General features: G+C 73.7%; 10 protein-coding genes and 3 pseudogenes. 10 read left to right on the top strand and 3 right to left on the bottom strand.

From position 1 onward, the window contains the following. The 5 genes and pseudogenes from ACZ52R_RS39315 to ACZ52R_RS39295 all read left to right on the top strand — a co-directional run. Window positions 1–5,703: type I polyketide synthase (locus tag ACZ52R_RS39315; protein WP_465755169.1), on the top strand; the 5,703-nt coding region annotated here is incomplete at its 5' end. A gap of 181 nt (window positions 5,704–5,884) precedes the next feature. Further along, window positions 5,885–15,289 carry a type I polyketide synthase gene (locus tag ACZ52R_RS39310; protein ID WP_465755172.1) on the top strand — a complete coding sequence of 3,135 codons (9,405 nt, stop codon included), beginning with the start codon at window positions 5,885–5,887 and terminating at the stop codon, window positions 15,287–15,289. Between the two features lie 45 nt (window positions 15,290–15,334). After that, a complete protein-coding gene (locus ACZ52R_RS39305; protein ID WP_465755171.1) occupies window positions 15,335–30,664 on the top strand; it encodes a type I polyketide synthase in 15,330 nt (5,109 codons plus the stop codon). A 124-nt stretch (window positions 30,665–30,788) separates the two neighbouring features. Next, window positions 30,789–34,226: pseudogene (locus ACZ52R_RS39300) on the top strand (type I polyketide synthase); the annotation flags it as partial. A gap of 51 nt (window positions 34,227–34,277) precedes the next feature. Continuing rightward, window positions 34,278–34,469 carry a hypothetical protein gene (locus ACZ52R_RS39295; protein ID WP_465618805.1) on the top strand — a complete coding sequence of 64 codons (192 nt, stop codon included), beginning with the start codon at window positions 34,278–34,280 and terminating at the stop codon, window positions 34,467–34,469. On the opposite strand, the pseudogene ACZ52R_RS39290 reads toward ACZ52R_RS39295, so the two are convergent. Continuing rightward, window positions 34,457–34,564: pseudogene (locus tag ACZ52R_RS39290) on the bottom strand (exodeoxyribonuclease III); the annotation flags it as partial. The gene ACZ52R_RS39295 and the pseudogene ACZ52R_RS39290 sit on opposite strands and share 13 nt — an antisense overlap. 79 nt (window positions 34,565–34,643) lie before the next feature. Here ACZ52R_RS39290 and ACZ52R_RS39285 point away from each other — a divergent pair. The 3 genes and pseudogenes from ACZ52R_RS39285 to ACZ52R_RS39275 all read left to right on the top strand — a co-directional run. Beyond that, window positions 34,644–35,129: pseudogene (locus ACZ52R_RS39285) on the top strand (recombinase family protein); the annotation flags it as partial. A 52-nt stretch (window positions 35,130–35,181) separates the two neighbouring features. Beyond that, complete coding sequence (locus ACZ52R_RS39280) at window positions 35,182–36,210, top strand: recombinase family protein (protein WP_465755168.1); 1,029 nt, start codon at window positions 35,182–35,184, stop codon at window positions 36,208–36,210. Window positions 36,211–36,393: 183 nt separating this feature from the next. After that, a complete protein-coding gene (locus tag ACZ52R_RS39275; RefSeq protein ID WP_465755167.1) occupies window positions 36,394–38,760 on the top strand; it encodes a tetratricopeptide repeat protein in 2,367 nt (788 codons plus the stop codon). A 664-nt stretch (window positions 38,761–39,424) separates the two neighbouring features. On the opposite strand, the gene ACZ52R_RS39270 is transcribed toward ACZ52R_RS39275, so the two are convergent. Beyond that, window positions 39,425–43,093, bottom strand: a complete 3,669-nt coding sequence (locus ACZ52R_RS39270; protein WP_465755166.1) for an AfsR/SARP family transcriptional regulator — start codon at window positions 43,091–43,093, stop codon at window positions 39,425–39,427. Then, entirely contained in the window at window positions 43,090–43,884 is a 795-nt protein-coding gene (locus ACZ52R_RS39265; protein WP_465755165.1) for an AfsR/SARP family transcriptional regulator, read from the bottom strand. The genes ACZ52R_RS39270 and ACZ52R_RS39265 overlap by 4 nt, the downstream gene beginning before the upstream one ends. Before the next feature lie 345 nt (window positions 43,885–44,229). Here ACZ52R_RS39265 and ACZ52R_RS39260 point away from each other — a divergent pair, with 345 nt between their 5' ends. Both ACZ52R_RS39260 and ACZ52R_RS39255 read left to right on the top strand, forming a co-directional pair. Beyond that, the gene (locus tag ACZ52R_RS39260) at window positions 44,230–44,433 is read left to right on the top strand and encodes a hypothetical protein (protein WP_465755164.1); all 204 of its coding nucleotides are present in this window, start codon (window positions 44,230–44,232) and stop codon (window positions 44,431–44,433) included. A gap of 543 nt (window positions 44,434–44,976) precedes the next feature. Continuing rightward, window positions 44,977–45,276, top strand: a complete 300-nt coding sequence (locus ACZ52R_RS39255; RefSeq protein WP_465755170.1) for a Shedu anti-phage system protein SduA domain-containing protein — start codon at window positions 44,977–44,979, stop codon at window positions 45,274–45,276. The last annotated feature ends 446 nt before the right edge of the window (window positions 45,277–45,722 follow it).

The following is a 45,722-nucleotide window of genomic DNA, read 5'->3' as shown; positions in this document are numbered from 1 at the left end:
GATGACGGTGTGGTGGATGGTCTGACCGGGGAGCGGTTTGCTTCGGTGGCCCGTCCGAAGGTGGATGCGGCGCGGAACCTGCACGAGTTGACGGCTGGGTGTGGTCTGTCGGCGTTCGTGTTGTTCTCGTCGATGGCGGGTTCGGTGGGCAGTGCCGGGCAGGGCAACTACGCGGCTGCGAATGCCTATCTGGACGCGCTCGCGGAGCAGCGCCGGGCCGACGGTCTGCCCGCCACCTCGATCGCCTGGGGCGCCTGGGCCGAGGCCGGGCTCGCCACCGAGGAACTCGTGGCCGACCGGCTGCGCCGTGACGGCGTCGTCGGTATGGCGCCGGGGCTGGCGATCTCGGCCCTGCAGCACGCGCTCGACCAGGGCGACACCGCCCTGACCATTGCCGCGGTGGACTGGGATCGAGTCGCCGGTGAGACCGCCGCCGTGCGGGCCACGCGGCTGTTCGACGAGATCCCCGAGGCCCGCACGGTGATGGACGCGGCCCTTGCCTCGTCCGCGCGGGCCGGTGCCGGCGACTCCTCGCTGGCGGCGCGGCTCGCCGGGCTGTCGGAGGCGGAGCGCGGCCGTGCGGTGCTGGACCTCGTCCGTGGCCAGGTCGCTGCCGTTCTCGGTTATGCCGGGTCGGAGGCGGTGGAGGCGGGCCGGGCGTTCAAGGAGTTGGGCTTCGACTCGCTGACCGCCGTCGACCTGCGCAACCGCCTCAACGCGGCGACCGGGCTGCGCCTGCCGGCGACGCTGGTCTTCGACTACCCGTCGGCCACCGCACTCGCCGACCACCTCGGTGCCGAACTGCTGGGCGGCCGCTCGGCCACTCTGGCACCGACCGCGGTCCTGCCGGCGGTGGCGGACGACGAGCCGATCGCCATCGTCGCCATGAGTTGCCGCTTCCCCGGCGGGGTCAACACCCCGGAGGAGCTCTGGCAGTTGCTGCTGAGCGGCGGAGACGCGATCGGCGACTTCCCGACCGACCGCGGCTGGGACGTCGAGTCGCTCTACCACCCGGACCCGAGCCACCAGGGCACCACGTACGCCCGCGAGGGCGGTTTCCTGGACCAGGCGACGCAGTTCGACCCGACGTTCTTCGGGATCTCGCCGCGCGAGGCACTGTCGATGGACCCGCAGCAGCGGCTGCTGCTGGAGACGTCCTGGGAGGCCTTCGAGCGTGCGGGCATCGATCCGACCTCGGTGCGCGGCAGCCAGGCGGGTGTCTTCGTCGGCACCAACGGCCAGGACTACGCGAACCTCCTGGTGGACGGCCTGGAGGGGGTCGAGGGGCACCGGCTGACCGGTACGGCGACGAGCGTGATCTCCGGCCGTCTCTCCTACACGTTCGGTCTTGAGGGGCCGGCGGTGTCGGTGGACACGGCGTGTTCGGCGTCGTTGGTGGCGCTGCACCTGGCGGTGCAGGCGTTGCGCAACGGTGAGTGCGATCTCGCGCTCGCGGGTGGTGTGACGGTGATGTCGACGCCGGATCTGTTCGTGGAGTTCAGTCGGCAGCGCGGGCTGTCGGTGGACGGCCGGTGCAAGGCGTTCGCGGGTGCGGCGGACGGTACGGGCTGGGGTGAGGGCGCCGGCATGCTGCTGGTCGAGCGGCTGTCGGATGCCCGGCGCAACGGGCATCCGGTGCTTGCGGTGGTCCGTGGCTCTGCGGTGAACCAGGACGGTGCGTCGAACGGGCTGACGGCGCCGAACGGTCCGTCGCAGCAGCGGGTGATCCGGCAGGCTCTGGCCGGTGCCGGTCTGACGGCGGACCAGATCGACGCGGTGGAGGCGCACGGCACGGGCACCCGCCTTGGTGACCCGATCGAGGCGCAGGCCCTGCTCGCGACCTATGGCCAGGAGCGGGCCGACGACCGGCCGCTCTGGCTCGGCTCGGTGAAGTCCAACCTCGGGCACACCCAGGCCGCGGCCGGTGCCGCCGGTGTGATCAAGATGGTGCTCGCGATGCAGCACGGCGTCCTGCCGCGGACCCTGCACGTGGACGCGCCGACCCCGCACGTCGACTGGACGGCCGGCAGCGTCTCGCTGCTGACCGAGAACGTCGACTGGCCGGAGACCGGTGAGCCGCGCCGCGCGGGCATCTCCGCCTTCGGCATCAGCGGGACGAATGCCCACACGATCCTGGAGCAGGCCCCGGTGGTCGAGGAGACCCCGGAGGACGCCGCGGCGACCGTGCCGGTGCTGCCGGTGGTGCTGTCCGCAAAGAGCGAGACCGCACTGCGGGCCCAGGCCGAGCGCGTCATCGCCGTTGTCGAGGAGCAGCCCGAGGCCCGGCTCGCCGACCTGGCGCTCTCCGCGGCAGTCGGCCGGGCTTCGCTCGAACACCGGGCGGCCGTGCTGGCCGAGGACCGGACGGAACTGCTGGCGGGCCTCCGGGTCCTGGCCACGGGCGGCTCGGGCGCGAACGCGCTCCACGGCACGGTGGTGGAGGGGCGGACGGCGTTCCTGTTCACCGGTCAGGGCAGTCAGCGCGTCGGGATGGGGGAGGAGCTGTACGGCGCCTACCCGGTGTTCGCGGACGCGTTCGATGCGGTGTGTGCGCACCTGGACCAGTTCCTGGACCGTCCGCTGCGTGAGGCGATCGCCGACCCGGAGCTGATCCACGAGACGGGTTGGGCTCAGCCGGCGCTGTTCGCGCTGGAGGTGGCGCTCTTCCGGCTGGTGGAGTCGTGGGGTCTGACCCCGGACGTGCTGGCCGGGCATTCGATCGGTGAGCTGGCTGCCGCCCATGTCGCGGGTGTGTTCTCGCTGGCGGATGCCGCGAGGCTGGTGGCGGCTCGTGCCGGGTTGATGCAGGCGCTGCCGCGCGGCGGTGCGATGGTCGCGGTGCAGGCCACCGAGGAGGAGGTGCTGCCGCTGCTGACCGAGGGCGTCGGCATCGCCGCCGTCAACGGCCCGACCTCCGTGGTGATCTCCGGTGCCGAGGATGTGGTGCTGGCCGTGGTCGCGCAGTTGGAGGGTCGCAAGTCCAAGCGGCTGACGGTCAGTCATGCGTTCCACTCGCCGCTGATGGACGGCATGCTCGCGGACTTCCGTGCCGTCGCCGAGCAGATCACCTACGAACTTCCGCGGATTCCGATCGTCTCCACTCTCACGGGCGCTCCTGTCTCCACCGAGCTGACCGACGCCGAGTACTGGGTGCGCCACGTCCGTGAGGCCGTCCGTTTCGCCGACGCGGTCACCGCCCTGGAGGCGGATGGTGTCCGGACGTTCGTCGAGCTGGGCCCGGACGGGGTGCTGTCCGCGATGGGTCAGGAGTCCGTGGCCGAGGCCGTGTTCGTCCCGGTGCTCCGCGCCGGCCGCCCGGAGGCCCGCACGCTCACGGTAGCCCTCGTCCAGGCCCACGTCCGCGGCCTCGCGGTCGACTGGCCGGCCGTGTTCGCCGGTACCGGCGCCCGCCGGGTCGACCTGCCCACCTACCCCTTCCAACGGCAGCGGTACTGGCCGGAGGCCCCGGTCTCCGTCGCGGCCGCCGTGCACGGCGCGGCGGGCCAGGGCGGCGACCCGGTGGACGCCCGGTTCTGGGAGGCGGTGGAGAGCGAGGATCTGACCACGCTGGCGGCGACCCTGGAGGTGGACGCCTCGGACGAACGGTCCCCGCTGACCGCCCTGGCGCCCGTCCTGCCGGTTCTCTCGGCCTGGCGACGCCAGCAGCGCGAGCAGCACCTGGTGGACGGCTGGCGCTACCGGGTGGTCTGGCGGCCGCTGGCCGACGCCTCGTACGACGGGGTGCTGACCGGTGACTGGCTGCTGGTCGTCCCGGCGGACGGTACGCTCCCGCAGGCCGCGCGGCAGTGGACCGCCGCCGTCGAGCGGGCCCTGTCGGACGGCGGGGCGCGGGTGCGGCGGATCGCGGTCGATGCCGGCACGTGCGAGCGCGCCGCGCTCGCCGATGAGCTGCGCGCTGCCTGGGACGCGGCAGGGGGGACTCCGGCGGGTGTCCTGTCGTTGCTCGCCGTGGACGAGGAGCAGCACCCCGTCCACCCGGCGCTCGCCGCCGGGCCGGCCGCGACCGCGGTGCTCGTCCAGGCCCTCGGCGACGCCGGGATCGGCGCCCCGCTGTGGTGTGCGACGCGCGGAGCGGTGGCGACGGGTGCGGCCCAGGGCGTGCTGAGCCCGGTTCAGGCGCAGGTCTGGGGTCTGGGCCGGACGGTGGCCCTGGAGCACCCCGAGCGCTGGGGCGGTCTGGTCGACCTGCCGGTGACGGTGGACGACCGGGCGGCGGCCCGCCTGGCGGGCGTGCTGTCCGCCGGGGACGGCGAGGACCAGCTGGCGGTGCGCCGTTCCGGGGTGCTGGCCCGGCGCCTGGTGCGCGCCGAACGGCCCGCTGCCCCGACGGCTCCGTGGCGGCCGCGCGGCACGGTGCTGGTCACCGGCGGCACCGGCGCGCTCGGTTCGGAGGTGGCCCGCTGGCTGGCCCGCAACGGCGCTGAGCACCTGGTGCTCACCGGCCGGCGCGGCGCCGAGGCCCCCGGTGCGGTCCGGCTGCGCGACGAACTGGCGGCCACCGGAGTCCGGGTGACCCTGGAGGCCTGCGACGCGTCCGACCGCGAGGCGGTGGAGTCGCTGGTCAAGCGCTTGCTCGTGGGCGAGGACGGCCTGCCGCTGCGCGCGGTGGTGCATGCCGCCGGCGTCACCCAGGACACCGCCCTGATGGACAGTGACCTCGCCGAACTGGCGGCGGTCGTGGACGCCAAGGTGTCCGGGGCGGTCCACCTCGACGCGGCCCTGGGCGCCACCGAGCTGGACGCCTTCGTCCTCTTCTCCTCGATCGCGGGCGTGTGGGGCAGCGGCGGGCAGACCGGCTACGCGGCCGCCAACGCCTTCCTCGACGCCCTCGCCGAGCGGCGCCGTGCCGCCGGACTCGCCGCCACCTCGGTGGCGTGGGGGCCGTGGGGCGGCATCGGCATGGCGGCCGAGGACGCCGCCGCTGCCGAGCAGCTGCGCCGGCGCGGCCTGCGGGTGATGGCGCCGGAGCTCGGCATCGCCGCGCTCCAGCAGGCGCTGGACCACAGGGAGACGGCGCTGACGGTGGCGGACGTGGACTGGGCGCTGTTCGCGCCGGCCTTCACCGCCGCCCGCCCGCGGCCGCTGATCGGCGACCTGCCCGAGGTCCGCGAGGCGCTGGAGGGTGCCACCGCGAGTCCGGAGGCGGGCACCGCCGAGCAGTCCGCGGCCTTCCAGGAGCAGCTGCGGTCGCTGCCCGCCGCCGAGCGGGAGCGGGCGCTGCTCGACCTGGTCCGCGGCGAGGTCGCCGCCGTCCTCGGCTACGCCGGGGCTGCGGCAGTCGAGGCTGCGAGGGCGTTCACCGAGCTGGGCTTCGACTCGCTGACCGCGGTCGAGCTGCGCAACCGGCTCGGCACCGCCGTCGGCCTCCGGCTGCCCACCAGCCTGGTGTTCGACTACCCGAACCCGACCGTGCTCGCCGCCCACCTGCGGGCCGAGATCGCCGGCGACGACGACACCGGGGCGGGCTCGGCGCTCGCCGAACTCGACGCGCTCGACCGGACGCTGTCCGCCGTCGCCTCGGACCACGCCGACCGCGCTCGCGTCACCGCCCGCCTCCAGGCCCTGCTGGCCAAGTGGAACGCGGCCGGCGGCGCGGTGGACGAGGCCGACGAGGACGAGCTGGACGACGTGTCCGCCGACGACCTCCTCGACCTCATCGACAAGGAATTCGGCAGGTCCTGACCGTGTACCCCGTGTACGCCGGGGCGGGCCGCGCCCGCCCCGGCACCCCGTCGGCGTCCCCCCTGTCCGGGGCGCCGACCTCCCCCGGCATCCCTGCCGGCCCGATCACCACCCTCCGCTCGACCTCTCCGTCCCCTTGCGCGACGAGCGCGATCCACCCGGCACCTTCGAAGGCGGCCCGCTGATGGCAGACGAAAAGAAGCTCCTCGACCACCTCAAGTGGATGACCGCCGAGCTGCGCCGGGCCAACCGCCGGCTGCGCGAGGTCGAGGAGGCGGAGCAGGAGCCGATCGCGATCGTCGCGATGAGCTGCCGCCTGCCCGGCGGCGTCCGCTCGCCGGAGGACCTGTGGCAGCTGGTGTCCACCGGCACCGACGCGATCTCGCTGTTCCCCGCCGACCGAGGCTGGGACGTCGAGAACCTCTACCACCCGGACCCGGACCACCCGGGTACCTTCTACGCGAGCGGGGGCGGATTCCTGCACGGCGCCGCCGAGTTCGACGCCGAGTTCTTCGGGATCTCGCCCCGCGAGGCGCTCGCCATGGACCCGCAGCAGCGGCTGATGCTGGAGGCCTCCTGGGAGGTCTTCGAGCGGGCCGGCATCGACCCGGCGTCGCTGCGCGGCAGCCGCACCGGCGTGTACGTCGGCGGCAGCTACCAGGGGTACGGCTCGGAGCTGCGCGAGGTGCCCGAGGGCGTCGAGGGGCGGCTGCTGACCGGCAATGCGACCAGTGTGCTCTCCGGCCGGATCGCCTACACGCTGGGCCTGGAGGGCCCGGCGGCCACCCTGGACACCGCCTGCTCGTCCTCGCTGGTGGCACTCCACTGGGCCTGCCAGGCGCTGCGCGACGGCGACTGCGCGCAGGCCCTGGTCGGCGGTGTGACGGTGATGGCGACGCCGGACGTGTTCGTCGAGTTCAGCCGCCAGCGGGGCCTGGCCGCCGACGGCCGCTGCAAGTCCTTCGCGGGCGCGGCGGACGGCACCGGCTGGTCCGAGGGCGTCGCCGTCCTGCTGGTCGAGCGGCTCTCCGACGCCCGCCGCAACGGGCACCCGGTGCTCGCCGTGGTCCGCGGTTCGGCGATCAACCAGGACGGCGCGTCCAACGGCCTGACCGCGCCGAACGGCCCGGCCCAGCAGCGGGTGATCCGCCAGGCGCTGGCCGACGCCCGGCTCGCCGCCGCCGACGTGGACGCGGTGGAGGCGCACGGCACCGGCACCGTCCTCGGCGACCCGATCGAGGCGCAGGCGCTGCTCGCCACCTACGGCCAGGAGAGGCCGGCCGAACAGCCGCTGTGGCTCGGCTCGTTGAAGTCGAACATCGGCCACACCCAGTCCGCCGCCGGTGTCGCCGGCGTGATCAAGATGGTCATGGCGATGCGCCACGGCCTGCTCCCGCAGACCCTGCACGTGGACGAGCCGTCCCCGCACGTCGACTGGACGGCGGGTGCGGTCGAGCTGCTGACCGAGCCCCGTCCCTGGCCCGAGACCGGGCAGCCGCGCCGGGCCGCGGTCTCCTCGTTCGGCGTCAGCGGCACCAATGCCCACACCATCCTGGAGCAGGCCCCCGAGCCCGCCGAGGACCCGGACGCCTCGGCCCCGGCGGCCGCGCCGGTGGCTGTCGCCGCAGACCGCGCCAACCGTACGGCCGTGCCGTGGCTGCTCTCCGCGCGCAGCGCCGACGCCCTCCCGGTGCAGGCCGCCCGGCTGCTGGCCCACTTGGACACCGTGTCCGAGGCCGATCCGCTCGACATCGGCTACTCGCTGGCCACCACCAGGGCCGCGCTGCCGCACCGTGCCGCCCTGGTCGCCACGGACACCGAGGAGCTGCGGAGTTCGCTCCGCGCCCTCGCCGAGGGCGAGCGCGGGCAGGCGCTCCAGGACATCGTCGCCGACGGGCCGTCCGCCTTCCTGTTCACCGGCCAGGGCAGCCAGCGGGTGGGGATGGGTGGGGAGTTGTACGTGGCCCACCGTGTGTTCGCCGCGGCTTTCGACGAGGTCTGTGCCGAGCTGGACGGTCATCTGGACCGTCCGCTGCGTGAGGCGATCGCCGATGAGGCGCTGATCCATGAGACGGGTTACGCGCAGCCGGCCTTGTTCGCGGTGGAGGTGGCGCTGTTCCGGCTGGTCGAGTCCTGGGGTGTGCGGCCTGACTTCCTGGCCGGGCATTCGATCGGTGAGATCGCCGCCGCGCACGTCGCCGGGGTGTTCTCGCTGGCGGATGCGTGCAAGCTGGTGGCCGCGCGCGGTCGGCTGATGCAGGCGCTGCCGCGCGGCGGCGCGATGGTGGCCGTGGAGGCCGCCGAGGGCGAGGTCCTGCCACTGCTGCTCGGGCGCGGCGACGAGCTGGGCATTGCCGCCGTCAACGGGCCTTCCTCCGTGGTGGTTTCCGGCGACGAGCGGGCGGTGCTGGAGCTGGCTGCCGACTGGGAGGCCCAGGGTCGGAAGACCAAGCGGCTGACGGTCAGTCATGCGTTCCATTCGTCGTTGATGGACGGGATGGTGGACGCGTTCCGTGCGGTGGCCGGGCAGGTGGTGTTCGAGGTGCCGCGGATCCCGGTCGTGTCGACGTTGACGGGTGTGCTCGTCTCGGCCGAGCTGACGGATCCCGAGTACTGGGTGCGGCATGTCCGGGAGACGGTCCGGTTCGCCGATGCGGTGCAGGTGCTGGAGGCGCAGGGCGTCCGGACATTCGTGGAGCTCGGGCCGGACGGGGTGCTCTCGGCCATGGGCCAGGAGTCCGCGGCCGAGGCCGCGTTCGTCCCGCTGCTGCGCGCCGGCCGCCCCGAGACCGAGACGCTGACCAGCGCCGTGGCGCGTGCCCACCTGCGCGGCGTCACCGTCGACTGGGCCGCGTTCTACGCCGGAAGCGGCGCACGGCGGGTGGAGCTGCCGACCTACGGCTTCCGCCCCGGACGGTACTGGCTGGAGTCGGGCGGCCCCGTCCCGGCCGGGCTGCCGGCCGACCCGGTGGATGCCCGGTTCTGGGAGGCCGTGGAGAGCGAGGACCTCGCTGCGCTCGCCGAGACCCTCGGCGTGGAGGACGGCGACCGCCTCGGCGACGCGCTCCCGATGCTGGCGGCGTGGCGGCGGCGCAGCCGTGAGGCGACGGTGGTCGACGGCTGGCGCTACCGGGTGGCCTGGCGGCCGCTGGTGGAGTCGGCGGATGGGCTGTCGGGTGTGTGGCTGGTGGCGGCCGGCGCTGGGGAGCTGGCCGGGGTGCTGACCGGTCGGGGCGCGGAGGTGCGGGTCTTCGAGGCCGGCACGGCCGATCGCGGTGTACTGGCGGGCGAGTTGCGGTCGGTGCTGGCCGATGGTGCGGCAGTGGCGGGCATTGTGCTCCCGGCTGCCGCACCGGGCGAGGTGTTGGCTCTCGTTCAGGCGCTGGGCGATGCCGGTGTCGCTGCGCCGCTGTGGTGTGTCACGCGGGGCGCGGTGGCCACTGGGCGTTCGGAGCGGGTGGCCGATCCGGTGCAGGCGCAGGTGTGGGGCCTGGGCCGGGTCGTCGCGCTGGAGCATCCGGAGCGGTGGGGTGGTCTGGTCGATCTGCCCGTGGACGCGGACGAGCGGGCCTTCGGCCGGCTGGCCGGTGTGCTGGCCGATGCCGGTGAGGATCAGGTCGCGGTCCGCGCGTCCGGTGTCTTCGGCCGCCGTCTGGTCCGTGCTGCGCGTGGTGAGGGCTCGGCGTGGTCGCCGTCCGGGACGGTGCTGGTCACTGGCGGGACGGGTGCGCTGGGTGCGCAGGTCGCGCGCTGGCTGGCCCGCAACGGTGCCGGGCACCTGGTGCTGACCAGCCGCCGTGGCCCGGATGCCCCGGGGGCTTCCGAGCTCCGCGACGAGCTGACCGCCCTTGGCGCGGCCGTGACCGTGGCGGCCTGTGATGTCGCCGATCGCGAGGCGCTGGCGGGCCTGTTGGCCGAGCACGAGCTGTCCGCGGTCTTCCACACGGCCGGCGTCCTGGACGACGGTGTGATCGACGCACTGACCGCCGAGCGGCTGGCATCGGTGGCCCTGCCGAAGGTGGACGCCGCGCGCAACCTGCACGAGCTGACCAGCGGTCATGACCTGTCGGCCTTCGTGCTGTTCTCCTCGACGGCCGGGACGATCGGCAGTGCAGGTCAGGGTAACTACGCCGCGGCCAACGCCTACCTGGATGCGCTCGCCGAGCAGCGGCGGGCCGACGGACTGCCCGCGACCTCGATCGCCTGGGGTCCGTGGGCCGAGGCGGGCATGGCGACCGACGACCGGCTCACCGTGCGCCTGCGCCGCGAGGGTGTGCCCCCGATGGCTCCCGACCTCGCCATGACCGCGCTTCAGCAGGCACTGGAGAACGGCGACACTGCGCTCGCCGTCGCCGACATCGTCTGGGAGCGGCTGCTCGACGGCACGACGGTGCCCGTCCCCCTCTTCGCCGAGATCCCCGAGGCCGGCCGCTCCACCTCCGCGCAGTCCGAGCCCGACCGCCCCGAGGGCCCGTCCGACGAACTTGCCGGCCGCCTGGCCGGGCTGACCCCCGACGACCGGGCCGCCGTCCTGCTGGATCTGGTCCGCACCGAGGTGGCCGGGGTGCTCGGCTACGCGGAGGCGGACGCGGTGGACGCGGGCCGGGCCTTCCGCGAGCTGGGCTTCGACTCGCTGACCGCCGTCGAGCTGCGCAACCGCCTCACCGTCGTCACCGGCCTGAGCCTGCCCTCCACGCTGGTCTTCGACTACCCGACCGTCACCGCCCTCGCCGGCCACCTCGGGACCGAGGTCCTCGGCCGCGCCGAATCGGCGGTCCCGGAGACCAGCGGTGCCCACTTCGCCGGCTCCGCCATCGACGAGCCCATCGCGATCGTGGCCATGAGCTGCCGTTTCCCCGGCGGGGTCGGGTCACCGGAGGAGCTGTGGCAGCTGCTGCTCGACGGCGGTGACGCCGTCTCCGGGTTCCCCACCGACCGGGGCTGGGACCTCGCCGCCCTGCACGGTGACGGGCCCGGCCGGGCCGGTACCAGGGAGGGCGGATTCCTGCACGACGCCGCCGAGTTCGACCCGGTCTTCTTCGGGATCTCGCCGCGCGAGGCGCTCGCCATGGACCCGCAGCAGCGGCTGCTGCTGGAGACCTCCTGGGAGGCGTTCGAGCGGGCGGGCATCGACCCGGCCGCGCTGCGCGGCAGCCGGACCGGCGTCTTCGTCGGCACCAACGGCCAGGACTACCTGACCCTTGCCGCCAACTCCTCCGACGACCTGGAGGGGCGGCTCGGCACGGGCACGGCGGCAAGTGTCGTCTCCGGACGGCTGTCGTACACCTTCGGTCTGGAGGGCCCGGCGGTCACCGTCGACACCGCATGCTCCTCCTCGCTGGTCGCGCTGCACCTGGCGGGCCAGGCGCTGCGGGCCGGGGAGTGCTCGCTCGCCCTGGTGGGCGGCGTCACGGTGATGTCGACGCCGGGTGCGTTCGTCGAGTTCAGCCGGCAGGGCGGTCTGGCGGCCGACGGCCGCTGCAAGGCGTTCGCGGCCGGCGCGGACGGTACCGGCTGGGGCGAGGGCGTCGGTCTGCTGCTGGTCGAGCGGCTCTCCGACGCCGAACGGAACGGCCACCGGGTGCTGGCCGTCGTCCGCGGTTCCGCCGTCAACCAGGACGGCGCCTCCAACGGCCTCACCGCCCCCAACGGGCCCTCCCAGCAGCGGGTCATCCGCCAGGCACTCGCCTCCGCCCGCCTCGGCGCCGCCGACGTGGACGCCGTCGAGGCGCACGGCACCGGCACCCGGCTCGGCGACCCGATCGAGGCCCAGGCGCTGCTCGCCACCTACGGCCAGGACCGCACCGGTGCGCAGCCGCTCCGGCTCGGCTCGGTGAAGTCCAACATCGGCCACACCCAGGCCGCCGCCGGTGTCGCGGGCGTCATCAAGATGGTGCTGGCGATGCAGCACGGCGTCCTGCCGCGCACCCTGCACATCGACGCGCCGTCCACCGAGGTCGACTGGTCGGCCGGGGCCGTGGAACTGCTGACGCAGAACACGGCGTGGCCGCGGACCGGCCGCCCCCGCCGCGCGGCGGTCTCCTCGTTCGGCATGAGCGGCACCAACGCGCACGTCGTCCTGGAGCAGGCACAGGAGCCGGAGCCGGCCGTCGCCGAGCCGGGCCCGGCCGCACCGCCGGTCTGGCCGGTGCCGCTGTCGGCCCCCACGGAGGACGGCCTGAGGGCCCAGGCCGAGCGGCTGCTGCGAGCGGTGGCCACCGGCGCCGCGCCCGGCGACGCCGCGTACTCGCTGGCCACCGGCCGCTCCGCGATGGAGCACCGGGCGGTCGTGGTGGCTGCCGACGAGCAGGGGTTGATGCGGGGTCTACAGGGGTTGGCCGCCGGCACTCCCGGTGCGACTGTGGTCCGGGGCTCGGCCACGGGCGGCAAACTCGCCTTCCTCTTCACCGGCCAGGGCAGTCAGCGGCGGGGCATGGGAGCTGAGTTGTACGAGACGTACCCGGTGTTCGCCGAGGCTCTCGACGCGGTCTGCGCGGAGCTGGACGGCCACCTGGAGCGTCCGCTGCGCGAGGCGATCGCGGACGCCGAGCTGATCGACGAGACGGCGTACACCCAGCCCGCGCTGTTCGCGCTCGAGGTCGCGCTGTTCCGCCTGCTGGAGTCGTGGGGTCTGCGCCCCGACGCGCTGGCCGGTCACTCCATCGGCGAGCTGGCCGCCGCGTACGTCGCCGGTGTGTTCTCGCTGGCGGACGCGGCGCGGCTGGTCGCGGCGCGTGGCCGGCTGATGCAGGCGCTGCCGCGCGGCGGCGCGATGGTCGCCGTCGAAGCGGCGGAGGACGAGGTGCTGCCGCTGCTGACCGAAGGTGTCGGCATCGCCGCGGTCAACGGCCCGACGTCCGTGGTGATCTCGGGTGCCGAGAGCACCGTGGTCGAGATCGCCGAGAAGCTCGCCGCCGACGGACGCCGCACCAAGCGACTGACCGTCAGCCACGCCTTCCACTCGCCGCTGATGGACGGCATGCTCGACGAGTTCCGGGCCGTTGCGGAGCAGGTGGCGTACGAGGCGCCGCGGATCCCGATCGCCTCGACCCTCACCGGCGCACTCGCCTCCGCCGAGTTGACCGAGCCCGGCTACTGGGTGCGGCACGTCCGCGAGGCCGTCCGCTTCGCCGACGCCGTCCGGACGCTGGAAGCCCAGGGCGTCACCACCTACCTGGAGCTCGGCCCCGACGGCGTCCTCAGCGCCCTCGGCCAGGGCTGCGCCGCCGGGCCCGCCGCCTTCGCCCCGGTGCTGCGCCACGGCCACCCGGAGGCCCGGACGCTGACGACCTCCCTCGCCACCGCCCAGACACGCGGCGCGGCCGTCGACTGGCCCGCGTACTTCGCCGGCAGCGGTGCCCGCCGGATCGACCTGCCGACCTACGCCTTCCAGCGGGAGCGCTACTGGCCCGCGCCCGTGGCAGCGGCCACCGCAGGGGCGACCCGGGAGCCGGATGCGGTGGACGCCCGCTTCTGGGAGGTCGTCGAGCGCGAGGACCTGACCGCGCTCACCGACGAACTGCGGCTCGACGCCGACCAGCCGCTCGGCACCGCCCTCCCGGCGATCGCCGCCTGGCGCCGCCGCAGCCGCGAGCAGTCCACCGCGGACGGTTGGCGCTACCGTGCCGTCTGGCGGCCGGTCACCGAACCGGCCGCCCCGGTGTCCGGCAGCTGGCTGCTGGTGGTCCCCGCCGGGACCGACACGGCCGACCGCACCGCCGAGGTGTCGGCCGCGCTCACCCGCGAAGACGCCGACGTCCGGGTGGTCACCTGGGCCGTCGGCGACGACGACCGCGCAGCACTGGCCGCCCGGCTTCGCGAGGAGGCCGAGGCCGGCACGCCGTCCGGGGTGCTCTCGCTGCTCGCCCTCGACCCGGCGCCGCACCCCGCCCACCTGGCACTGCCCGCAGGCCTCGCCGCCACCCTCCTCCTGCTGCAGGCCCTCGGTGACGCCGGGCTCGGCGCCCCGCTCTGGTGCGCGACCGCGGGCGCGGTCGGTACCGGGGCCGGCGACCGTCCCACCGCGCCCGAGCAGGCCCAGGTCTGGGGCCTCGGCCGGGTGGCGTCCCTGGAGCACCCCGACCGCTGGGGCGGTCTCGTCGACCTGCCCGAGCAGCTCGACGCGCACACCGGTCCGCTGCTGGCCGCCGCCCTCAGCGGCGCCGACGGCGAGGACCAGCTCGCCGTCCGGGCCACCGGCCTCCACGTGCGCCGCCTGGAGCGGGTCACCGGCCGGCCCGAGGGCCCGGCCGTGCCCTGGCGGCCGCGCGGCACCGTGCTCATCACCGGCGGCACCGGCGCCCTCGGCGCCCAGGTGGCCCGCCGGCTGGCCGGCGAGGGCGCCGAGCACCTGCTGCTCACCGGCCGCCGAGGCCCCGAGGCCCCCGGCGCCACCGAGCTGGTCGCCGAACTCGGCGCGCTCGGTGCCCGGGTGACCGTCGCGGCCTGCGACAGCGCCGACCGCGACGCACTGGCCCGGGTGCTCGACGGCATCCCCGCAGACCTGCCGCTGACCGCCGTCGTCCACGCGGCCGGCGTGGTCGCCGACGCGCCGCTCGACGACAGCGGACCGGCGCAACTGGCCGCCGTCGTCGCCGCCAAGGCCGCCGGCGCCGCCCACCTGGACGCCCTGCTCGGCGACCGGGAACTCGACGCCTTCGTCACCTTCTCCTCCGTCGCCGGGGTCTGGGGCAGCGGCGGCCAGGGCGGCTACGCCGCGGCCAACGCCCACCTGGACGCCCTGGTGGAGGCCCGCCGGGCTCGCGGACTGGCCGGCACCTCGGTGGCCTGGGGTCCCTGGGCCGAGGCCGGCATGGCCGCCGGCGCGGACGCCGAGCACCACCTGCGCCGCTTCGGCCTGTCGGTGATGGCCCCGGGCACCGCGCTGCTCGGCCTGTGGCGCGTCCTGGCGGACGGCGAGCCCACCGGCGTCGTCGCTGACGTCGACTGGGCGGCGTTCACGCCCGCCTACACCGCTGCCCGCCGGCGCCCCCTGATCGGCGACCTGGCCGAGGTCAGGGCCGTCCTCGACACGGAGCCGGCCGACGACACCGGCCGGGCGGGCGACGACGCCGGCGCCCTGGCTGCCCGGTTGGCCGGGCTCCCGGCCGCCGACCGCGACCGCGCCCTGCTGGAACTGGTGCGCGGCGAGGTGGCCGAGGCCATCGGCTACCCGGACGCCCGGTCCGTCGAACCGGACCGCGCATTCCGGGCGCTCGGCTTCGACTCGCTGACCGCGGTCGAGCTGCGCAACCGGCTCACCCTGGTCACCGGGCTGAAGCTGCCCGCAGGCGTCGTCTTCGACTACCCGACGCCTGCGGCCCTCGCCGAGCACGTCCGGGACCGCCTGTTCCCCGACGGCGCCCGGGAGGCGGCGGTGGACCCGCAGGAGGCACAGCTACGGGAGGCACTCGCCGCGATCCCGTTGGCGCGCTTCCGCGAGGCCGGCCTGCTGGACACCCTGCTCCGGCTCGCCGGTCCCGGCACGGACGGCTCCGCCACCAGCTCCGACGACGAGTTGGACCTGATCGACACGATGGACGTGGCGAGCCTCATCGACATGGCCCTCGACAGCAACGAAACCTGACACGTCCGAAGTGCGGAGCTCACGATGACCACGCCCAACGAGAAGATCGTCGCAGCGCTGCGGGCCTCCATCAAGGAGACCGAGCGCCTGCGGCGGCAGAACCAGCAGCTGATCGCGGCCTCGCGCGAGCCGATCGCGATCGTCGGGATGAGCTGCCGGTTCCCCGGGGGCGTGGAGTCTCCGGAGGCTCTGTGGCGGCTCGTCGCCGACGCCGGCGACGCCATCTCCGAGTTCCCCACCGACCGCGGCTGGAACCTCGCCGACCTGTACGACGCGGACCCGGACCGGCCGGGCACCTTCTACGCCCGCGGCGGAGGCTTCCTGCACGATGCCGCCCGGTTCGACCCGGCGTTCTTCGAGATCAGCCCGCGCGAGGCGCTGGCCATGGACCCGCAGCAGCGGCTGCTGCTGGAGACCTCCTGGGAGGTCTTCGAGCGGGCGGGCATCGACCCGACCACGCTGCGCGGCAGCCGGGCCGGCGTCTTCGTGGGCGCCTCCTCGCAGGGGTACAGCGCGGTCGCGGACGACCTGCCGGACGGTGTCGAGGGCTACCTGCTGACGGGCAACGCGGCGGCGGTCGTCTCAGGGCGCCTGTCCTACACCTTCGGCTTCGAGGGGCCGGCGGTCACCGTCGACACCGCCTGCTCCTCCTCGCTGGTCGCCCTGCACCTCGCAGTGCAGGCGCTGCGCAACGGCGAGTGCTCGATGGCGCTCGCGGGCGGCGTGACCGTCCTCGCCACCCCCGACGTGTTCGTCGAGTTCAGCCGCCAGCACGGGCTGGCCTCGGACGGCCGGTGCAAGGCCTTCGCCGCCGCGGCGGACGGCACCGGCTGGTCCGAGGGCGTCGGCATGCTGCTCGTCGAGCGGCTCTCCGACGCGCGACGCAACGGCCACCAGGTACTGGCGGTGGTGCGCGGCAGCGCGGTCAACCAGGACGGTGCGTCCAACGGGCTGACCGCCCCGAACGGCCCGTCGCAGCAACGGGTGATCCGGCAGGCCCTGGAGAGTGCCGGGCTGACGGCGGACCAGATCGACGCGGTCGAGGCGCACGGCACCGGCACACGACTCGGCGATCCGATCGAGGCACAGGCCCTACTGAACACCTACGGCCAGGAGCGGGCCGACGACCGGCCGCTCTGGCTCGGCTCGCTCAAGTCCAACATCGGCCACACCCAGGCCGCGGCCGGAGTCGCGGGCGTCATCAAGATGGTGCTCGCGATGCAGCACGGCGTCCTGCCGCGGACCCTGCACGTGGACGAGCCGTCCCCGCACGTCGACTGGACGGCCGGCGCCGTCGAACTGCTGACGGAGAACCTGCCGTGGCCGGAAACCGGTCGGCCGCGCCGGGCTGCCGTCTCCGCGTTCGGTGTGAGCGGGACGAATGCCCACACCGTCCTGGAGCAGGCTCCGGCCGCGGAGGAGGCCGCGGAGGATGACTCGGTGGCCCTGCCGGTGTCGCCGACAGTGCCGGTGGTGCTTTCGGCGCGGAGCCCGGAGGCGCTTGTGGCGCAGGCGGCGGGGTTGGTGGCGGTGGTCGAGGGCGGTGGTGCGCCGAGTGTGGCGGATCTGGGGTTCTCGCTGGCGACGGGCCGGGCGGCGTTCGAGTACCGGGCGGGGTTCGTGGCCTGCGATCGTGCGGAGTTGCTGGCCGGGCTGGCCGCGGTGTCCGGTGGTCAGGCCTCGGTGGTGGAGGGGCGGACGGCGTTCCTGTTCACCGGTCAGGGCAGTCAGCGCGTCGGGATGGGGGAGGAGCTGTACGGCGCGTTCCCGGTGTTCGCGGACGCGTTCGATGCGGTGTGTGCGCACCTGGACCAGTTCCTGGACCGTCCGCTGCGTGAGGCGATGGCCGACCCGGAGCTGATCGATGAGACGGGTTGGGCTCAGCCGGCGCTGTTCGCGCTGGAGGTGGCGCTGTTCCGGCTGGTGGAGTCGTGGGGTCTGACCCCGGACGTGCTGGCCGGGCATTCGATCGGTGAGCTGGCTGCCGCCCATGTCGCGGGTGTGTTCTCGCTGGCGGATGCCGCGAGGCTGGTGGCGGCTCGTGCCGGGTTGATGCAGGCGCTGCCGCGCGGCGGTGCGATGGTCGCGGTGCAGGCGAGCGAGGCCGAGGTGCTGCCGCTGCTCACTGGCGGGGTGGGCATCGCCGCGGTCAACGGCCCGACCTCCGTCGTGGTCTCGGGTGCCGAGGATGTGGTGCTGGCCGTGGTCGCGCAGTTGGAGGGTCGGAAGTCCAAGCGGCTGACGGTCAGTCATGCGTTCCACTCGCCGCTGATGGACGGCATGCTCGCGGACTTCCGTGCCGTCGCCGAGCAGGTCACCTATGAGTCCCCGCGGATTCCGATCGTCTCCACTCTCACCGGCGCTCCTGTCTCCGCCGAGCTGACCGACGCCGAGTACTGGGTGCGCCACGTCCGTGAGGCCGTCCGCTTCGCCGACGCGGTCACCGCCCTGGAGGCGGATGGTGTCCGGACGTTCGTCGAGTTGGGTCCGGACGGTGTGCTGTCGGCGATGGGTCAGGAGTCCGTGGCCGAGGCCGTGTTCGTCCCGGTGCTCCGCGCCGGCCGCCCGGAGGCCCGCACGCTCACGGTAGCCCTCGTCCAGGCCCACGTCCGCGGCCTCGCGGTCGACTGGCCGGCCGTGTTTGCCGGTACCGGCGCGCGCCGGGTCGACCTGCCCACCTACCCCTTCCAGCGCCGGCGTTACTGGCTGGAAGGCGGCACGTCGGTCGGTGACGTCGCGTCGATCGGGCTTGGTGCGGCGGGGCACCCGCTGCTCGGTGCGAGTGTGGAGTTGCCGGATTCGGACGGTGTGGTGTTCACCGGCCGGCTGTCGGTGCAGTCGCACCCGTGGCTGGCCGATCACGCGGTGATGGGTTCCGTGCTGCTGCCCGGCACGGCGTTCGTCGAGCTGGCGATCCGCGCCGGTGACCAGGTCGGCTGCGGGCTGCTGGAGGAGCTGACGCTGGAGGCGCCGCTGGTGCTGACCGAGCGCGGCGGCGTCCAGCTGCGCCTGTCCCTGGCCGGCGTGGACGAGGCGGGCCGGCGGACGCTCAGCGTCCACTCGCGCCCGGAGGACGCTGCGGAGGGCGAGCCGTGGACGCGGCACGCCACCGGTGTGCTCGCACCCGACAGCACGGCCGCCGTCCCGTCGTTCGATCTGGTCGAGTGGCCGCCGAGCGGTGCGGTGTCGGTTCCGGTCGACGACCTGTACGAGCGGCTGGCCGCGGCCGGGTTCGGATACGGACCGGTGTTCCAGGGCCTGCGCGCCGCCTGGCGCCATGACGGAGACACCTACGTGGAGGTGGCGCTGCCGGACGACGCCCGGGACTCCGCCTCGTCCTTCGGCCTGCACCCGGCGCTGCTGGACTCCGCGCTGCATGCGGTCGCACTCGGCGACCTGCTCGACGACACCGGGCGCGGGCGCCTGCCGTTCTCGTGGAACGGCGTCACCCTGTTCGCCTCGGGCGCCGGCGTGCTGCGGGCCCGGCTGTCCCGCGCCGGCGCGGACGCGATCACGCTGGGACTCGCTGACGAGAGCGGCCGGGCCGTCGCCGAGGTCGGCTCGCTGGTGCTGCGTGAGGTCTCCGAGAGCCAGGTTCGCGGCGGTCCTGCCGAGTCGCCGTACCGGGTGGAGTGGACCGTGCTGCCGGTCTCCCCGGCGCCGACGGGCGACTGGGTCGTGCTCGGCGGGGAAGGCCTCGGCGCCGAGCTGTCCGCCGAGCCGTTCGCCGAGCCGTTCGCCGACCTGGTGCGGCTCCGCGAGGCGGTCGACGGGGGCCGGTCCGTCCCCGACACCGTGCTCCTCCCGCTTCTCGCGACGTCCGACGGCGAGGTGTCCGCCGCGGTCCGCGCCGCGCTGCACGGGGTTTTGGGGACGGTGCGGGAGTGGCTGGCTGATGAGCGGTTCTCGGCGTCGCGTCTGGTCCTGGTGACCCGTGGGGCGGTCGGTGCCGAGGTCGAGGACCTGGTACACGCCCCGGTGTGGGGCCTGGTCCGCTCGGCGCAGACGGAGAACCCGGACCGGTTCGTCCTCCTGGACGTGGACGGTCCGGAGGTTGCGGAGGGCCTGCTGGCGGGGGCGTTGGCCGCCGATGAGCCGGAGCTGGTCGCGCGCGGTGGCGAGGTGCGGGTGCCGCGTCTGGTCCGGGCGGCTGCGTCCTCGGAGGCGGTGTCGGTGTTCGGGTCGTCGGGCACGGTCCTGGTGACGGGTGCGTCGGGTCTGCTGGGCGGGCTGGTGGCCCGTCACCTGGTGGTCGGGCACGGGGTGCGGAGCCTGCTGCTGGTGTCCCGCCGTGGTGCGGACGCGCCGGGTGCGGCGGAGCTGGTCGCCGAGCTGACGGACGCCGGCGCAACGGTGACGGTCGCGGCGTGCGACGTGGCCGACCGGGAGGCGCTGGCCGCGCTGCTCGCCGACCACGAGCTCTCGGGTGTGGTCCACACGGCCGGTGTCCTGGACGACGGCATCGTCACCTCGCTCACTCCCGACCGCATCGACACCGTGCTGCGTCCGAAGGTCGACGCGGCCCTCCACCTCCACGAGCTGACGGCCGATCACCCGCTCACCGCCTTCGTACTGTTCTCCTCCGCCGCCGGCACCTTCGGCGGCCCGGGCCAGGGCAACTACGCGGCCGCGAACGTCTTCCTGGACGCCCTCGCCGCCCAGCGCCGGGCCGCCGGACTGCCCGCCACCTCCCTCGCCTGGGGCCTGTGGGCCGACGGCGCGGGGATGGCCGGCAACCTGGCGAGCGGTGATGCCGACCGGATGGCCCGGTCGGGTGTCGAGGGGCTGGCCGCAGCGGAAGGGCTGGCGCTCTTCGACGCCGCCGTCGCCACCGATGCCGCGACCCTGGTGCCGATGCGGCTCGACCTCGCCGCCGTCCGCCGCGAGTCCACCGCCGGGGTGCTGCCGCTGCTGCGAGGGCTGGTCCGGGTGCCGACCCGCCGCTCCGCCCGCGTCGGGGCTGCGGCGGGCGGCTCCGAGCTGGCCGCCCGCCTGTCGGCCCAGCCGGCCGCGGACCGGGAGCAGACCCTGCTCGGCCTGGTCCGCACCCGGATCGCCGCGGTACTCGGCTACGCAGACGCGGGCGAGGTCGACGCCGGGCGGGCGTTCAAGGAACTCGGCTTCGACTCGCTGACCTCCGTCGAACTGCGCAACCAGCTCAACGGTGAGACCGGTCTGCGGCTGCCCGCGACGCTGGTCTTCGACTACCCGACCCCGGGTGCCCTGGCCGCGTTCCTGCTCGCCGAACTGGTCGGTGACGCCGTCGAGCAGGGCCCCGCCGCGGCCCCGGCCGAGGCGACCGACACCGATCCGATCGCGATCGTCGGCATGGCCTGCCGCTTCCCGGGCGGCATCGGCTCGCCGGAGGACCTGTGGCAGCTGGTCTCGGAGGGCCGCGACGCCGTCTCCGGCTTCCCGACCGGCCGCGGCTGGGACCTCGAGAACCTCTACCACCCCGACCCCGACCACCAGGGCACCTCGTACGCGCGGGAGGGCGGGTTCCTGCACGACGCAGGGCTGTTCGACCCAGGCTTCTTCGGGATCTCGCCGCGCGAGGCGCTGGCGATGGACCCGCAGCAGCGCCTGCTGCTGGAGACCTCCTGGGAGGCGTTCGAGCGGGCCGGCATCGACCCGGCGACGCTGCGCGGCAGCCGCACCGGCGTGTTCGCCGGCGTGATGTACCACGACTACACCAGCAATCTGGGTGAACTCCCCGACGGTGTCGAGGGCTACCTCGGCACCGGCAACTCCGGCAGCATCGCCTCCGGCCGGGTCGCCTACACCTTCGGCCTGGAGGGCCCGGCGGTCACCGTCGACACCGCCTGCTCCTCCTCGCTGGTCGCGCTCCACCTGGCGATCCAGGCGCTCCGCAGCGGCGAGTGCACGATGGCGCTCGCCGGCGGTGTCACCGTGATGGGCACCCCCGAGACCTTCGTCGACTTCAGCCGCCAGCGCGGCCTCTCGCCCGACGGGCGCTGCAAGTCGTTCGCCGCCTCGGCCGACGGCACCGGCTGGGGCGAGGGCGTCGGCCTGCTCCTCGTCGAGCGGCTCTCCGACGCCCGTCGCAACGGACACCGGGTGCTCGCGGTCGTCCGGGGATCCGCGGTCAACCAGGACGGCGCCTCCAACGGCCTCACCGCGCCGAACGGCCCGTCCCAGCAGCGGGTGATCCGCGAGGCCCTGGCCGCCGCTGGGTTGACGGGCGACCAGGTGGACGCGGTGGAGGCGCACGGCACCGGCACGACGCTCGGCGACCCGATCGAGGCGCAGGCACTGCTCGCCACCTACGGGCAGGCCCGCACGGAGGAACTCCCGCTCTGGCTGGGCTCGGTGAAGTCGAACCTCGGCCACACCCAGGCCGCCGCCGGTGCGGCGGGCATCATCAAGATGGTGATGGCGATGCGGCACGGGATGCTGCCGCCGACCCTGCACGTGGACGAGCCCTCGCCGAACGTCGACTGGACGGCCGGCGCGGTCGAACTGCTCACCGAGTCGCGGCCGTGGCCCGCGACCGGACGGCCCCGACGGGCCGCCGTCTCCTCGTTCGGCATCAGCGGCACCAACGCCCACACCATCATCGAGGAGCCGCCGAGTGACCTCCGCACCGTGCAGCGCCGCCCGGCGGAGCGCCGGGCGCCGGTGCTGCCCTGGCTGCTCTCGGCCCGCGGCGAGGACGCACTGCGGGCGCAGGCCGCGCGGCTGACGGCCCTGGTGGAGGAGTCGCCCGATCTCGAACTCGCCGACGTGGCACACACTCTGGCGACCGGGCGCGCCGTCCTCGAACGGCGCGCCGCGGTGGTCGGCGAGGACCGTGCTGCCGTCCTGCGTGCGCTGCGCGCACTGGCGGCGGCCGAGCAGGACCCGGGGCTGGTCCAGGGCGTGGCCGCCGCCGGCCGGCAGGCCTTCCTCTTCACCGGTCAGGGCAGCCAGCAGGCCGGGATGGGGGAGGAGTTGTCTGCCGCCCACCCTGCGTTCGCCGCGGCGTTCGACGAGGTCTGTGCGGAGCTGGATCGCCATCTGGATCGTCCGCTGCGCGAGGCGATCGCGGACGCCGAGCTGATCGATGAGACGGGTTGGGCGCAGCCGGCGTTGTTCGCCGTGGAGGTGGCGCTGTTCCGCCTGCTGGAGTCGTGGGGCGTGCGGTCGGACTTCGTGGCCGGGCATTCGATCGGTGAGCTTGCCGCTGCGCATGTGGCCGGGGTGATGTCGCTGGCGGATGCGGCGCGTCTGGTGGCTGCGCGGGGTCGGCTGATGCAGGCGCTGCCGCGCGGCGGCGCGATGGTCGCGGTGCAGGCGTCCGAAGCGGAGGTCCTGCCGCTGCTGGGTGACGGTGTTGGCATCGCCGCCGTCAACGGCCCGACCTCCGTGGTGCTGTCCGGTGCCGAGGACGCCGTCCTGGCCGTGCTGGCGCAGCTGACGGGACGCAGGTCCAAGCGGCTCACCGTGAGTCATGCGTTCCATTCGCCGCTGATGGACGGGATGTTGGCGGAGTTCCGTGCGGTGGCCGGGCAGGTGGTGTTCGAGCTGCCGCGGATTCCGGTGGTGTCGACGTTGACCGGTGGGCTGGTCTCCGTGGAGTTGACGGATCCGGAGTACTGGGTGCGGCATGTGCGGGAGGCTGTTCGGTTCGCGGATGCGGTGGAGGCGTTGGCGGCGCAGGGTGTTCGGACGTTCGTGGAGCTGGGCCCGGACGGGGTGCTGTCGGCGCTGGGCCAGGAGTCCGCGGCCGAGGGCGCGTTCGTCCCGCTGCTGCGCGCGGGTCGCCCCGAGGCGCAGTCGCTGGCGACAGCGCTCGGCCGGACCCACGTCCGCGGCGGGCACGTCGACTGGCCGGCCGTCTTCGCCGGCCACGACGCCCGCCCGGTGGACCTGCCCGCCTATGCCTTCCAGCACGCCTGGTACTGGCTGGAGTCCGCCGCGCCGCAGCCCGGCGCCGTGGGCGCCGAGGACCCGGCCGCCGCGCACTTCTGGCACGCCGTCGAACGTGAGGACACCGCCACCTTGGCGGCGGCCCTCGAGATCGAGGACGGCGACCAGCTGAGCGCCCTCCTGCCCAAGCTCTCGGCGTGGCGGCGGCGCAATCGTGAGGCGTCGGTGGTCGACGGCTGGCGTTACCGGGTGGTGTGGCGGCCGGTGGCGGAGTCGGCGGACGGGCTGTCGGGTGTGTGGCTGGTGGCGGCCGGGGCCGCTGAGCTGGCCGGGGTGTTGGCCGGCCGTGGTGCGGAGGTGCGGTTCTTCGATGCCGACGCCGGCGCGGCCGACCGTGTCGTGCTGGCGGGCGAGTTGCGGTCGGTGCTGGCCGATGGTGCGGTGGTGGCGGGTGTGCTGCTGCCGGCCGTGGCGCCGGGCCCGGTGCTGGCCGTGGTGCAGGCGTTGGGTGATGCCGGGGTCGCTGCGCCGTTGTGGTGTGTGACGCGGGGTGCGGTGGCCACCGGCGGTTCGGAGCGGCTGGCGGATCCGGCGGCGGCGCAGGTGTGGGGTCTGGGCCGGGTGGTGGCGTTGGAGCATCCGGAGCTTTGGGGTGGTCTGATCGACCTGCCGGAGTCTCCTGATGAGCGGGCCTTGGAGCGTCTGGCCGGCGTGCTGGCCGATGGTGGTGAGGATCAGGTCGCGGTCCGGTCCTCGGGTGTGTTCGGTCGGCGTCTGGTGCGTGCGCCGCGGGGTGAGGGCTCGCCGTGGTCGCCGTCGGGGACGGTGCTGGTGACCGGTGGGACGGGTGCGCTGGGTGCGCAGGTGGCTCGTTGGCTGGCGCGGAACGGGGCCGGGCGTCTGGTGCTGACGAGCCGTCGGGGCCTGGAGGCGCCGGGTGCGGCCGAGTTGCGGGACGAGCTGACCGCGCTCGGGACAGCTGTGACCATTGCCGCCTGCGATGTTGCGGACCGGGACGCGCTGGCCGGATTGCTGGCGGAGCACGAGCTGTCGGCGGTCTTCCACACGGCCGGTGTGCTGGACGACGGTGTGATCGACGCGCTGACCGGGGAGCGGTTGGCGTCGGTGGCCCGTCCGAAGGTGGATGCGGCCCGTCATCTGCACGAGCTGACGGCCGGCCGCGATCTGTCCGCGTTCGTGCTGTTCTCCTCGATCGCGGGGACGATCGGCAGTGCGGGGCAGGGTAACTATGCGGCTGCCAACGCGTATCTGGACGCCCTGGCGGAGCAGCGGCGGGCGGACGGCCTTCCGGCGACGTCGATCGCCTGGGGTCCGTGGGCGGAGGCGGGCATGGCCACCGACGACCGGCTGGCCGAACGCCTGCGCCGCGGCGGAATGCCGGCCATGGCGCCGGAGCTCGGCCTGTCCTTCCTCCGGCGGGAGCTCGCCCCGAACGGGGATGCTCCGGCGGTGGTCGCGGCCGACGTCGACTGGGAGCTGTTCGCCCCCGGGTTCACCGCTGCCCGGCCCAGCCGCCTCCTCGACGCGCTGCCCGAGGCCAGGGAGGTCCTGGACCGCACGGCGCACGCCGCGGCCGGTCCCGGCACCGGGCTCGCCGAGCGGCTCGCCGGGCTGCCGGTGGACGAGCGCGACGCCGTGCTGCTCGACCTGGTGCGCGGACACGCGGCCGCCGTCCTCGGCCATGCGGACCCGGCGGGCGTGGAGGTCGGCAAGGCCTTCCGCGAGCTGGGCTTCGACTCGCTGACCGCCGTGGAGTTCCGCAACCTGCTGGGTGCCGCGACCGGCCTCCCGCTGCCCGCGACGCTCGTGTTCGACTACCCGTCGGTCCGCGGCCTGGCCGACCACCTCCGCGACGAACTCCTCGGCACGGCCGCCGCGGAACCGGTCGCCACCGCCGTTCCCACCGTGGACGACCCGATCGCCATCGTCGCGATGAGCTGCCGCTTCCCGGGCGGCGTCGACACCCCCGAGGCGCTGTGGCGGCTGCTGTCCACCGGCGGCGACGCGATCGCCGGCTTCCCCACCGACCGTGGTTGGGACCTGGAGACCCTCCAGAGCGGCGACGAAGCGCACTCCTCGGCCACCCGGGAGGGCGGATTCCTCTACGGGGCGGGCGAGTTCGATCCGACCTTCTTCGGGATCTCGCCGCGCGAGGCACTCGCCATGGACCCGCAGCAGCGGCTGCTGCTGGAGACCGCCTGGGAGGCGTTCGAGCGGGCGGGCATCGACCCGGAGACCCTGCGCGGCAGCCGTACCGGCGTCTTCGTCGGCACCAACGGCCAGGACTACCTCCAACTGGCCATCGAGGCCTCCGACGAGATCGGCGGGTTCCTCGGCACCGGCAACGCGGCCAGCGTGGTCTCCGGCCGTCTCGCCTACACCTTCGGCCTGGAGGGCCCGGCGGTCACCGTCGACACCGCCTGCTCCTCCTCGCTGGTCGCCCTGCACTGGGCCGTCCAGTCGCTGCGCAACGGCGAGTGCTCGCTCGCCCTGGCGGGCGGCGTGACGGTGATGTCCTCGCCGGGTGCGTTCGTCTCGTTCAGCCGCCAGGGCGGCCTCGCCGAGGACGGGCGGTGCAAGGCGTTCGCGGCGGGCGCGGACGGCACCGGCTGGGGCGAGGGCGTCGGCCTGCTGCTGGTCGAGCGGCTCTCCGACGCGCAGCGCAACGGGCACCAGGTGCTGGCCCTGGTCCGCGGCTCCGCGGTCAACCAGGACGGCGCGTCCAACGGTCTGACCGCGCCGAACGGGCCCGCGCAGCAGCGGGTGATCCGCCAGGCGCTGGCCGCGGCCGGGCTGACGGGCGGCCAGGTGGACGCCGTCGAGGCGCACGGCACCGGCACCCGGCTCGGCGACCCGATCGAGGCACAGGCACTGCTCGCCACCTACGGTCGGGACCGCACCGGGGCGGAGCCCCTCTGGCTGGGCTCGATCAAGTCGAACATCGGCCACACCCAGGCCGCCGCCGGCGTCGCGGGCATCATCAAGATGGTGCTGGCGATGGAGCACGGCGTCCTCCCGCGGACCCTGCACGTGGACGAGCCGTCGCCGCACGTCGACTGGTCGGCCGGCGCGGTCGAGCTGCTGACGGAGCACCGGCCGTGGCCGGAGACCGGGCAGCCGCGCCGGGCCGCGGTCTCCTCGTTCGGTATGAGCGGCACCAATGCGCACACCGTCCTGGAACAGCCGCCCGCGGCGGAACCGGTGCGGGGCGCGGCGGACACCGCCGGCGCTCCGGTGCCGCTGGTGCTCTCCGGCCGCACCGAACCGGCCCTGCGGGCGCAGGCGGCGAGGCTCGGCGCGTTCCTGGCGCAGCAGCCGGAGCTGTCGCCGGCGGAGGTCGGCCGTGCCCTGGCGGCGACCCGTACCCGCTTCGACCACCGCGCGGTGGTGGTCGCGGGTGACCGGGCGTCGGCGGTGCACGCTCTGGCGGCGCTGGCGGAGGGCCGGCCGGCCGCCGGGCTGGTCCACGGCGCTGCGGGCCGGCCGCCGAAGGTGGCGTTCGTCTTCCCCGGGCAGGGCTCGGCCTGGCCCGCCATGGCGGTGGAGCTGCTGGCGTCCTCCCCGGTGTTCGCGGCCCGGATGGCCGAGTGCGCGGCCGCCCTGGCGCCGTTCACCGCCGACTGGTCGCTGCTGGACGTGGTGCGCGGCGTCGCGGGCGACACCTGGACGGACCGAATGGACATGGTGCAGCCGGCGCTCTGGGCGGTGATGGTGTCGCTCGCCGAGGTGTGGCGGGCGGCGGGCGTCGAACCGGCCGTCGTCCTCGGCCACTCGCAGGGCGAGCTGGCCGCCGCGACCGTGTCGGGTGCGCTGACCCTGGAGGACGCCGCCCGTGCGGTGGCGCTGCGCGGCCGCGCGATCGCCGAGGGGATGGCCGGCCGCGGCGGCATGGCGTCCGTGGCACTGCCCGTCGCCGAGGTGCACGCACGCCTCGCCCCGTGGGCGGACCGGCTCTCCGTCGGTGCGGTCAACGGGCCCGCGTCCGTGCTGGTCTGCGGTGAGACGGCCGCCCTGACGGAACTGCTGGCCTCCTGCGCGGAGCAGGGGGTCCGGGCCCGCCTGGTCTCCTCGCACTTCGCCTCGCACTCCGCGCAGGCCGAGGCGATCCGCGAGGACGTCCTGGCCGTGCTGGCGGACCTCCGCCCGCGGGCCGGGACGGTGCCGCTCTTCTCCACCGTCAGCTGTGCGCCGACGGACGGCTCCGACCTGGACGCCGCGTACTGGTACCGCAACCTCCGGCAGCCGGTGCGCTTCGCGGAGGCGGTTGCCGCCCTGCTCGCGGACGGCGTCGACACCTTCGTCGAGGTCAGTGCCCACCCGGTGCTGACCACCGCGATCCAGGAGAACATCGAGGAGGCCGCCGCCGACGCGGTCGCCATCGGCACCCTGCGCCGCGAGGACGGCGGCCCGGACCGGGTGCTCGCCTCGCTCGCCGCGGCCCACACCCGGGGCGTCCCGGTGGACTGGACGGCGTTCCTCGGCGACGGCCGCGGCCCGCACGTCCAGCTGCCCACCTACGCCTTCCAGCGGGAGCGCTACTGGGCGGAGCCCGCGCACGCGGCACCCTCCGACGTGGCCGCCGCCGGACTCGGCGCCGCCGAGCACCCGCTGCTCGGCGCGGCCGTCGAACTCCCCGACTCCGACGGCCACCTGCTCACCGGCCGGCTCTCCCTGCGCACCCACCCGTGGCTCGCCGACCACGCCGTCCGGGGCACCGCACTGCTCGGCGCGACCGCCTTCGTCGAACTGGCCGTCCGCGCCGGCGACCAGGTCGGCTGCGCCCTCGTGGAGGAACTCACCCTGCAGACGCCGCTGGCACTGCCGCCCACCGGGGCGGTCCGGCTGCAACTCGCCGTCGGCGCGCCCGACCCGGCCGGCCGGCGCCCGCTCGCCGTGTACGCGCGGCCCGAGGACGAGGACACCGGGCAGCCGTGGACCCGGCACGCGAGCGGCACCCTGGCCCCCGGCACGGCCGTGCCGACCGATCCGCTCGACCCGGCGGCCTGGCCGCCGGCCGGTGCGGTGGAGCTGCCGCTGGACGGCCACTACGACCGGCTCGCCGACGCCGGCCTGACCTACGGGCCCGCCTTCCAGGGCCTGACGAGGGTCTGGCAGCACGGCGGAGCGGTCTACGCCGAGGCCGCGCTGCCCGACGCCCAGCAGCCGCAGGCCGGTGCGTACGCGCTGCACCCGGCCCTGCTGGACGCCGGCGTGCAGGCGCTCGCCACGGCCGCCCACCACGGGAGCGGCACGGCGACCGCGGACGGGGACGGTACGACGGACGGGGACGGCACGGAACTGCGGCCGTTCGCCTGGAGCGGCTTCGCGCTGCACGCGGCCGGGGCCGGCACCCTGCGGCTGCGGATCGTCCCGACCGGCCCGGACACCGTCGCCCTCACGGCCGCCGACGGCACCGGCGCACCGGTCGCCTCGGTGGCGGCGCTGACCCTGCGCCCCGTCCCGCGTGAGCAGGCCGCGCCGGCCGGCCACCACGACGCGCTCTACCGGGTCGACTGGACCGTGCCGCCGCCGGCCGCCGAGAACGGCGCCCCGGGCAGCTGGGCCGTCCTCGGGCCGGACGACTCCAAGGTCGGGGCGACACTGGAACGCGCCGGCCTGCACGTCGACACCCACGCCGACCTGGCCGGGCTGCTCGCTGCCGTGGCCGCGGGCCGGCCGGCGCCCGCCACCGTCCTGGCCGCCTGCCCTGCCGGGGCCACCGGTGCGGGACTGATCGGCGACGTCCACGCCACCACCGCGCGTACCTTCGAGCTCGTCCGGAACTGGCTGGCCGAGGACGCCCTCGCGGACTCCCGCCTCGTCCTGCTCACCAGCGGCGCGGTCGCCGCCGGACCGGGCGACGACGCGGACCACAACCTCGCGCAGGCCCCCGTCTGGGGCCTGGTCCGCGCGGCCCAGGCGGAGAGCACCGGCCGACTGGTCCTGGTCGACCTCGACGACCACGACGAGTCCCGGCTGCTGCTGCCCGCCGCCCTGGCCGGCGGCGAGGACGAGTACGCGCTGCGCGCCGGCACCGTCCTGGTGCCCCGGCTGGCCCGGGTCGAACGGACCGCGCCGGGAACGGCCGGGGAAACCGCCCCGACCCGCCCGCTCGACCCCGCCGGCACCGTGCTGATCACCGGCGCCACCGGCGGACTCGGCGCCCTGCTCGCCCGCCACCTGGTCACCGAGCACGGCGTGCGCCGGCTCCTGCTCACCAGCCGCCGCGGCCCCGCCGCCGACGGCGCGGACGACCTCCTGCGCACCCTCGCCGACCTTGGCGCCGAGGTCGACCTGGTCGCCTGCGACACCGCCGACCGCGAGGCGCTCGCCGCCGTCCTGGCCGCCGTCCCCGCCGAGCACCCGCTGACCGCCGTCGTGCACACCGCCGCCGTCCTCGACGACGGCGTGATCGGCTCGCTCACCCCCGAGCGGATCGAACGGGTGCTGCGCCCCAAGGTGGACGCCGCCGTCCACCTGCACGAACTCACCGCCCACCTGGACCTGGCGGCCTTCGTGCTCTTCTCCGCGGCCGCCGGCACGTTCGGCGGCGCCGGCCTCGCCAACTACGGCGCGGCCAACGTCTTCCTCGACGCGCTGGCCAGGCACCGGCGGGCGGCCGGACTGCCGGCGCTCTCCCTGGTCTGGGGCATGTGGGCCGAACGGCGCGGCATGGCCGGGCGGCTGACCGAGGTCGACCTCGCCAGGTCGGCCCGCGGCGGCGTCCTCCCGCTGAGTGCCGAACAGGGCCTGGCCCTGCTCGACACCGCACTGACGGTGCCGGACGAGCCGGTGCTGCTGCCCGTCCGGCTGGACCTCGGCGCGCTGCGCACCCTCGCCGGCACGCCCGGTGCCCTGCCGACGCTCTTCCACGGCCTGGTCCGGCCACCGGCGCGCCGTGCCGCGGCGCGTTCCGCCGGCACCGCCGCGGACCCGGCCGCCGACCTGGCCGCGCGGCTCGCCGGGCGGGACCCGGCCGAGCAGGAGCGCCTGCTGCTCGACCTGGTGCGCAGCCACGTCTCGGCCGTGCTCGGCTACTCCTCGGCCGAACTGATCGGCGCCGGCCAGGCGTTCCGCGAGCTCGGCTTCGACTCGCTGACCGCCGTCGAACTGCGCAACCGCCTCGGCGCCGCCGTGGGGCTGCGGCTCTCGGCGACGCTGGTCTTCGACTACCCGACGCCCGCGCTGCTCGCCGAGCACCTGCGCGAGGAGATCGCCCCCGCACCGCCCGCCCCGCAGCTGCTCGCGGAGCTGGAGCGGCTGGAGAGCGCCCTCGCCGCGCTGGCCGCGGACGAGGTGTCCGCCCTCGCCCCCGACGGCGCGGCGCACGGCCGGATCGAGGCCCGCCTGCAGGGCCTGCTCACCGCCTGGAACGAGGCGGCGGCGACGGACGGCGGCGACGGCGACGGCGGTGCGGCGGTCATCGACGACGCCACCGACGACGAGATCTTCGACTACATCGACCGGAAGTTCGGGCGGGGCTGAGCGCCCGTGCACCACTCCGACCCCCGCCGGGCCCGGCGGACAGCCCGCGGCCCGCACCCCGACGAACCGAATGGGCGACTCCCCGATGGCCAATGAAGACAAGCTCCGCGACTACCTCAAGCGCGTCCTGAAGGACCTCGACGAAGCCCACACCAGGCTGCGCGACCTCGACGAGCAGGCCCGCGAGCCGATCGCGATCGTCGGGATGAGCTGCCGCTTCCCGGGCGGCGTCGACTCGCCCGAGGACCTCTGGCGGCTGGTCTGCGCCGGCGACGACGCGATCGCCGGCTTCCCCACCGACCGAGGCTGGGACCTCGACGCCCTGTACAGCCCCGACCCCGACGCGGAGGGCACCGCCTACACCCGCGAGGGCGGGTTCCTGGCCGACGCCGGGAGCTTCGACGCGGCCCTGTTCGGCATCTCCCCGCGCGAGGCGCTCGCCATGGACCCGCAGCAGCGCCTGCTGCTGGAGACCACCTGGGAGGTCTTCGAACGGGCCGGCATCGACCCGCACTCCCTCGCCGGCACCCGCACCGGCGTGTTCGTCGGCACCAACGGCCAGGACTACGTGCCGGTGCTGATGCGGGCCGCGGAGAGCTTCGAGGGCCACCTCGGCACCGGCAACACCGCCAGCGTGATGTCCGGCCGGCTCTCCTACGCCTTCGGCCTGGAGGGCCCGGCGGTCACCGTCGACACCGCCTGCTCCTCCTCGCTGGTGGCCCTGCACCTGGCGGCGCAGGCCCTGCGGGTCGGCGAGTGCACGCTCGCCGTCGCCGGCGGCATCACCGTGATGCCCAACCCCGGCACGTTGATCGAGTTCAGCCGCCAGCGGGGTCTCGCCGCCGACGGGCGCTGCAAGTCCTTCGCCGCTGCGGCGGACGGCACCAACATGGCCGAGGGCGTCGGCCTGCTGCTGGTCGAGCGGCTCTCCGACGCCCGCCGCAACGGGCACCGGGTGCTCGCCCTCGTCCCGGGCAGTGCGGTGAACCAGGACGGCGCGTCCAACGGCCTGACCGCCCCCAACGGGCCCTCGCAGCGCCGAGTCATCCAGCAGGCCCTGGCCGCCGCCCGGCTGACGCCCGACCAGATCGACGCCATCGAGGGCCACGGCACCGGCACCACCCTCGGCGACCCGATCGAGGCACAGGCACTGATCGCCGCCTACGGCCGGGGCCGCCCCGCGGAGCGGCCCGCCTACCTGGGCTCGGTGAAGTCGAACATCGGCCACACCCAGGCCGCCGCGGGCGTCGCGGGCGTCATCAAGATGGTGCTGGCGATGGAGCACGGCGTCCTGCCCCGGACCCTGCACGTGGACGAGCCGTCGCCGCACGTCGACTGGACGGCCGGTGCCGTCGAGCTGCTGACGGAGCACCGGCCCTGGCCGGAGACCGGGCGACCGCGCCGCGCCGCGGTCTCCTCCTTCGGTATCAGCGGCACCAACGCGCACGCCGTCCTGGAGCAGGCCCCCGCCGAAGACCCGGCCCCGCCGGAGCCCACCGCCCCGGTGGGGCCGCTGCCCTGGCTGCTCTCCGGCAAGAACGAGGCCGCGCTGCGCGCCCGCGCCGCCCAGCTGCGCGACCACCTCACCGGCCCCGCCGGCACCCGGGCGCCGCACCACCTCTCCTACTCGCTCGCCACCGGCCGGGCGGCACTCGACCGCCGGGCCGTGGTGATCGCCGCCGACCGCGCCGAGCTGCTGCGCGGCCTGGACGCCCTCGTCGAGGGCACCGCCGACGCGGCCCTCGTCCGCGGCACGGTCACCGAGGGCCGGCTCGCCTTCCTGTTCACCGGCCAGGGCAGTCAGCGGGCCGGCATGGGCGAGGAGCTGTACGCGGCGTACCCGGCGTACCGGGAGGCGTTCGATGCGGTCTGTGCCGAACTCGACCCGCTGCTGGACCGTCCGCTGCGCGAGGCGATCGCCGACCCGGCCCTGATCGACGGGACGGCGTACGCCCAGCCCGCGCTGTTCGCCCTGGAGGTGGCGCTGTTCCGCCTGCTGGAGTCGTGGGGGCTGCGCCCCGACCTGCTCGCCGGCCACTCCATCGGCGAGCTCGCCGCCGCGCACGTCGCCGGGGTGCTCTCGCTCCCCGACGCGGCCAGGCTGGTCGCGGCCCGCGGCCGGCTGATGCAGGCACTGCCGAGCGGCGGCGCGATGGTCGCCGTCGAGGCCGCCGAGGGCGAGGTGCTGCCGCTGCTGATCGGGCGCGAGCACGAGGTGGGCATCGCCGCCGTCAACGGCCCCCGCTCGGTGGTGCTCTCCGGCGAGGAGCAGGCGGTGCTGGAGGCCGCCGCCGACTGGACCGCGCAGGGCCGCCGGACCAAGCGGCTCACCGTCAGCCACGCGTTCCACTCGCCGCTGATCGCCGGCATGCTGGCGGACTTCCGCAAGGTCGCGGAGAGTCTGACGTACCGGGCGCCGCGGATCCCGATCGTCTCCACCCTCACCGGCCGGACGGCCGAGGCGGACGAGGTCTGCACCCCCGAGTACTGGGTCCGCCACGTCCGCGAGGCCGTCCGCTTCGCCGACGCTCTCGGCACGCTGGCCGCGGAGGGGGTGCGCACCTTCCTGGAGCTCGGCCCGGACGCCGTCCTGTCGGCGCTGGGCCCGGACGCCGTGGATGCCGAGGCTGCCTTCGTCCCCGCGCTGCGCGCCGGCCGGGCCGAGCCGCAGGCGCTGGTCGCCGCGCTCGGTGCGGCCCAGGTGCGCGGCGCGTCGGTGGACTGGCCGGCGTACTTCGCGGGGACCGGCGCGCACCATGTCGAGCTGCCGACCTACCCGTTCCAGCGCCGCCGGTACTGGCCGGAGACCGCGCCCGAGGACGGGCCGAGCGGCGCGGGGGTGGACGCCGCGTTCCGGGCCGCCGTCGAGCAGGAGGACCTGGCCACCCTGACGGCCCTCGTCGGCGTCGACGGCGAGCAGTCGTTCGGTGCGGCGCTGCCCGCGCTGGCCGCCTGGTTCCGGCGGCAGGACGCCCTGCCCCCGGCCCGGGCCGCGGCGCCGGCGCATGACCAAGCCGAGGAGGGCCCGACGCTGGCGGCCCGGCTGGCCCTCCTCCCGGAGGCCGAACGGGAGGGCGCCGTGCTGGCACTGGTGCGGGCCGAGGTGGCCGCCGTGCTCGGCTACCCCGGCCCGGAGGAGGTCGATCCCGGCCAGGCGTTCCGCGACCTCGGGCTGGACTCGCTGACGGCGGTGAACATGCGCAACAGCCTCGCCGAGGCCACCGGACTGGTCCTGCCGGCCTCGGTGGTCTACGACCGGCCGACGCCGGCCGCGCTCGCCGCGCACATCCGCCAGGAGCTCGCCCCGGACGGCAGCGGCGCGGGCGCCGACGTGCTGGCCGGGATCGACCGGCTGGAGGCCACGATGGCGGCGGCCGCGCCGGACGGCGTGACCCGCGCCCGGGTGCAGATGCGGCTGCAGGCGCTGGCCGCCCACTGGGCCGACAGCCCGTCACCCACCACCGCCGGTGAGGGCACGGCCGTCGACCTGACCGCTGTCGACGCCCTCGGGGCCGCCTCCGACGAGGAACTGTTCGCCTTCATCGACGACAGCCTCGCCTGACCGACCGCTCCGCTCCGCGAACGGAACCACCCGGGGCGACCGGTGCATCCGTTGCACCGGGCGCCCCACCGCCGTCCTACTCCTCCCCTGGCCCGCGGCCACTGCGACGAACCCGAGCGGGTCACCGACGAACTCGAACTCCGGGTGCAGGAGAAGGACTCGCCGGCTGCCGACGCCGAACTGCCGTACTGCCGGGCGCCCCCGGCGCTCGGCGGCGCCGGGTCACCGAGTCAGAGCTCGTGATCGAAGACCGCTGTGACGGGGGCGTGGTCGGACCAGCGCTCCGCATGGGAGGCCGGGCGCTCGACGTATGCCTCCGTGCAACGGCGGGCGATTCCAAAAGGGTTCACCCGTTCGAGTGTGGAGTGTTCGAGGGTGTCGGCTGGCCTGGGCGGTAGGGGATCTCCTGTGAGCAGGATGACAGCGTTGGCGCCGGTTCGGGCGGTGGTTGGTTCGCGTGTGTCGGACACGCACGGGGACGAGGGCAAGGTGTCGCACCTGGTGCAGGCGGAGTCGGCGACGCGGCACGCGGTCTCGAAGGAGTGGGAGATCGTGGGTTCCTTCGAGGATCTGGACGTCTCGGCGGAGGTCAATCCGTGGAAGCGTCCGGACCTTGGGCCGTGGCTGACCGAGCGGCAGGGCGAGTGGGACGCGATGGTGTGGGCGAAGGTCGACCGGGCGTTCCGTTCGGCGAAGGACTGCGCGGACGTGGCGCACTGGGCGGAGGAGAACCACAAGGTCCTGGTCCTCACCGACGACGGGATCACCCTGGACTACCGCGAGGGCCGCGAGTCGTCGTTCGGGAACGAGCTGGCGAAGGTCTTCCTGATGCTGGCGTCGATCTTCGCTGAGATGGAGCTCAAGCGGATCAAGGCCCGCGTCACGGCGGGCGCACAAGCACCCGCGCAAGACGGACCGGTGGGCCGGCGGCCAGCCGCCGTACGGGTACCGGATCGTGGACCGGCCCGGTGGCGGGCGGACGCTGGAGCCGGACCCGGTCACCTCGGAGGCTGTGCGGTACATGGGCAAGCTGCTCCTGGAGGGTCGGAGCCAGTGGACGATGGCCACGGCCCTGGAAGCCGCCGGCTTCGACACCCCCGCGACCCACGCGTACAAGAACCAGGGCGACACCTACACGAGTAAGGGCAAGACGCCGCCGTCGAACCACTGGAACCCCACCAGCGTAGGCAAGATCCTGCGCTCGCCAGCGACGATGGGTTTGAAGCTGACCGGCCGCTCCGTGAAGACGCGCAAGATCGCCCGCGACGCGAAGGGCCTGCCCATCCGCATGGCCAAGCCCCTGTTCACGGAGGAGGAGTGGGCCGCCGTCCAGGCGGCGATGGACGAGCGCTCGGTCACGAAGGAGCGCTCGAACGGCGCTTCACCCTGGCTGGGCGCGGCGCACTGCGACCGCTGCGGCGATCGGTTCTACCGGCAGGTGAATCTCGCCAAGAACGGAAAGATCTACGAGTACTACCGGTGCGCGAAGACGGCCGGCAAACCCGCCTGCAAGGGCCAGTCCGTCAAGGGCGAGCGCGTCACCGCCGCGATCACCGCCCTGGTGGAACGCTTGGCCGGCCTGGCGATGACGGTGCGCAGGTTCATCCCCGGCGAGGACCACACCGAACAGCTCAACCACGTCACCGTCGCGATGAAGGATCTCCGGGAGGAGAAGCGCCGCAACCTGTTCGACTACCCCGGCGGCGACGACGAGTACGCCGAAGCCCTCGAAACCCTCGTCGACGAACGCCGCCGCCTCGCCGCCCTCCCACAACGCCCCTCCGCCTGGGTCGAGGTCGAGACCGGCCAGACCTTCGCCGACGCCTGGACCCAAACCGACCAGGAAAGGCGCCGCCAACTCCTCCTCAGCCTCAAAGCCCGCCTCTACATGACACCCACCACAGACGGCTGGTACCTACCTGCCGAACTCGAAGCACGCGTGGGACAGCTGGAGTGCGCTGGCAGCTCGGCGGAGGTTGGGTGATCCGGGATCGTTGTGGACCCGAGACCTCCACGCCGGGGAGCTGCCGCTGGACAGGCCGGGGCCTACGACCCGCGAGGGGTACCGGGCAGATTAGGGTAGCTGGCCCAAGCGACCGGGTGTGGGGCTGCTGGCGAGGACGGCGGTCTATCAGCTGTCGGCGAGGTGACTGGCAAAGGGGATTCGGTGGGAGGGTTTGATGCGCGTGAACCGCGTGATCGGCATGAGCACTTCCCACCGGGCTCACCTCGACCTGGAGTTGTCCCTGGCAGTGGGGCCGTCAGGACGGACGGCACCGTTCAAAACAGGGTCGAGAACTCCGCGGTCGTCGGCAACGTCGTCCAAGCTGGCTCCATCGGCCAGCTGACGGTCGTACAGGTCCAAGGCCACGGCCGGATCGCGAGCGATGTGGTTGGTGCGCCGCTTCACGAGGTCACCGAGACCTTTGCGATCGAGCACCTTGGAGTGCAACGGAGCATTGCCACGGCGACCGAGCACGCCCGTGTCCTTCCGCTCTACATCCGTCGGCGCCACGACGAGGAACTGGAGCTTGCCGTTCAGCAAGCGCAGACCCGCAGCGTCATGCGGGTGTTGGTCGCGGACTCCAGCTGTGGGAAGACCCGGGCACTACAAGAGGCATTGCGGCATCTGCAGCCGGCCTCCCGATGGCGTTTGTGGCAGCCGCTGTCTTCCGAACAGTTCCTCAACGTGATCGGCACCAACCGTCTGGATCCCTACACAGTGCTGTGGCTGAACGAGTCGCAGCGCTACCTGGAAGGAGACCGTGGCGAGCGGGTAGGCGAAGAGCTTCGCCGGCTTCTGGCGGATGGCAACGGGCCAGTGCTGGTATTGGGTACGTTATGGAAGGAGCACTACCGGCGGTTGACCGCCCATGTGACTTCTCCAGACGCAGACCATCACGCGCAGGTGCGGGAACTGCTTGCCGGACGGTGTATCAGCGTCTCCGACAGATTCAGTGACGAGGAGCTGCAGCGGGCCGCGGAGCTGTCCCAGGACGACGGGCGGCTTGCCGAGGCCCTGCGGAACTCGGGAGGCCGGATCACCCAGTACCTGGCTGCAGGGCCGCTCCTGGTGGAACGCTATGAGCACGCAGCCCCGGCCGCGAGAGCCGTGATCGAGGCAGCGATGGACGCGCGACGGCTCGGCCACAGTCCCGACCTGCCCCTCTCTCTCCTGACGGAGGCTGCCCCCGACTACATGACGGACCCAGAGTGGAACCAGGTCGACGAGAACTGGAAGGAGCAGGCGCTCGCCTACGCCAGCGAATCGCTTCGTGGCGCCGACGGCGTACTGACCTTCATCCGTACCCGTCCGGGTAGAGCCCCTCACTCGCAGCCGCACTACCGGCTCGCCGACTACCTCGAACAGCACGCCCGGGCGAAGCGGAACTGCTGGTGCCCACCCGCCTCGTTCTGGACAGCCGCAATTGAGCACTGCGCGCGGTCAGAGGACCTGGAAGCACTTGCAGCCGCGGCACGAAACCGCCTACGGCTACGTACCGCCGCACACCTATACGGGCGGCTGGCGTTGGCCGATCCCGCCAAGGCCATCCTCGAGACGGGCATGATGATCCTGCTGAGCGGCCGACTACAACTCGCCGACTCCTGGTTCCGACTCGCCGCCAAGCTCGGCAGCACCGATGCCATGCGTCTTGTCGCCGGTCAGACAGGCGACCGAAACGAAGCCAGACACCTGTATGAACAGGCACGGAATGCCGGGGACAGGCATGCCTGGCAGATGCTGTCCAAGTGGCACCAGGACAACGGCGAGAGCGACAAAGCCCGGGAACTGGTGCAACAGGCTGCCGACGCCGGTGATGCAGCGGCTTTCCGGAGACTCGCTCTGGAAGCCAAGGAAGCCCAGAACTGGGCGGAAGCCGAGCAGTACTACCGACGCGCCATTGCCGCCGGCGACACACTCGCCTACCTGTCGTTGGCCAGCCTGATCGCCGACCGTGGGGACTCGGCACGTGCCGAACAGACCTTGCACGAGGCGGCCGAGGCCGGCGAAACCGTCGCCTTGGAGGTTCTCGCCCACAAGGCCGCGGAGGCCGGCGACTGGGCGCACGCTGAACAGCTGCTTCGCCAAGCCACCGCGCACTCCGCGCGCTCGGAAGACGCCGACTGGCTCCTCGCTCAGATGCGGGAAGAACTGAACGACGCCGAGGGCGCACTGCGCCTCTACGAAGCGCCCGCCTCCCAGAATCATCCGGAAGCCCTATTCGAACTCGCTCTGCACCACCGCCGGCAAGGCGACCTCCAATCGGCCGAAGACTTCTACCGCAAGGCCCATGCCGCCGGTATCACCGAGGCCCTTACATCAGCAGCTTTGATGTGGGTCGAAGACGCTTCCGACAACCGTGCCAACCGGGCCCGCGCGGACCGCCTCGCGCGCCAGGCCGCCGACGCCGGAGACGACACTGCGTTGCGCCAACTCGCAGTCCAGGCCCTCACGACAGCTCAATCGACGCAAGCGCGTCACCTGCTCACCTACGGACTCGAGCCGAACGGGACCCTGACAGACCCCTGGTAGAGACCCTGCGGGTGCCGTAAACCTGGTCCGTGCAGGTCATGCGACATGTCGGTACTCATGGAGTACGCCGCCGAGTCGGTCGCGTCGGCGTATGTCGAGGTACTCAACGTGGTCAGGCTCGAGTGTGCGGGGGAGTGCTCGCAGGGGTGCGGCACGCCGGCCAAGGCCCGGAGAGGGCGGCGCTGGGTGTAATACCGCTCGTACGTCCCCATTGCCCGGCGCAGGCGGGCCTCGTTCCGGATGGGGGTGTGGTCGAAGAACTCGGCGCGGAGCGTCTACAATCATCGCTCCGTGATCGCGTTCATGCGGGGCCCGGGTGAGCTGGACAGCTGACGCGCCACCGGGGGCATTCCGCAGGTCGCAGTGCACCCGGTAGGGATCCCCTTAACTGCATCGGCAGCGGTGCGGATGAACGAGGGGGCGCGTGATCCAGGAAAGCGGCCCTGGTCTCCGATGACGACCTCCCGCTGTCCTCCGCATCGATCTTCAGTGACCTTGACTGACGATTCGTCACAACTCGCCCAGGTCTCCGCCTACTTCGCCGACCGCCTGCTACCCCTCAAGCGCCCCTGGTACCTCCCCTTCTCCTGACCCGGCGCCTGATCCGGCCCCGGGGTATGGGCTCCGTGGCAGGATGAGGGAACAGGGCCGTCACACGGCCCGGTCACAGACCCTGAGCACGCTGCGTGAGCTCGCGCACCGTGCCCGCCTCGGGTACGCCGAGGCGGGTGAAGACGGCATGCGCCTCCTGGAGCCGGTCCAGGCCGGCCGCCGGGCGGTCAAGGCGCAGCAGGGCCTCGCCGAGGGCGGCGTTGGCGAGCGCCTGGCAGTAGGCGGCTTCCAGCCCCTCACCGATGGCGAGCGCCTCGGTGGCGGCTTCGGCGGCCTCGGCCGTTCCGTCTCCGGCGAGCAGGGCGGCGGCGAGGCGGGCGAGGGTGTAGCTCTCCCAGAGCCTCATCTCTTCGGAGCGGTACAGAGTCAGCGCCTCGCGCAGGCAGTCGACGGCCTCGCCAGGTGCTCCGGTCCTGTCGAGCGCGACGCCGAGCTGGTGGAGCGCATGCGCGAGCGCGACCGCACTGCCCGTGGCCCTGGCCGCCTCGACCGCGCCCCGTGCTGCTCGCAGTCCTGCCTCGGGCTGCCCGGATACCACGTAGGCCGTGGCCATGTTCGCCAGGATCCGGGTCTCGATCGCCACCGCTCCCCTGCTCCGGCTGATCTCCAGGGCCTTCTCGTAGAGCGGTAGGGCGTCACCGGTCCGATCGGTCATGCTGAGCACATTGGCGAGCCGGAAAGACACGATCGCTCGGAGCTGTGTCCCGTCCTGTGGCCCGAGGTGTCCGAGGCTCTCCCGGTACGCCACCTCGGCTTCCCCAAAGTCCCCCGCCTGGGCGTGCAAGTCTCCCTGGAGGTAACGGGTCCTGGCCAGCAGGGCAGACCCGCGCTGGTACTGCGCCGCCCGCTGGAGGAGGTCCGTCAAGTGCTGCATCGAGCCCCAGTCCGGTAGCAACTCACCCAGCGTGACGACGAGCTCCACTGCCGGGCCCACCGGACCGCTCCCGCTGCATGCGGCGTCAACAGCAGCGAGGATCAGGTACCGCTCGGAGGTGAGCCAGTCCCGGAGGCCCTGGCTCCCGCCGGTCAGGGCGAGCGGGGAGACGGGAAGATCGTAGAGCGGATCGGGCAGTTCGTCGCCCAGCCCGAGTTCCCGCACCGCCTCGCTCGCGGTGGCGAGCAGGACGTCGATCAGCCGGCGCAGCGCGGCGTTCCGTTCGCCGGTGTCGTCGACGAGCTCGTTCCGGTGCTGGGCGTAGAGCCGGAGCAGGTCGTGGTAGCGGTAGCGCCCGGGGGTGTAGCTGTCCAACAGGTTCGCCTCGACCAGGCTCTCGGCCAGGGCCTCGGCGGACTTCTCCGGCAGGTCCAGCAGAGCCGCGGCCGCGAACAGCGGCAGATCGGACGAGTCAACGAGGGAGAGCAGGCGGAAGGCTCGCGCCTCCTCCCGTGACAGTTGGTCGTAGCCAAGTCCGATCGTGGTCTCCACCGCCAGGTTCCCCAGCCTCAACTCATCGAGCCGACGCCGCTGGTCGGCCAGCCGCCGAGCCAGGTCGCTGACGCTCCAGCGCGGCCGGGCCGCCAGCCGGGTGGCAGCGACCCGCACGGCGAGCGGCAGGAACCCGCATGCGGTGACCACCGCAAAGGAAGCTTCCGGCTCGGCGGCGACCCTGGTCTCGCCGACGATGGCGGAGAACAGCGCCAGGGCCTCCTCCGGGACCAACTCCTCCACGTCCGAGATGGACGCGCCGGCCAGCGCGGACAGCCGTGAGCGGCTGGTGACCAGGACCGCGCTGCCGGAAGCTCCGGGGATGAGCGGACGCACCTGGTCCGCGTCCCGGGCGTTGTCCAGCACGATGAGCATCCGCCGGTCGGCCATCAGGGAACGGTAGAGCGCGAGGCGCTGCTCGGAGGAGTCCGGTGCCTCGACCATGCCCAGCGCGTACAGGAAGTCACCCAGCACGGTCGTCGGATCGGCCGGCGTCCCACCCGCGCCCCGCAGATCGGCGAACAGCTGACCGTCCGGGAACTCGGCCCGGACGGCGTGGGCGGCGTGCACCGCCAACGTGCTCTTCCCCACCCCGCCGATCCCGCACAGCACGTGCACCTGAACCACCGGCTCAGCAGCTCCTTCGAGCAAGGCCCTGCTCAGCTCACTGGCCAGCTGCGCCCGTCCGGTGAAGTCAGCGACACTAGGCGGGAGTTGTGCCGGTGCGGGCGGGGCCGGAGGGGCTGGTGGCTCCGAGCGGTGGGGGCTCGGCACCGGGTGGAGGAGTGAAGGGTCGGCCGAGAGGATCCGGGCATGCACGGACGCGAGCCCCGTACCCGGCTCGACGCCGAGTTCCTCGATCAGCAGCTTCCGGGTGTCGGCGTAGACGCGGAGTGCTTCGGCCTGGCGGCCGGCTCGGTAGAGGGCGACCATCAACAGCTCGCGCAGCCGCTCGCGCAGCGGGTGTTCGCGGGTCAGCCCGGTCAGCTCGGCGACGAGCTCGGCACCGGAGCCCAGGGCCAGTCGGGACTCGAAGCGGAGCTCCTGCCCGGCGACCCAGCTCTCCACCAGCCTGAGCCGCAGCGCGTCGATTCTGGGCCCGGGTAGGCTCACGAAGGGCCGGACGCCGCCCTCCCAGAGGCCCAGCGCCGCGGTGGCCGCCCGGACGGCCTCGGCGTGGTCCCCCGCTGTCCGGGCCGCCCTGGCTTCGGCGAGTCCGTCCTCGAAGACGTGCAGGTCGACGCTCTGCCGTGGCAGGCGCAGCGCGTAGCCGTCGCTCACGCTGACGAGCCGGCTCGCCGGCTGGCGCACCTCCCGTTGGGGTTCCAGGGCCGCCCTGAGCCGTGACACGTACGTCCGTAGCGCGGCGACGGCCTGCGCGGGCGGGTGGTACCCCCAGAGGCCCTCGACGAGTTCTTCCGTCGTGACCGGCTGGCCGAGCTGCGCGGCCAGGATCGCGAGCACGGCCTGCTGCTGGGGCGAGCCGAGCGGGACGGGGTTGCCGCCCAGCCAGGCCTGCACTGGGCCGAGCAGCGAGATCCGGGGCTCCTCCTCGGTGGACGGCTGCTTGGTCTTCTGCTTCGCCACCACAGCCGCCACGGCCACCGCCGCCTGCCCGCCATCGCTCCTGTCCCGCCGCAGCCGCCTGGCCTCGACCACCCGGCCCGTGCGCTCCAGGGCCTCCTCCAGTTGGCTGCGGAACCGCTGGTCCTCGGGGAACGCGGCCACTAGCGACCGCAGTTCGGGCAGCACCGTTTCGGCCCGGCCGTCCCGCAGGTCGACGTCGTTGCGCAGGGCCAGTGCCTCCAGGCGGAGTTCCTCCAGCCGACGCCGTTCGGTCTCCAGTCGCCCGTGTGCCCGGACGCCGGTCAGGGCCGGTCCGCTCCAGCAGTCCAGGGCGCGTTGGAGCAGGGTGGAGGCTTGCCTGGGCCGTCCTTCGGTGAGGGCTTCGCGGGCCCGGACCAGGTGGGCCCGGAACCGGGTGAGGTCCAGGTCGGTGGGGTTGATGTTGAGCGCGTAGCTCTCCAGGCCCGCGTGTCGGGTGACGGTGAACGGGGCTCCGGCCGCGCGCAGTTCGGTGCGCAGCCGGCTCACCGCGGTGTGCAGTTGTGCCCGGGCGTTCAGCGCGGCCCCGTCGCCCCAGATGTCCAGGACGAGCTGTTCGAGCCCGGTGGGTCGCCCGGGTGCGAGCAGCAGGGCGGCGAGCAGGGCGCGCCCGTTGGCTCCGCGGATCTTGACGGGTGCGCCGTCGACGGTCAGGGTCACGGGCCCGAGCAGCCGGGCGTCGACCGTCACCACTGTTCCTCCAGCGCGCCGGAGAGGACCAGTTCGCGTTGCCGCCGCAGCTGTTCCGGCACTCGCGCGTACTGCTGCTCCCAGCGCGCCAGTTCCTCGTCGAGGAGGGCGAGGGCTCGGCGGCGGGAGCCGATCAGGAAGAGTGCGGTGGAGAGCAGCACCACGATGACGTCGTTGCCGGGGTGTTCAAGGTTGAGCTGCTGGAGGTCGACGACGGCGTCGGAGACCGCGCCGGTCCTCATCCGGACCCGGGCCGCCCTGGTGCGGACGTCCTGGCAGAGGTCGACCAGCCCCTGGCGGATCGCCCGTACGTAGGGGGTGGGTTCCAGGTCGGCCAGCGGTTCGCCGCGCCACCGGGCCTGGGCGGTGATGCACATTTCCAGGGCGCCCTTGTAGTCGCCCTTGTCCTCCAGTTCCCGCCCCCGGTCGGCCCGCCGTTGGAAGACGAGGGCGTCCACCGCCTCGGCGTCGATGTGCAGGGCGTAGCTGGCCTGTTCAGGGGAGTAGCCCGGGTAGCCGGCCAGTTCCGTCGCCGGGGCGCCGGTCGGGATGTGTTCCCCGAGCCGGCGGCGCAGGTGGTGGACGTGCACCTGGATGGCGTCGATGGCGGTGGCGGGAGCCCCCGCGGGCCAGAGCCGGTCACGGATCACGGCGACCGGGACAGCCTGCGAGCGGGCGAGCAGCAGCAGCGCCAGCAGGGCGCGGCGCTGCGGCGGCCCGAGGCTGATCGGGGTGCCGGCCCGGCGGGCGCTCACCGGTCCCAGCAGGAGGAACTGAAGGTCTGTCGCCACCCAGGCACATTAACAGAGCACTCAGTAGTCGTTAAGTGCTATGGCAGAGTCGCCGTTTCGCTCCTGTTTAGCCCTTGCGGGGATACTGGATGCAGACGTCGTGTGACTCGTCCAGTTCGGCGTCCGTTGCAGGTGGGAGCCCTCGGGGGTGGTAGCCCGGGGGATCTCGCCTTTTCGTGCTTCCCCCAACACTGTTGTGGGTGATTCAACCTGAGCTAGCGTCAGCCCTGTCGTGCTACCGGACGGTTTACCCCTCCTACCAAGGGGTTTGCGTACTCCGCTCCGTCCGCCGTGCGACGCGCAACGAATCGGACTGGACACGTCACACCCAAAGGACCGAACAGCATGCAAGTTCAGACGTCCGCTCTGTTCACGGCCGGGGTCGTCACCCTGGCCTTCTTCGCCCTGGTGGGCTCCCTCGTGTGGATGCTGCGGGGGACGCGGCGACCTGTGGCCGTGCTGGCCGTGGTGGTCACGCTCCTCGGGGCGCTGCCCGCGATCCTGTACGTCTTCTCGGTGATCGCCACTTCGGCGGGCAGCACCGGCTGACCCGACGCCCCTGCGGCGCCACCCGAAGTACCTGAGGTAAATGAGGCACCCGAACCGCGCGCACTGCGCCGTCGCTCCGTCCTGGCGGAGCCGGCCGCCGGTGTCGCGCGGTTCGGTCGTTCCCGCCTGAGCGTTCCTGCGCAGCGACTCGAGGCAGGGCCCGAGCCGAAGGGCCCCATGCTCAAAGCTGCACTCATGATTGACATGAACCGCCCGAAGCAGCAAGGCGCTGTTTCGAAACTGTTCCAGGAGCTTCTGGCAGCAGTCGCAGCGCTCTCGTTCCGCGAGGAGACGTGGCGGGCCGAGCCACGGGGCGAAGATGCTCCCGCACACGGACATGGTGTACACGGCCTTCGGCCTCTACGGGGTGGCTACCCAGCCCGCTGGCTCAGTATTTTCGGCGGGGCTGGGAAGCGTATCGACGCCATCATGCGTTTCAGGAGGCTGATCAGCAGCATGCTCTCCTGCGAGATCAAGACCCATGAGACGGAGCTGCTCGCCGGGACCCCTTACCGCCCAGGCGTGTTCCAGGCATAGAAGGAGCTGGGCAGCGGTGTGGCCCAGGCGCAGAAGACCGCCAGCAAGGCTCAGCAGCTCATCTCCCGCGAATTCGTCGCCCGGACCTTGGAGGACGACGGCACCCCGATCGATATCGAACTGTCCGCCCCACGGCCCCGGCAGGTCTTGGTGATCGGGAGCCTGCAGGAGCTCATCCAGAACGGTGCCGTGAACCCGGAGAAGCTCAGCTCCTTCGAGCTGTACCGGACGACCATCCAGGACGTCGAGATCATCACGTTCGACGAGCTCTACCGGCGGGCATGCTTCATCGTCGAGGACCGCTGAGTCTGGTCAGCGTCAGCGCATCGGGTCGAGCTCCATCGCATGGGCATTGTGGCGGACACGTCGCCGCCCCTGGCGCAGAGCGTGTGGGCGATTAGCGTTTTGAGTTGCCGTGCGATGTGTTCCAGTGGCTGGAGGCTACGGTTGGCCCGGCACGTCGCGGTACCACCTCCGACGGCTGCGACGATGTGGCGCTGCACGACGCGGACACGGTGCGCGCTGGCCGCACGCTGACCTCACTGGAGCAGGTCCTGGTGGACGCGGCGGGCACAGTGCTGGACAAGACAGAGCTGGAGGAGTGGGCAAGGCGTACTGGGAAACGATGCAGACTGCGGCGCCGCGCACGCTGATCGTGCCGGAAGATTTCAAGTCCAGTGAGACGGTCGTGACGCTATGAGGTTTGTGGTGCGGGTTCCCTGCGCTTGGCCGGGTCGTTGATCCACGCCGTC

Source organism: Kitasatospora sp. NPDC034023, from assembly GCF_055575795.1.
Note: the sequence above shows the minus strand (reverse complement) of the source record. Positions and strands in the feature narration are given on the sequence as shown.

What these genes read in the sequence shown, in the direction of transcription:
- ACZ52R_RS39260 (WP_465755164.1), top strand. Translation starts at nt 44,230, where the DNA reads ATGCAAGTTCAGACGTCCGCTCTGTTCACGGCCGGGGTCGTCACCCTG.